The following is a 57,116-nucleotide window of genomic DNA, read 5'->3' as shown; positions in this document are numbered from 1 at the left end:
CAGGGAGTCATTCGTCTCGAGCGCTCGGAGTTAGTTGGACGGTCGGTCGATGGGGAGCTCGTTTCAGAAGGATCCGACACGGATGCTTCGATGCTGATCGATGTCGCCGCGCTGCCGGGAGGCGGCGATGAAGAGGCTCGCGACGAGCTCACCGAGGTGATGCCGGCAGGTATGCACGCGCTGCTGGCCCGCGTCGTCGAGTCCGACCCCGTGCCAATCAACGACGCAGTTAGCGCAAATGGGGGCATCGTCTATCGCCGATCGATCGACGAAATCGAAGCGTCTGGTTTGCGTCGCTTTGAGGACGCTTCCGAGATCGATTAGAATGGCCCGTGGGCAACACGTCTACCAAGTACTCGCTTCAGATCACGTCAATCTGCACGAAATTCACAAACGGTCAGGACAGATTGCGTTCCTCCAACCAATCAACATAAAGCAGTCGCTCGGCAAAAAGCCACGCACCGTCCAATTTCGAAAACGTGTCAAGGTAGCGAAGCGTCGCGATCATCAAGCGTCGGCGATCGCCGTCGACGGTGAGATGGTGGGCCAGGCAGTAGGCTTGCCCTGTGGCGCGGTCCTCCGTGAGCGACGATATCGTGCTCTGTCCCACGAAGTGCATAGTCGCCTGATATCTATTCAGATCCGCGAAAACGGGGGCAAGGGCATCGCGGGAGTGTAGTTCTTGCGACGGCTTCGGATTTTTGGCGTCCATAAACACGACGAAGTGTGTATCTGCCGTGAACAATGCCATTTGAGCTGCGGCTTCGCGCCGGTCAGCGCAATAGGCGTAGGTTTCAACAAGTTCGCGGATGGCAAGTCTATCGGCGGCCTCGCCGGGTGAGATTGCGGTGTGTTTCACGATTCAGCTCCTCGCCAGCAATCTGCTTCAATACCGAAGCTTAGCACGGGTCTCCTCGTCATGTGGGAGAGCGACGACGAGCGTCACTGTCTGAGCCTCCCGGGGTGCAAGCGCGGAGTACGTGAATGAAAGTCGACCGTGATATCGCTGCCCTCCCACAGCGCCTGAAATTCGGCGTTCGTGGCTGAAAGCTCTGCGGCCAGCTGCTCTATTTTTGTGCCATCCTCGACGCGTGCGTGGTTGGCTCGCAGCGTCGACACCATTTCGCGGGCGATGGCGGCCCTGTCTTGGTGAAATTGGCGTCGCGTTGGGTCATGCCCGAACTGGCAACACGGCAGCTGACCGAGGAGATGACGCGGCGCTATCCGGATTGGGAACTTCCGGAGTTGATCGCGATGGCCGCGACTCCGGTAGCGAGGGAACTCGCGGCGACACGTCCTTCGCCGGAGCTTACATCGGAGGGATCAACCCATGCTCTCCCGCGATGATAAACCTTGCAACAAGCGTTTGGCCGTTCTCCGTGGCCGCGACGCGAACGTGCGTGCCGGGCGTCAGCATGGCGGTCGTTCCCGGCTCGATGTAAACAACTGGAACGCCGGCCGGGATGTGAATCACCTTTGTGCCGCTGGGAAAGACCATCGTGATCGTTTTTCCGGCGGTACTCCCGCCGACGGACCTCACCGTTGAATTCGCCATCATATTCGGCTGAACGGTCGTTCGCACCGTAGAGTTTGCCATCATGTGGCCTCGACCGTCGTCCATCTTTGTGAAACCTTCACCGGTGCCGCGCAAGGACGGCGCAAAGATGTGCACTTCGGTCGATTGAAACGAACCGTCCGGCTGAGGAGAAACCGTCGTTCCGACAAAGGAATTCGCCGTGACCTTATCCAGCGATGAGCTGCGAATGCCGAAGAGGCGAACTTTTGCGTAGTAAGCAACAGTCTTACGCCCGGATGACGTTTCCACCACAACGGCCTTGCCGTTGACCGACACTACGATGCCGCTGAGAGATACGTTATCCTGGCTGCTCGCCGAAAGCGCTACTTGTGGAACAATCAGCAAGGCACAAATAAAAAGACAAACGATGCGCACGGTGTCTCCATGTTTTTTAGCGGGAGAATGTTACTAGCATACCATGCCGCCAAAGTTCTGAAGAAAGTCTGAAACTCGGTAACTCGGTAGGACGGTGCACCGGCAACCTCGCCAAGGCCGAACCGAAAACGGCTTTCGGGCGTATAAATGACGCCGCGTTCGATCCCGCCGATCGGACGAACCGTGCGCTTTAGTTGCGCCTACTAAGCTTGACCCAACGAGTAACCAAATCGTTCTCATGCTGTAGAGAGAGAGTACAAACTTGTGATAAAGGTTGGTAAACGCGCCCCCGACTTTCGGTTTCCAGCACGAAGGATGCGACCGATAAGGCTACCCTCGGTAAGGAGGTATCGCTCGCCGACTACCAGGGAAAGTGGCTTGTGCTGTTTTTTATCCGAAAGATTTCGCGATCATCTGCCCCACGGAAATCGTTTCGTTCTCGGATCGCTATGACGAGTTCGCACGCCTGGGTGCCGACGTCCTCGGCTGTTCGGTGGATTCCCTCTCGTCACACTGGACCTGGCTGTGCTCTCCCCGGGAGCGCAACGGAATCGCCGGCGTGAAGTATCCGTTAGCCTCCGACATGAGCAAAGACACTGCCCGAGCTTATGACGTTCTCGACGATGCGGGCCTGGCGCAGCGCGGATTGTTTATCATCGACCCGAAGGGCATTTTGAAGTTTGCTACGGTCACCGACAATAACGTCGGCCGCAGCGTGGACGAAGTGTTGCGCATGCTCCAAGCCCTGCAGAGCGGCGGCTTATGTGCCGCCAATTGGAAACCCGGAATCGCCGTCCTCGCTTCGGCGTAGCATTTAATAAAAACGTGCGGAAGTTCGATTTCCTCGTGCGCTTCGGCTTGATGACGCTGGTGCTTTCATTGAGCACGGCGATGGTGCTTTCTTACCTGTTCGCGTCTGGCCAAGAGGCCGAACAAACCCGAGCCGCAGTCTACTCTGCGTTGGCCCGTGTGAGCTCGGATCTCACGCCGGCCTTCGAGCATACCGACATGAGCCATCCGATTCCGCGCGGCCTTGAGGCAACCCTAACTCAGGAAAGTGAGAATCTGGCGGGCCTGGCCGGCATACCCGGCGATCGCGCGCTGTTCTTGTACCGATCGGACGGCACCGCCGTTTTCCCAGCCGGCACCCCGCCCGAGCGGGCCTTGGTCTCGAAGGCGATCGCGGCTCGCGAGTACGTCGTCGGCCCCAAGCAGTCCATAAACGGAGAAAGTCTTTTCCGAGCGTACTCGCCTTATGGGAATCCGAACGACAACAGCGTAGCCGTCGTGATTGGCGTCGATTTTTCACAAGCGCAGTTCGACGCCGATTACAAAAAAGCGCAGCCGTTCGTTTTCAAGGTCACATGGATCGCGTGCGGATTCATCTTCATATCGTTGTTCGCGTTAGCTTTCCAGGCTCAGCGCGAGCTCAACCGCCAACGCCGCTTGGCCGATGAGACTTTCAAGCAGACGATGATGGGCATCGCGGCCATCATCGACAAGCGCGACCCGTACACGGCCGGCCACTCTGAGCGCGTTTCGGGATATGCGGTAAAGCTGGCGCAGCGCATGCGCCTCAGCGCTCGCTTCGGCGAAACGATCGAGATCGCGGCGCTTCTGCACGATGTGGGGAAGATCGGCATTCCGGACGCCGTCCTCCTTAAACCCGCGAGGCTCGACGAGCACGAACGAGCGATCATGGGCTCCCACCCGAGAATCGCGAGCGATGTTCTGAGCGGGGTCGAGGCAATGCGCGAAGCGATGCCGTGCATTCTGCACCACCACGAGCGCTGGGATGGACGCGGCTACCCCAGCGAGCTTGCCGGTGACGACATCCCCTTGGGCGCGCGAATAATCGCTGTTGCCGACACGTACGATGCAATGACTACGGACCGCCCCTATCGCCGTGCGCTAACACCTCACGATGCACGCGTGGAACTGCTGCGCGGCTCGGGCATTCAGTGGGATTCGAGTTGTGTGAAGGCCTTCATCGGGCTGATCGATGGCGGCTTGGTCCCACCGCCCCCGCGTGCCGCAAACGTCGAGGAACTTGCCGATATCTTTGGGCAGCAAGCGTGAACGCGTTCGTGTTGGCTGCGTTAGCGGTCGCGCAAACCTTTTCGCTTAGCGGAACGGCGGCGCGCGGCTTTGCAGTTTGGGTGAGCGGCCCGGCGGATAGAGCCGCAGCCGGCGAATTCGTAATGCGCAACGTAGGTCTCGCGTTCAAGCCGGAGATGATCGTCGTTCCCGCCGGAAGCCGGGTGCGGTTTTCCAACGAGGACCCGCTCTATCACAGCATCTATTCCACCGACGAAGCCAACGGCTTCGATCTCGGTTATTACGACACCGGACCCGGTAAGACCGTGACGTTTACTCGTCCCGGAGTCGTGCCTCTGCGCTGTCACATTCACGCGTCCATGCATGGAACGATCGTGGTTGCCGGCGGCCCGTACGCCTTGGTCCGGGACGGAAGGTTCGAAATCGACGGACTCCCGCCCGAAAAATACACCATTCACTTCATCACGGCGGATGGCGTCGACCACACGCGGGGTCTCACCCTCGACCGGAACAGGACGATGAATCTTTGATCGGAGTAAATTGCCCTTAGACGAACCGGCGTCGGTAGTTGCGCATAGTAGCGATATGAAAGTTCTCTTACTAGCCTCAGCCATGTTGGCCGCCTTGGGCGCGGCTCCGGCCCCCGCCGGCCCGACGGTGCACATCAAAGACTTTGCGTACCACGCGGCAACGCTCGCCGTTGCGCCGGGTACGACCGTACATTTCGTCAACGACGACGGTGAGGCGCATACGGTAACCGCGGTCGATAAATCATTCGACTCAACGGGCATGGATACCGGCGACGGCTGGACGCACACCTTTAGCAAGCCGGGGACTTACGCCTATTTCTGCGCGCTGCACCCATATATGAAGGGTGTCATCGTCGTGCGCCCCACGGGAGGAACCACGCCATGAAACGCGGCGACTTTCTAGGACACGTCGGCTGGACCGGCGCGGGTATCGCGTACGCAATGACAGCAGGCGGCATCGTTCGCGCGGCCGGCATGTCGCCGGAAGATCCGTATTTCATTCAGATCAGCGACAGTCACCTCGGATTTCACCAGCCTGCGAACCCGGATGTTGCAGGCACGCTAAAGCAGGCGATCGACAAGATCAACGCGCTTCCAAATCAGCCGAGTTTCGTCATTCACACCGGCGACGTTACGCATCTTTCAAAGCCTGAGCAATTCGATCTCGGCAAGCAGCTGTTGGGTTCGCTCAAGGCGCCAACGATCGTACTGCCGGGCGAGCACGATGCACTGCAGGACGGCTTGAAACCGTTTTACGCAAACTTCCCGGCCAAGTCGGGAGCCGACGGCTGGTTTTCATGGGAAGCGCAAGACGTCCATTACGTTGCGCTCGTTAACGTCTTTGACTTCGAGAATATGGGTAAGCTCGGCAACGACCAGCTCGGTTGGCTGCAGCACGACCTCGCTGCGGTTCCGAAATCCCGTCCGATCGTCGTCTTTGCTCACGTACCGCTCTACGCGCTCTATCCGCAATGGGGTTGGACGACGGAAGATGGATCGAAAGCGCTCGCAATGCTCGCTGGTTTCGATGCGGTGACCGTACTCAACGGACACATCCATCAGGTCATCGAGCACACCGAAGGCAACATTCGATTCGCGACCGCCAATGCGACCGCGTATCCGCAGCCATCACCCGGGAGCGCGCCGAAGCCGGGGCCGCTGGCGCTTCCGCCAAATCAGCTTCTGCACGCGATCGGTTATCGTACGATCGAGATGCACGCGGGAAACGCTACGACGCACGATATAACTCTCGGATAGCGCAAAATAAAACGTGCGTAAGGGCGCGAGTCATCAAACGATTTATACTCTCTTCATGACCATCGCGTAAACTCCAGTAAATCAACAAGATTCTTTGGAGGACTCGATGTTCAGAAAACTAGCAGCCTTGTCAATGGGGCTGGTCGCGTGCGGCCTCGTTGCCTGCGGAGGAGGCCTGACGCCTCAAAATGCAGGTAGCGGCGTCGCCTTCCCGCTCAATGCCCGTAGCAACAATCTCACGCCTGCTATGCCGGGACACGTCATGAGGATGAGCGACGACCTTTCACTAACGGCGACGTTACCCCGAAACAGCGTTGGCGAAGAACTTCCCGCAGAGGGCGTCGGCACTTCAGATCACAAGCCCTGGGGCATGGTTGGTGGTTTTACACAGACGCGGCGCGCACAAACGCTCGCTTTTCCGCCCGGAACCGTGATCACGATTCACAATCTTTCGAAAACCGATGAGCATACGTTCGACTTTGTCAAAGCCGTCGGCGGTCCGCCGGCACACTTTCCGGCTAACATAAACCTTTCGGTTAGCGCACGCGGGAACGGAGTGTTCGGCCCCGGCTATGCAAGCGGTCCGATCAAGCCGGGCGGATCCGTTAGAGTCAAACTTTCCAAGGCGGGCACGTATCTGGTCGGCTGCGCGTTTCACTACGCAGAAGGTATGCAAGACGTTATCGTGATCAAGGATGGGGCCAAGCCGGGACCGACGCCGAGCCCGGCGCCGTCTTCGCAACCAACGTCCGCCCCCCCAGGCGGCGGCTGGTAGAAGAACGCGGCGGGACGGAACCACCCTCCTCCGCTGACGGTTAGTCACGGGTCGCGATGTCTACCCAAATGCCTACCAAGTACTTGTATCAGATTGCATCGCATATGATTAAAAATGGGAAATCGGCCGAATTCGGCCGATTTCCCGTATAGGCTGCATCAATCTGCATCCGCAATAACGGGTTCGATTCCCGTTGGCGCTACCAAAAGTCTTATAGCCTAAGGCTTTTTAGCGCACCTCTCTGCGAACGTCTACTTAAGCCTGACTGACACTCTCTGAGGCGGCGTCCGTAAGGTCGACGATCAACCTCTCTATGTCGGCTGCCGATGTCCGGTAGTTACAGATACAGGCGCGAATGGTTGGTGTTCCATCCGGAAGAATAACCGAGGACACCCAAGATCTACCACGGCGCTTGACATCCTCGCTTATCTTAGCCGGCGCTTTCGATGTGAGCATTGGAGTCGTGCATACGATCGGCAGCGGTGTACGGTTGTGTAGCTTCCAGTTCGAGGCCACCAGCTGTTTGCGCAAGAGATTGCCCAATCGCACCTGGTCACGCAGAACCTCCGCATATCCATCCCACCCGGCGACCGCCAATGAGAGAAACAGCTTAAGTCCGATAAAGCGCCGAGACCACTGCATCGAGTGTGTAAACGGATCGAGCTGGTCATCCGACGTACTCGCCGGCATGTAGCTCGTGGTGACGGAGAAGACTTCTCCCAGAATGCTCCCGTGGCGCGTGAGGAACATACCTGCGCCCATCGGGATCCCGAGCATCTTGTGCGGATCGAACGTCACAGAATCTGCGAATTCAGCGCCGGCGAGGAGGCTTCGGAACTCGGGAACGAAGGCCGCAAAGCCGCCCCACGCCGCGTCCACGTGAAACCACAAGCCATTGTCAGTAGCGACGTCCGAGATCGCGGCAAGGGGTTCAATGATTCCGGTGGCAGTTGCCCCGGCCGTTCCGACAACAAAAAACGGATAGGAACCGGCACGGCGATCCGACTCGATCGCGTCGCGCAGTGCGTCAACGTCCATTCGATACGACGTATCGCAAGGAACGATACGCAGCGCCTCGGTGCCTAGGCCAAGCGCGCGGACAACCTTGATCATGGAATGATGTGCGGCCGCACTAGCATAGGCAATGGGTTGCCCGGGCAGAGAGCGCGCTCCGGCGGAAGAGAACGTTGGGAAGCGCTTCGCGAGAGCTGACAATGTCGCGGTGAAGTTGGCTTCAGCCCCGCCAGAGGTAAACGCTCCATAACTGAATTCCTCGCCGAAGCGTCGGCCCATTGACCGGATGAGGAACTGCTCAAGCTGAACGGCAAACGGCGCATGAGACCAAGCCGCGAGCTGTGGGTTGAACGCCGCGACCATCGCTTCGCCCACGATACCCATTGCGGTGGATGCCGGATTGAATAGCCCAAAGTACCCTGGATGCCCTGTGTGCGTTTGAAAGCGAAGCATCGCCTCGTTGACATACGCGATCGCCTCGTCCGGTTTCATGGGCACTGCGAAATTAATTCGCTCGATGAACCGCGCGACTTCTGAAGCATCGATGGCGCGCTCGACGGGGAGGCTCTCGACGTTGGTTAGGTAACGATCAATAGTAGCGATCGCATCGTGAAACGCCTCATGTCGCTCGACGTCAGCTAGAAACAGTGGATGAGGGACCGTCACGATCGGTTCTCGAGTTTTGAAATAATCGCATCAGCCAGCTTCGCCACGCTCGGCGCATGGTGCCCAAGGTACAGTGCCGGTTCAATGACCTCCAGCTCCGCTAGTGCGAAGGATCCGTCGTAGCGTGGTATCAGATCAACGCGGGCGTAGAGTGTCTCGGAGGGTGCGACGGCTAGAACCCTGTTCGCCAACGCGATTTCTTCGGCGCTGGGATCGATTAGAGACTCGCGGGAGTCACCTCCTGCTGCGCCGGTCGACAGCGGTGGTCGTTTCACCGCATGCGAGAATGCGCCATCGATGAAGATCAGCGATCGCTCCTGAAGATCGTAGATTTCTCGCAAGAACGGTTGTACCAGCGCATCCTGATCACGAAGAAGATCGTCAAGGTCGCGCTGCGCACTATCAAACGGGACGTGCCCGCGTCCAATAACAGTCGTACGAGACGCGCTGGCTGACACCGCCGGCTTAATGACGAACTCTTCCGTCAGTAGCTTACGGCGTAGGTCGTCAACCGAGGCTGATTGTCCCATTCTTACAAGTATCGTCGGGACGATGGGAATCCCAGCAGCGGCAAGTTCGGCCAAGTATTCCTTGTGCATGTTCCATAAGATCAGTTCTGGCGGGTTGAAGACTCTCGTCACGCGGGACGTTAGCTTAACCCACGAGCGGAATCGCCGCGGCTTCTCGTGATAATCCCAGCACGATCGCAACACCGCAAGTTCAATGTGATCCCAATCATCCGATCGATCGCTCCACACGCGCGGAAACGCCGCGACTCCTCTTTGCGCAAGCGCGTCAACGAGGAGCCGTTCATCGGAGGGAAGCTTAGCGAAGCGCTGGCACGTTATCAGAGCGACGCTCACGATCCCAAAACTGTCGAGTATCCGTCACTCTTCCATCCCTCGATGCCACCAATCATTTCCTTGACCTGAAACCCTAATCGCGCCAGCTGAAGCGCGCCCTTTGTGGAAGCATTACATGCGGTGCCCCAACAGTAGGTCACCACGATGCGATCGCGCGGCAAGTCCTTCGTAGTTTGCGCGTCCATTTTCCGGTGTGGGAGGCTTATCGCGCCGGGAATATGTTCGCGCCGATAGTCGTCCTCAGAACGCGTATCGATAACGACAAATGTACTGACACCTTTACCATTGTCATAATGGACGTCGGCGGGGTCCACTTCTAGCTTCAACTTTCCCTCGAAGTGCCGGATTGCTTCGTCTGGCGCAACGGGGACAAATTCACTGACAGCGCTGTATTTCGGCGAGTAGCTTGTGGACATCGAAATCCCTTCCTTCGAACGGGGCTTTCCTTTCATAGTACAAGCACTATGGTCAAAATGGCAGAGGTATTATATACTTATCCGGCGGACCTACCTTATGAATCGATGGTAATATCCAAAATGACTTTCGATTGCGATGACACGGATTGGGCCCTATTGAGACATCTCCAACAGGATGCGCGCGTGACACTCGCGCAAGCGGGGCGCATCGTCGGTCTCACCCCACCCGCCGTTGCGGAGCGCATTCGCCGACTCGAGGAGCACGGGGTGATTCGTGGGTATCATGCTGCCGTTGATCCTACGAAGCTTGGGCGTGCTATCTCAGCGTTCATCCGCGTGCGCTTTACGGGGGGAAAGTACGAGCCGTTTGAGCGTCTCATTGAGGCGACTCAAGAAGTTCTGGAGTGCCACCACATCACGGGCGAAGATTGCTTTATCGTGAAGGTATCGGTTGCGACGATGAGTGATCTCGAAAGCGTTGCTGCGGCTCTGTCCCGATTCGGGCCGACGGCCACCTCGGTTGTCTATTCCACCGTGATCGACCGGCGCCTGATAGCGAATGCTCACGAGCCACTATTACCAGCCAACAAGCGCACGGTTAAATCGACCAGACGAAGGAAGAGTGCCTTAAGCCGATAGCCTTGCGGCTCCTCTGCTGCAGCGTCTACCCAAATGTCTACCAATGGTTTGCATCAGATTGCATCAATCTGCATATGATAGAAAGGAAAAAGGACCGAATTCGACCGAATTCCCGTATAGGTTGCATCAATCTGCAGTCTCGATAACGGGTTCGATTCCCGTTGGCGCTACCAACTTGAGCCCTTGATTCACGCACGAATCGGGGGCTTGTATCTTTTCATTGCCCGCTATTCTACACTACGCTGAGAGCGCAACGGCATCGGCGCCTGCGGGAATTCGCGTTGGTGAAGCTGGGTCGGTTGTTGCGTACCAGATCGCTTCGGCCACGTCCCGCGACGTTGTGAATAGGGACTGCTGACCGATTCTCGCGAAGATGGCTTGCGCAAAATCAGCGTACTGCTCCGTTGGTGCAGCGCGCTGCATTCGTAGGCGTGCGGTGTGACGGAAGGCGGTTTCCGGAGAAGAGCCCGGTATCACCAAGCGCACGCGCACGTTAAACTGCTCGAGCTCCAGCGCAAGTGATTCCGTAAATGCATTGATGGCAGCTTTGCTTGCGGTGTAGATCGAGAGAAGCGGCAGGGGGCGAGACGTCACGCTCGAGGTAACGTTCACAACGACACCGGCTTCGCGTTCTCTAAACTGCGGGAGCACTGCGTGCGTCACTGCCATTGTTCCGAAAGTGTTGGTTTCAAAGACTTCGCGCGCCGTGCCCATGTCCGTGTTTTCGAACACGCTCATCAAGCCGATGCCGGCGTTGTTGACCAGCGCATCGATGGGCCCTGCGCTCTCGATCGCACGCCTTACGCTATGCGCGTCCGTGACATCGAGGGGAAGAATCCGCAAGCGCTCGGACTGTGGCAGAACAGCTTCGCGCGGGACGCGCATGGTGGCAACGACGTGCCACCCGCGCTCCAGGAAGTAGTGGGCGGTCTCGAGCCCAAAGCCCGACGAACATCCGGTGATTAGAACTGTACTCATAGAACGAGCTTAGACCGCTGTAGCTGGACTTGCTATACTAAATAGTCCCGAACATTTCGCTTGGAGTCCAAATTGGCGGATCCCCTTACCGAGGTTGTCGGGCTGTTGCAACCCGGTGCGCCGTTCACGAAGGTCGTCGATGCCGCCGGCCGATGGCGGGTACGCCGCTCCGAATACGGGCGGCCGTTCTACTGCCTGTGCGCCTATGGATCAGCCACCCTCGCGGTCGACGGGCAAGAACCGATCGTGCTCCAGCAAGGTGATTTTGCGTTGATCCCCGCGGCGGACAGCTTTACGATGACGAGCCTCGAGGCGGCCCTTGAAGAGCAAGCACCTGTCCGAATGGCCGATGGCGAATATCGACTCGGCGATCAGCGCGGCCCGGCAGAAGTGCGCTTGTTGATCGGCTACTGTGAATTTCGCTCGTCCGACGCCGCTTTACTCGTATCGCTGATTCCGCATCTCGTTCACGTTCGCGGAGAGAAAAGGCTTGCGACTCTCGCGCAACTCGTGAGTGAGGAAGCGCGCGCGCAACGTCCGGCGCGTGACGTTGTTCTTGCGCGTTTACTTGAAGTGCTCCTCATTGAAGCGCTTCGAGCATTTGAAACATCTGCTTCCCCGGGGCTCGTACGCGGACTCCACGACGAATTTCTTTCGGTCGCCCTTCGACGTTTGCACGAAGACCCGGCGCGGCAATGGACGGTTGCGGAGCTGGCAAAAGAGGCAGCGCTTTCACGCTCGGCATTTTTCGATCGTTTTAACCGTGTCGTTGGCGTTACGCCGATGGACTATTTGCTCGCGTGGCGTATGGCGCTCGCAAAGAAGCTGCTGCGGCAGAAACATGCGGCTGTCGCCACTGTTGCCGAAGGCGTTGGCTACAGCTCGGCAAGCACGTTCAGCGTTGCGTTTACGCGCTACGTCGGCATTCCACCAATGCGCTTCGCGCGAGACTCGCGACAAGCTTGAGCAGGCGCTATCGAGTACGGCGCTAAAATCTCAAGCGGCCTACCCGTAGTAAGGCCCCTAGGCGGAGAGCGTGCGTTTGCGCGAACCCTCCTCCATGCAACCGCGATACTGGCCGTACGTCGCAGCCCTCTGCCTAGCCGGCTGCGCCGGCGCTCATCCGCCAAACACTCTCGCCGGCAACGACGGAGTAGTGCCGAGCGCGCCGCAAGCGCGCCTCACGACCGCTGCCGCCGGTACCTACATCAAGCACGTCGTCATCATCGTGCAAGAGAATCGCAGCTTCGACAATCTCTTCGCCGGTTATCCGAATGCCGACGCACATACGTACGGCTATCTCCACGACGGCACGAAGGTCACGCTGCAGCAAATTCCGTTTCAACAGCGGTACTTGGACCACTATTTGAAAACGGCGATTGGCGACTGGGACAACGGCAAGATGGACAAGTTCGATCTGGAGAAGTCGACGAACGGAGCGCTCGCCGGGAAATATCCCTATTCCTACGTTCAGCGCAGCCAAACTGCGCCGTATTGGACGATGGCGCAGCAATACGTGCTCGCGGATAACATGTTTCCCACGTTATGGGGTGCTAGCTTTACGGCGCACCTCACGCTGATCGCGGGAACGGCGGATCTTACCCCAACGCTGTCGGAGGCCGACGTGCCGACGGCGCTTCCGTGGGGTTGCGATGCGCCGGCCGGCACGAAGACGGCGACCTACAACGCCAATCGGGTCGAGCAATTCGGTCAGCCATATGCGCCCTGTTTTACGCAGTTTAGGACGATGGCCGATACGCTCGATGCCGCCGGCGTTTCGTGGAAGTATTACGCGCCAAAGATTTCACAGTCGGGCGGAAGCACGTGGTCGTCGTTCGATGCCATCAAGAAGGTGCGTTATAGTTCGGATTGGACCAACCGCGTGATTTCACCGCCGACGCAAATTCTCAGCGATGCGGCGAACGGAAAGCTCGCCGGCGTATCGTGGGTAATCCCCGACGCTAACTGGTCCGATCACCCCGACTATGGAACGGCTTACGGTCCGTCGTGGGTATCCGCCGTCGTTAACGCAATCGGCGCGTCGAGCGCGTGGAAGACGACCGCGATCGTCGTCGTGTGGGACGACTGGGGCGGCTGGTTCGACGATGCGGCGCCGCCGCAGAAAGATTTTCGCGGCTTGTCCATTCGCGTGCCGTGTTTGATCATTTCGCCCTACGTTCAGCCGCATGTCGTCCACACTGTGTACGAGTTCGGCAGCGTTCTGAAGTTCGTCGAGCAGGTTTTCAGCTTGCCGGCCCTCGGTACGCAAAGTGCCGGTTACACCGATGCGCGGGCCAACAGTTTGCTCGACAGCTTTGACTTCACGATCGCTCCTCGACCCTACAAAAGCATCCCGGCTCCGTACCCGCCGTCATTTTTTGTAAGCAAGGCCCCGTCGCTGCGTCCGCCGGACAATTACTGATGTGACGGGCGACGACTGCAAGTGTCAGGCACTGCGTGTAGGACCAACAAATGCTTCGAGAGCCTCGCTAAGCCATGCCAGGCTGGAGTTACGGAGATTACGGCGTAAGTTTGTACGCGACGCCCGCGCCGAACTTGCCTCCCAATAGCGTTGTGCCGTACAGCGAGCCGTTCGACACAACCAGCCCTGCCAGCGGCCAATTCCCGTCGGCGTTGCCTTGGAATCGATATAAGACTCGAAAATCTCTACCGTGGGGTTTTACGCTATATATCGTACCGCACCCCACGCGGTGCGGGTTTTGGCCAAAAGCTCCTTGGGGACTAAGACAGGATGCGTTGTCGACACCGCCCGCAACGGTAATGCCGTAGATCGTGCCGTTATAGTAGGTTATGTTGGCGGCGTTTTGTCCATCCGAGAACGGTCCAAACCGGTGAATGATGGACTCGACGTACGAACCGTTTTTTGCCGGCGACAACGAATAGACGATGCCGCAACCGCCGTCGAATGTTTGCTTTCCGCAATTGCGGCCCGCTTCCCGTTACGCGTGCGTTGACGAGTTCGATGCGTTCGTTGGGGCATACGTCACACGAATAACCGGCGCGGACCGCGCCGCCGCCCGGCAACTCATCGTAAGGCGACCACCTTAATCCGACTTCTACGCCGACCGCGCAGCGCTGAGAATTATTTCGACCACGCGGTCTGGTTGCGAGAGCATCGGAACGTGACTCGAATCGAGTTCGGTCGTCTTGGCATTCATGCGTTTCGCAAGAAAGCGTTCAAGTTCCGGGTTGACGGTGTGATCCTTCTTTCCGACGATGTACCAACTCGGTTTGGTCTTCCACGCAACGCCGGGCGCATCGTGCGCGAAGATGTTGGCAGCCGGCGCGCCTTGTGTCGCCCACACGAGCTGCTGCTCAGCTGCCGGGAGATCGCCGCAAAAATACTGTAGGCCTTCTTTGGTCAGCCAGATACGTCCGTCGACGACCTTGATGTGCTTGAGCACGTCGGTCGTCGGAAACTTCTGCTGTATGCTCTGCGACGTCTCTCCGGCAGCGGTATCGGGAGCAAGCGCGTTGATATAAACGAGGGCTTTCACGCGCGGGTCGGTTCCGGCGGCCGTAATCACCGCGCCGCCGTATGAATGTCCAACGAGCACGATCGGACCGTCCACCACGTCCATCGCCCACTTGGCAAAGGTGACGTCGTTTTCGGGTGTGTTGAGCGGGTACTGTGCAGCGATGCAATCGTAGCCTTGCGCTTGCAGCGGCCCCATCACTTTGGTAAAACACGACCCGTCGGCCCAAAGGCCATGACAGAAAACTATGCTAGGCTTGCCGGCGCCGTTCGTCGTTGCAGCCACTTCCATTTGCGCCGATGCAAAGGAGTAGCTCGCCGCGGCGGCACCGACCGCTGCCGCGCTCGTGGCAAGAAATCGACCGCGTTTGACGCCGCTTGTTTTTGAACGCATGCTATTACTCCTATTCTTTTTAGAGTGATCCCGGCCGAGCGTTAACCGTAGGGAAGATCGGTGCTTTGCCCGACCTCGATGATATAACCGTCAGGATCACGGATGTAACAGCGAATCTCACCATACTTCGCAATCGGTTCGGTTAGGAACGTCGCTCCGCGGCTTTTCCAAAGTGTGTAGCACGCCTGAATATCGGCGACGCGGATATTCATGAAACTACTTATCAGATTGGGATCGGGCGTTCGGAGCGTAACGGTCGGTTTGTCCGGAGTCGGTCCGCCTCCAACGTTTATGATGAGCCAGGTGTTGGCGATTCTGATGTACGGCGGAGCGTTTCCATCGCCGCGGCTCACGATCTCGCCACCGAAGACGGTTGCGTAGAAATTCATAGAGCGTTCGAGGTCGGCAACGGTAAGAAAGTGCGTAATCGTAAACCCGTCTTGGGGTGGCATCCGATAACTCGACTGCTCAACTTGTACTTCGTCCATTATCGACTCCATTTCAGATAGCGCGCAGAAGAGAAACATGCGCGGACTCTATTGCTTTGTCAAGCAAGCGAGCGATCAACGAGATCGGTCGAGTTCAATAGGCACGATTCGGACGCGGCGGCACGTCGCGTTGAGCGACGCGTTCGTGATGTAGATTACGCTAGGTAGCGGCAGTACACTAAACGGCACAAGCGCATCAAGGCCGCAGGGTGTAGCACCTTGCGGCCTCTTAACTCTCTCGTACACGATTCGGCCGCATGACGCAACTGCAGCTGGATCGTTCCGCGGTCTTTAACGCACGCGAACTAGCGCTAGGAGAATGTCGCTCAGGTTGTCGCGCGTGCCGTCGAAGCGGTAGGCTTCTTCCCATACGACGACGTCTGGTCGGTGAGCCCAATCGACACCCGTGCTGAAGGTGCCGGTCAACCGATAGTCGAGTGCGCCGTGCGAGAATGCATAGCTCTGCGTGCTTGTCACTTCGTTCGCCGTCAGATACGAATTCTCGGTCGTGCAAAAACTGAACCGCAGCCGGTAGTCCGCGCCGGGGTTTTTCGGCGTGAACCCGAATCCGCGCGACGTTCCCGGCTTCGCCGTCTGCAGCGTCTTATATTGATACGCCGTGGGATCGCACGAGAACGAGAAGTCGGGATGCATCGCCTCCGTGATGCCATCCGATTCAACCTCACGCCGGTCGAATCTCACGGTACCGGTGCTCCCGTCCGAGAGGGCGAGCGTGCCCGTGCCGCCCTTCTCGGTCATCTCAAGGTCGACGCGAAGCCTGCCCCCGCTCGTCGCCGCGATCGTGAAGGACTCGTGCGCGAAGCGGGGAGCGCCATCGAACATGCCGTTATTGGCGCCGTCGATCGCCTTACCGCTTTGCGTCGTGATGAGATACGCGCAGCCGTCCTGGTGGAACTTCGTAAGATGATAACGCCCGACGTACACGTACACCGCGGTTGGCGGCGGGCTTGGTTCGGAGGTCGGCGCCGGTTCGGCGGACGGCGTTACCGTGCCGTACTCCCAGACGCCGGATCCGACGAATTTCTTGAAGGCGAGTTGGCCATCGACGCGCAGGATCGCGTACTTCCCCGGTAGGGGCTGCTCCGCGAGTCCGCAATCGCGCGCACGCGCCGAGCGACCGGCAAAATCGGAGGCGGCAGAGAATCCCGGCTGCGTCGCGCCGCGGGGCGCGAGGGAGGCAGGGCCGCACGAGGCTAGCGTGGCCGTCGCCAAAGCGGAGAAGGCAAAACGCATAAGTTGCATATCGTAGAGTACGTTCGTTTGCCCTCAGTCGTTCCCCGCACCCGTGCTCCCGTCGAAAGTCCGCGTCTTTCGCTCCGGGTGTCTAGCGCCTACGGGACGTCACGAGGCCGTAATCACGAACTCGGCGACGTAGAGCTGCGTTCCACCATGAAATTGCAGCCAGAGCTTATATATTCCGGGTTCGCTTAAGGCGACGTGCAGCATCATGTTAGGCGGGGATACTGCGGTCGGCGGCATCTGCATCATGTCTGTTTCCGTCAAGTGCCCGTGCATGCCGGCGGTCGTGCGGATCGGCATAGGATGAGCGTGAACGTAGCTCAGATCGCGCGCGTTGAGAAATACCGCGTGCGCCGCCGCGCCGAGATACGGGTGCAGGTCGGTGGCGGGTTCGCCATTCTTGAGGATGTGAATTACGATGTGCGCTTCACTTCCGGCCACTAATGTATTTGAGGACAGTCGCACCCAATACGGACCGGCCTTTACTGCGAGTGCGCGTTCGCTGAGGTCGCGAGCCGCCGCAGGAACTGAAGTGCCGGCGCCAAGGTCGAAGCGAAACACCTGCTTTGTGCGGCTGGTCGGTTGGGTATCGGAGTATATGTGATAGAGCGCAACCCGAGGGAGTGTCTGATCGAGTAGGAAGTGTCCGTCGGATTGCAGCGTCGGATGAACGTGCAAAAACGTTCGGAAATCGTCGGTAACGATGATCATATGCAAGCGCTTTGTCATATCGATCCCATAGGATCTGATTGGGGTGTCTGATCCTCGCGGCGTCAGCCAGGTATCGAGGTGAAGGGCCAACGGGTCACGATGGATCTCCACGGCTTTCAGATAGCCCACCGTGCTGACGGAACCACCCTGCAGCGCAAACGTTCCTTGAATGAGATCCGCCGCGACGGCGACCGCGAGCGACGTTAAAAGGGCGCAGGCCCAAGCGATGCCTTTAACCATGATGAAAGCCCCTGTTGGGCGCCCTAGCAAGGAATACCCCCTACCCAGGGGGTATGGGGTATTCCCAATGAAAAGGACTAAGAGGGTTGCCGCGGTTCCGCTTTCCGATGAGTCTCGGGCCAAGGTGGTACTCCGGCTCAAGACGGCCCGTGGGCATGTCGAGGGAATCCTCGGAATGATCGACGCCGACGCACACTGCATCGATCTGCTGCGGCAGCTTTTCGCCGTTCGCGCGGCGCTCGAGGGCATTAGCCACCTTATCGTGCAGCACCACCTCGAGCAGTGCTTCACGGAGCTGGTGCGCTCGGACGAGGAGCGTGAGGCGGTTGCCGATCTCTTGAGCACGCTCGCTTACGACTCGCGTTTCCTCTAAGCCGGAAAGTATGGTCAGCTTCGTACCCGGTGATGGGCGCTATATCGTCAAAATCGGAAGCGCGTCGATCTCGCAGAGCACGTTTATGGTGCTCGCCGCAATCGTGGTGGGGCTTGGCGGCGGGTTCGGCGCCGTAGGCTTTCGAGCGCTGATAGCGGGAGAGAACTGGCTTGCATTCGATGTCGTGGGTGCTTTTTTTGCGCGCCACGTCGGATCCGTTGGCGTCGTGTTGCAACTCGCTCTCGGCGGTGCGATTGCTGCATTCGTTGCGACGCGCTTCGCGCCGGAAGCAAAAGGGCACGGCGTACCGGAGGTCATGGAAGCCGTTGCGTTGCGCGGCGGCATGATGCGGCCACGCGTTATCGCCGTCAAAGCGTTGGCGTCGGCGACCTCGATCGGCTTCGGCGGCAGCTGCGGTCGCGAAGGGCCCATCGTGCAAATAGGATCGGCAATTGGCTCGGTGCTTGGACAGGCATCGCGGGCCCCGGCTCCCATCGTACGCACGCTGGTTGCCTGCGGTGCGGCGGCCGGCATCTCGGCAACGTTCAACGCACCCATCGGCGGCGTGTTCTTTGCTTCCGAGGTGATTCTCGGCGAGTTTGCGCCGCGCTCTTTTGCTGCCATCGTCGTTTCGTCGGTGATCGCGGCCGTAATCGGGCGCTCTTTCCTGGGGAATCATCCCTCATTTTCGGCAGCCGGGTTCGCGCTCGTCTCTCCAGTTGAGCTAGTACTGTACGCGGTTCTCGGCGCCATCGCAGCCGTATGGGCAATGGGATTTGTGAATCTTCTCTACGCACTCGAAGATGGTTTCGAGCGTTTCGCGCTGCCCCAGTGGCTTAAGGGAGCGATCGGTTTCGGAGCGGTCGGCGTCATCGGCATCTGGTTTCCGCAGATCTTCGGAGTCGGCTATGGACCGATTCAACAGGTCTTCTACTCGCACGTTCCGGCCGCGCATGCATTCATCTTGGCCGTGCTCAAACCGGTGGCCACGTCCCTGACCCTCGGCGCCGGCGGTTCCGGCGGCGTGTTCGCGCCCTCGCTGTTTACCGGCGCGTTCTTAGGCGATGGCTTTGGAGCGCTGGCGCATCATGCGTTTCCCGCCTGGACGGGTCCGGCGGCTGCGTACGGATTGGTTGGAATGGCTGCAGTCTTCGCCGCGGCTTCCGAGGCACCGATTACCGCGATTATGATCGTCTTCGAAATGTCCGACGATTATACGATTATTCTTCCGCTCATGGTTGCTGTCGTCATTGCAGCGCTGCTCGGACGAAGGCTGCTCGGATCGACGATATACGAACGTAAGCTGCTTCGACGCGGCATCGACTGGCAGCGCATCCGCAAGCCACGTGTGTTTGCACGCATTTCCGTATCACAGGTCGGGAGAACGCCGCCGCTTATCGCTCAATCGAATCAAACGATTCGATCCATCGCGCTCGAAGAGAAGGGGGATACGGAATTGGCGGTGCCGGTGTGCGATGGGGACCGCTTCGTGGGGGTGCTGAATCTGGCAGACCTCTCTCGTGCGCTAGCCGCCGGCAATGGAGATCGGCTGGTTGCGACGATCGTGCTGCCCGCCGGCGGCATCCTTTCTCCCAGTGACTCGCTCGAGCGTGCTGCGACACTCATGGCGGATCCTCGCGCGCCGTTGCTACCCGTCATCGCTGGTGAGGATCGTTTGGTAGGAATAGTGACGCGACGAGACCTCTTGATTGCTTATCGGAGCGCACTCTCGGCGTGACGATCGAGGAGTTCGGACCGAATATCTGGACTTCCGACGCGCATGATTGTGGTCTTACTAAACGACGGCACTCTTTGGATAAATTCCCCCATCGCAGCGACGCGATCTGAGATGGACGAGATTAGACGGATCGCGCCGATAAGCCATCTGATTGCTCCAACGCCGCTGCACGTGTGGAGGCTCGCAAGTTGGAGGGCTGCGTTTCCGGCGGCGACGGTTTGGGTGGCCCCGACGATGCGACGCCGTCACCGATCTATGCCGGTTGCTAACGAACTAAGCGATGAATCGCCGGCGCAGTGGGCGCAAGATCTCGACCAGGTCGTCTTCCGGGGCAACGTCTTTCTGGATGAAGTTGAGTTCCTGCACAAGAAATCGCGTACGCTAATCTTCGCGGATTTCATACAAAACTATTCTGCACAAGAAAATCGCCCTTTGGTAAACGCGCTCATGAACCTGGGCGGCGTGCTCGAAGGCGGCGTGCCACGGGACATCAGGTTATCGTTTACTGCAAAGTCACTCGCGCGGCGCTCGTTAGACAAGATACTATCGTGGGATTTCGACAAAGTCATCGTCGCTCACGGCGACTGCATCGACAGTTACGCGAAGACGTTCTTGCAAAAAGCCTTTCTTTGGCTAAGGCCTAAATAGGAGCGCGCGGCGATGGGATCACGGACCGAAAGCTAAGCCCGCCCAGCTCTTGGATTTACACGTGACACCTTTGGGACATCCGAACGATGCGGTCGGCGCCGCGCGGTTGCCGGCGATGGGCGCCGCAAACTCGATGAGACCTCCCGTTTTGAGTAGCTGCCCGAAGAGATTGCCCTGCGGATCGAATGCCAACGCGCGCACCGGGCCGCGGAGATGCAAAACCAACGCCGGTTTTTCGTCGTCCGCAAATGGGGGCTCGTACACGTCGATATCTGCGGCCGTTTCGCTGCGATCCATTTCCACGAAAAGCCGATTAGTCGAATCGACCGTCGCAACGTAGGGTTGCGCGTGTGGGAACGTCCACGTGACGACCGGCCTTCCGAGATAGGGAGGTTTAAGGACGAAGACGTGACAGGCCGTCTTTTCGCACGCATGATTGCCCCCCACGTCGGTAACGAACATCAGTTTCGTCGCGCGATCCACGAATACATCGACGGGCTGCGTCGCGACCTTCAACGTCGCAATCGCCTCCGTCGTGCTGCTAAACGGCGGACGAAACTCGAAAATACTATTGCTTTCGTCGTCGGTCACCCAGAGGTTGCCGTCAGCGTCCCACGCGGCCGCGCGGGGATGCACGAGTCGGCGGGGCGTAAACGTCACGGCGGGAACCGACGCCGCCGAATACGGCGGATGGTACAGCCGAATCGAGAGCTTCCCGAATACGCCGCCCGATGTCACGGCCATTACGCCACTCGGGTCGAAAGCGATGGAGTTGGCACAGGGTTGCGCTATCGCCGCTACGGGCACGGGGGGCGTCGCGTACGGCGGAGTGAGTATGAATAGCTTATTTACAAAGCACTGGCCGTCGAACATGCGCGAGAAGGTGGAAGGTGCCGCGCTCGCGGCAGAAGCAATAGAGTAGGCAAGCGCCGCGGCAAATGCAAAAGCGAGAGCAGGTTGATGCTTCACACAAACTTGCTTATCACTCGCAAGACGGCGCTCCTCTGAGGGCGAAACCTCGCCTACAAAGGAAGTCGCATATGCTACGTCCTAGCAGGCGCGTTTTTTTCATCTTCATCGTCGGCATTTTGGTCTTTGCGATCGGACGTTCGTCGGTGCGCGCGAGCAAACTCGTCGCGCAGACGCCGCTGGATGCGTCGCCCATACCGCAGTTCGTTGACGATCTTCCGGACTTTTCGGCGACCGGCCGCGTGAACGGTGACATTCCGTACACGGTGCGGTCCGAAGAGTTTCAGCAAAAAGTACTACCATCATCGATTTATGCGAAGTTGCCGGCGCCGTACTCGGCCGGGACGATGGTCTTCGGCTATGGGATCGATCAGGGCTCGAAGCATTATCCGCCTCTCCCTCGCAAGGGACTCTATCCCGGCTACACGGTGGTAGTGACGCGCGACCATCGCGCGATTGTGGACTATCACAACAACCTTTTTGCCGATCCGAACCTGCCCGGGCAGTTCCGCAACGCCAAGGGTCCCAGCCTCGAGAGAACCGTCACCATCGACCAGAGCATCCATTGGGCCAATCCGATGAACGCCCCGATGCAGATGAACGGCATGGGAAACGCACAGCCGTACCTCGGCCCGCTTCCGCAGGTCACCCACCTTCACGGTGCCGAGGATCCCTCGTCGTTCGACGGCGGCCCGAACCAGTGGTTCACCCCGGGTGCCGAGGGCACGCGCAACGATGGTAACCACAGAGGTTTTCGCGGATCCGCCTTCGTTGCGAGCCATTACTATTATCCAAACGAGCAAGAGCCGGCCACGCTTTGGTTCCACGACCATACCATCGGATTGACGCGAACCAACGTGTTCTCCGGATTGGCTGCCTTCTATTTGATTCGCGGTAACGGCGACGACGGAATCCCGGGAGCGGGCAAACTGCCTGCCGGGCGCCAGGAAGTCGAACTCGCGCTGCAAGACCGACAGTTCGATACCAACGGACAGCTCTTGTTCCCCGACGGTTATCCGTCCGGCCTCGACGGCCCGATCCAAGAGCCCAACGTCCATCCGTACTGGATGCCCGAGTTTTTCGGCGACGTCATTACCGTCAACGGCAAGAGCTGGCCCAAGTTCCGTGTCGCCGCGAAACGCTATCGCTTTCGATTGCTCGAGGGAGCGTCGGTGCGATTCTTCAACTTACAGTTTTGCGTCAACGCCGGCACGGGCGCCGACGACGGGCATACCGCCTGCCTCAAGGGCGAGACGAACGTTCCCTTTTACGTCATCGCTAACGACGGCGGCCTTCTCGACGCTCCGGTGCGCGTGACGCATCTGCTCTTTTCACCCGGAGAGCGTTACGACGTTATCGTGGATTTTGCCAAAGTCCGCGGAAAAATGGTGATGGTTCGAAACAATGCGGAGACACCGTATCCCAGCGCGTTTGCGAAGTTTACGCCGTCGCTGCAAGGACGCGTCATGCGCATCCTCGTCGCCGATTCCCCTTCGTCCGATAGCAGCTACGATCCGTCCAAGGGCGGAGCACTACGCGGCAGCGGCAGCACGGTCGCTCCAAAGTTGGATAGGATCGTGCGCCTTCCGGGAACGCCCGGGGGTTTGCCGCTGCGAAAACCGATCGCCGACGGCAATGCCGTGCAAGTCTACCGCCAGCTCACGCTCAATCCGATCTTCGAATCCGGCGGCTGTCACTGGCCCGGACGCGGCGAAACCGACCGGATTGACGGGATGATGCTCAATAACGAAGGGTTCCACGGGAAGGCGACCGAGACGCCGCGCGTCGGTTCGACCGAAGTGTGGGATCTGATCGACTTCAGCAACGACGATCACCCGATCCACATTCACCTGGTGCAGTTCCAAGTGATCGGACGCATTCCGTTCGACATGCAAGCCTACGGTGCGAAGTACTATGCGGCGTTTCCGCACGACATGTGCGAACCCGGTAAAGGACCGCCCAACGCGTACGACGCTCCCAATGCTGCCGGTGCGGTCGGCGGCAATCCCGACGTGACGCCGTTTTTCATCGATAAGGTGCAGAAGTATTGTTTGGACGATGGCATCTACGACGGCACGACCGGACCCGCTCGTCCCGAAGAAAGCGGCTGGAAGGATACGGTCATCGCCGCGTGCGGCCACGTTACGCGCATCGTCGTGCGAATAACGCCGCAGGACGTCCCAGCCATCAAAAACGGTGTCGCGATAGATTACACCGGCCGGAATCTCTTCCCGTTCGATCCAACGGCCGGCCCCGGATACGTCTGGCACTGCCACCTGATCGACCACGAAGACAACGACATGATGCGTCCGATAACCGTCCGCCCGTGATTTAGTCAGCCGTTCTTGATGCGTTTCGAGCGTAGCGTCGTGGAATCACCGCTTTGCAGGCTTTGGTTATAGCCGAGCTTCGGGCGGCGCGCTCTAATCACGGTTACCGTGGCTCCGTCGATGTCCTCATCGGCCACGTTCTCGATCAGCAGATGTGAGATACCAACGCGCACTCGAGCCGAGGTCGCGAAGCGCCGGCCGGTGCGTTTCGCCAGCGCCTCGAGTTGCGCGATGAGATCAAGCCGCGTCGACGCGTGCTCGCCCGGGAACAAACAGAGTTCGGTGCCCTTTGCCGCTGAGCGGTTACGAACCGAGCCGGCCGGTTCGGTAACCTTGCCATCACGGATATACACGGATTCACCGACGCTGCTTCGCAGCTCTGCGAGGACGGCGGACCAACTTAGACTCTGGGGCGATCGTTGTTGCATCGGTTCTAATGGTTCCGCATTGGCAACTCGGTGCCATTCCGCGCGCGTTTTTACGATCGCGCCAGGGGCGCCCAACCGCGGGTGGTCAATTTTGGCACATCGCTATGCCTCTGGGAATCACCATCTTGACGTCCTTAAGGATCGTCTGGCTGCGCTTGGCGGCGAGGTTGACGCCGAAGAGCCCCACCTTATAACCGACGACGCCGATGACGGCAAGCTCCCGACGTTCGCAGGGCACGATTGAAACGGGGCCGGTTGCAACAAACGACGCCTCGTAGATCACTCCGACGTACGGGCCGCCACCGTTTTCTTCACCACCCAAATATTCGGAGAGTTCTTCCGGGATGCCGACCTCGAGACCCACACTCGGCATCATGAGCGAGGCAGATAGTCCCAGCGGAGCGAGGGAAAGCGTCCCACCGTACGAGTCGATCGTAGCGTCACCATTTAGCGATTCCGACCCAGCGTCGCTCGGTGACCCATCCGCTGAAGCCGTTGCGGTCGCACCGCCGCCGAACGTTACATGGTACTCTCCTTGCGCGACCGTCGTCTTACTCGTGAAGACCGGCGCAAACGCAAATCCCGTCTTGACGGCGATCTTAAACGGTATCGGGCCGACGAAAAACGGTAGCTCGAAGCCAAACGGCAAGTTCTCGACATGCTGCACGTTTAGCGCCGCAAGACTCGCGGGGCCGTTGTCCTTGTCGAACTGTACCGCCCATTTCATGTCGACCGAGCCGCGTAGGTTGTCGTTGTTGAACGTCACTCGAGTCGTGCTTCCGTTGTTGAGCTGAACGTCGAGCGAGTTGGTGAGGTTCTCGATCCTCCCCGTTCCGCTGAGATCGATGACCGCGCCGCCGCCGCCAAAGGTTTTCTTTGCATCGAAATCCATGTCCAGATTGTTGTTGTCGGGCTTGACGGTCAGGTCGATTTCCCATTCATGGACTTCGCCCTTGGCATGGAAACCGCGGCCCACGCTCTCGACATGCACGCCGGTATCTATGTCCTCGGCATCAGCCGGGGCCGCAAGCTGCCGCTCGATACGAGACTCCAGATCGTCGGCAACGTCGACGCGGTGCATGCCGGGTAGCGGTTCCAACGCGATCCGCGAAAAGTCTACGGGCAACGTAGCGGCGATATGACCGTTTGAAATCGCCTCGTCGAGCGCGGCCGGCTTCCCCGCGACGTGAAGCAGACCGCCATCGTTGGTTACACCGCTGACTCGCAGCAGCGCGACGCCGGGAATGACGACGACGGTCCCGGCAGCAAGCGATGCGATCGGCGTTGCCGACGGATCGAACGTCAACGTGCCGTCGCGGCTGCTCGCGCCTCGATACGTGCGCGCCACGAGATCTTTGTCCAGCACGACCGTCTGCGGCTTCCACTGAACGTCAAACGTCGTCTGCGTCGGCATCATCGGTGTGGGTGCCGCACCTGGCCCGGCCCCTTGCGCGGCCGTGGGAGTGGGCGCGTGCGAACAGCCCGTCAAGAGCGCCAACGCGAGCACGAGCCGGGTTTTGTGCGGCGTTAACACGGTTGCGCCTGCCCATCGAGCCAGTGCAGCCCACAACGATATTCTCATTACGATTAGTCCTTTCGGAAGCGTCGGACGTAACCGTATCTCACGGACGTGCCGCGGGCGTGCGGACCCCGAAGCGCACGCACCGCGCACGGCGCCGCGTTATCGTTCTTACATGCAAAATGCGACACCACGACGATCGCGTCACGTTGGCACCTGGATTCTGGTCATCATCGTGCTCGTGGAATCTGCCGCTCTCGCAGTGGTCTTCACGTTCAGGATCCCGCTGTGTGCCGCGGCGCCGCACGCTCAGATCGGCGGTTCGATGCAAATGCCGTTGGGCGGCGGCGGCAGCGACGCGGGCAGTGGTACGGCAGCCGTTGCGCCTGTCGCTGCGCCCTCCGCGCTTCCCGCGCCGACCGGTTCGCCGGCGGACGCAGCTGCGCCGGCCGGGAATGCGAACGCGCAAGGCGACCTCAATCAAGTCCCCGATCCGAATTGCGTAGCTAAAGCTGCCGCCGGCGTGCTCAACACCAACTCCGTTTCCGCTACGCCGTCCTGTCCGCCGATGAGCCCGTCCCCCGAACTGAAAAATGCCGAACAGCAAGTTCAAAGCTCGCCATGAGTGCCTCGAAGGCATCAATCGGCGTCATGCTCAGGGTTGAATCGAGTAAACCGTTCCTTTCCCGTTCAATCCGCCGGCCGTTGTCGTGCCGAAGAGCACGTTTCCTACGCTCGCCAAACTGCCGCTCGGGTTGGCCCCATCGACGCCGCCGCTGAAACTGTATAGCACGCTTTCTTTACCGGCGGGCGTGATGCTAAAGATCGTGCCGGTATTGTTCTTCCCACCGACGCTCGTCACGCCGTACAACGTTCCTTTGAGGTCCACGAGTCCCCCGAATGGCGGGGTTGCGCCGTCGGCACCGCCGCGAAAACTATGAAGCACCTTTACCGCACCGGACTTCGTCACTGTAAACACCGTTCCAAGGTTCTTCGCGCCGCCGCTGGACGTGGTTCCGTAAAGGATACCCTTAACTGCGAGGAGTTTGCTAAGTGGACCGTTGCCGTTGCTGCCGTTGAAGATGTGAATGACTTTTTCGTTGCCGGAAAACGTGATCTTGAAAACCGTTCCCTCTTGTTTTGGGCCGCCCCCATTGGTTGTGCCGTACAGCACACCTTTCACGTCGGTCAGGCCGGCTGTCGGGGATCCGGCGTCGTCGTACGTGCTGCCTTTGAAAGCGTAGAGCACCTTTTCCGATCCTGACGTTGTGATCCTGAAAACGGTACCATCACTATGCGTCCCGCCGTTCCTCGTTGTGCCGTAGAGCGTTCCCTTGACGTCGAGCAACGGTGCTTCCGGTAAGCAGCCATCGGCGTTGTTTTTGAAGCTGTGGAGCTTCTTTTCCGCGCCGGCCAAGGTCACTCTAAAGACAACGCCGCAGCTAGCGGCTCCGCCCGTAATCGTCGTACCGTACAGCGAGCCGCCTGCGACGATCAGCGGCGCGTACGGTGCACTTCCGCTCGACCCGCCTTTGAAACTATAGAGCACACTTTGCGCTCCGGCCGGCGTAATTTTAAACACGACGCCCGGGCCTTGGCCGCCGATTGACGCCGTGCCGTAAAGCGTGCCGTTCACGTCGACGAGTCCGGCGTACGGAACAGCTCCGTTGGCCCCATCGAACGAAAAGATCGACTTGTAGGTGCTCGACGCCCGGCTCGGCCCCAAAGCGCGATCGGCCGCGGAAGACGGCGGCAGCGAGCGAATCGCACCGGAACAAGACGCAAGCGCGACGCAACTCAAAATTACGAAAACGATGCGCATGGTCACCACCTCACCGCACAGCAGAGGAGTAGGCATACTGCCCCGCCGGAGTTTGAACCTGGCAAGCTAGCGGTGGTGGCTGCGTGCAACGTTGACGGCGGCCGCCAGTTCGCTTTAGTTCCGCTTCAGGGAGATCGGCGTTAGGCGATCGCGTTGGAGCAGCGCATTGAGCGACTGCAGGCTTGCGCCAAAGAGCGAATCGTCGGAGGCGATCGCCTCTTTGAGATCGGTTTGAAGCGACACCGCTAACTCGCGCTGCCCTTGAGTGGGTGCGTAATCATTTCCGATCATGCTGCTTGCCAAACTCGGGATTCGCTCGTAGAGCCGGCTCGGTTCGCGCAGGGTGTCTTCCGAGCTTTGCGCATCGGCAATGTAAAGGCCGGCGAGCGCCGCCGTCGCCGTCTGCTGCATCTGGACAATTGCGTGCCGTGTGTCGCTTGCGCGTGCGAGCTTGGCGGTCTGGGCGAGCTTTTTCTGAAGCGCGCGTAACGCCTCAATCTCTTTCCCGGTGCGAGTGAAGCCGTCGCGCAGCTGCATCGCGAGCGCGAACGCATCGCGCATCTCGGCGACCGTGGCAGGCGTATGTGGATCGGCCAACACGTGGAGCGGCGCGTCCTGTTGCGTGCCGTTGGCAATGAGCCGCACCGTGTAATCACCCGGCAATGCCTGCGGCCCCGTGAAACCGCCTTGCTGTGCGTGATAGTCCGCAACGAGCGGAACCGTATCGTACATGAGATCCCACCAGACGCGGTTCATCCCAACGACGGGATGCTCCACGTTGATGCTGCGAATGACCGTCGATCCGTCGAGAATCTCAACCTTCGCCGGATGCTTCTTTTCGGGCATCACGCCAAGGTAAAACGTCACGTCCCCTAAGCCTGGCGGATTATCGCCGGCGCCCTCGCCGGTTGCCCACGTTCCCCGCGTCCCGTTCCAGCGATACGCGTTACCGGGTGTGAAGAGGTGTGCGCGTTCGGAGACGATTTGCGGCTTCCACTCTTGCAAAGCACGGATATCGTCGAGAATCCAGACCCCGCGTCCGTGCGTTGCTACAACCAGATCGTCGAAACGCGGCTGCACGACGAAGTCGTAGACCGGAACGTGCGCGAGATTGTTCTGCAGCGAGTCCCAATGGACGCCCGCATCGAGCGAGTACCACAGGCCGGTCTCGGTTCCGGCATAGATCAATCCTGCGCGCTTGGGATCCTCGCGAATCATGCGCACGTAACTCTCCCGCGGAAGGTTCGAGACGATCGAGGACCAGTGCGCGCCGAAGTCGTGCGTAACGTACAGATAGGGTGCACGATCGCCGAGCTTATGATTTTCGGCGGCGAGATACGCGGTGCCGTCGGCAGCGGCCGACGGATCGATGTTCTCGATACGTGCCCACTGCGGCAAGCCGGAAAGCGCCGCGGTGACGTTCGTCCAGTGCGCTCCGCCGTCACGCGTCAGCCACGCGAGGCCGTCATCGGTTCCGACCCAGATCTCGCCTTTCACGGTAGGCGATTCCGCGATGCACGCGATCGTGTCGTAGACTTCGGTGCCTGCATTATCCACCGTAATCGGCCGCCCGGACGCGACCTGTTTGCTCTTGTCGTTGCGTGTGAGATCGGCGCTGATCGCCGTCCACGTGCTGCCGCCGTCATCGGTGCGCAACAACATTTGCGCGCCGAAGTATAAGGCGTTGGGTTCGAGCGAAGAGACGGCGACCGGCGCGACCCAGGCTCCCCGATACTTATAGGCATCGGCTCCGGTTCCCGAATAGGTGTCCGGCCACGGGCTGATGAGCCGCGTCGCCATTGAGGTGCGATCGTAGCGAATCACCGCCTCTTGATATCCAGTGCTGTAGATCACGTTTGGGTTTGCCGGCGAGAAAACGATCCAGCCGCTTTCACCGCCGTTGGGCGAGAACCACTGATCCGGCGTGATCGCACCGCTGAAACTCATGCTCGGTCCACAAACCGCTCCCGGATCTTGAAACTCCCCACAGATCGTGTACGGCATCTCGTCGTCGACGGAGATGTGATAGGGCTGTGAGACGATCAGCTGCGGATCGCGCCACGTTTTGCCGCCATCGAGCGAAAGGCGAACACCGGCATCGGCAGCGATGATCGCGCGTTTACCCCGAGCGGGATCGATCCACATCTGATGGTGATCGTAACCGTTGGTGTCCATCTTCTTGATGGACTTCCCACCGTCGAACGACTCGTTGGGAAAGATCGACATGAAGAAGATGTGTTTTGGATCTTTCGGATCGATGGTGAACTGCGAGAAATAGTACGGCCGCTGATCGAGCACGTGCTTGTCGCTCGCAAGGCGCCAGTGCGCGCCGCCGTCGTTGCTGCTCCAAAACACCCCGCTCTTGGATTCAATCACGGCATAGACGCGCCGCGGATCGCTAGGCGCGAAACGCACGCCGATGCGCCCCATCAATCCATTGGGAAGGCCGTTTCCGGAAAGGCGAGCCCAGTGCGCGCCGGCATCGTGCGAAACGAAAATGCCATCGGCCGGTCCCCCGCTGGTAAGCATCCACGGGCGGCGCTGCACCGTCCACGTTCCCGCGATGACGTATGAGGGATTTGCCGGAGAAATCGCCACCGTCGATGCGCCGGTCGTCGGTCCGGTATAGAGCGAACGCACCCAATGTTTCCCACCGTCGCGCGTCACGTAGACACCGCGGCTGGTTCCCGGCGCAAACGGATCGCCGACCGCCGCGACGTAGGCGACGTCGGGATTGTGGGGATCGACGGCAATCTGAGCGATCTGCGAAGTCCCGTCGAGGCCGAGGTGCCGCCAGGTCTTTCCGCCGTCATCTGAGCGCCACACGCCGTCGCCAAACGCGATGTCGTTGCGCATGTTCGGTTCGCCCGTTCCGACGTAAACGATTTTGGGATTCGACGGAGCAACCGCAATGGCGCCGATCGAGCTCACCGGCTGCTTGTCGAAGATGGGTTGCCACGTAACCCCGCCGTCGGTCGTGAGCCAAAGTCCGCCGAGGCCGCCGGCGTAGTAGGTTTGCGAGTTTCCCGGAACGCCGGCAACGGCGTCGATGCGGCCGGTCGTCGGTCCGATGCTGCGAAACTCGAGCTTCGCGAACGGTGATGGAACGGCGGCTGAGGCCGCTCCGTAAAGCGCAGCCAGAAACGCGGCACATAGCGCCGGATATCGAAGCATCCTCATCGGGCCGGACTTCGGGGATAGCCCTCACGCGCCTTTCGGAGTATTAGGCTCCGCCGGCCGCCCAGTGTTCGTAAAAGTCTTTCTCGATCGGCGGCAGATCGGTACCGGCCGGCAGCACGTAGCCTACCGGCGGCGGCGGAAACGGCATCGGATGCGGAGGTTCTTTGAATGGATCTACGCCGGGCTCGTAACAGAACGGCCAAGCAATCGTACCCGACTCTTCCGCACCGTCCGGGTACGTGTATTCGTAGCGTCCGTAATAACAGTTTAGTCCGTGGTCGTGCCAACTCGTCGTGGGCGTGATGAGGCCGTTTCCGTGTTCGTCACCACGCATCGACGCGGGAATTTGAAACTGATACGTCTTCATCGTCGATCCTTGCGATGCAGGGTCGATCGTTGGTATGGCGTGCGGATCGTCGCTTTTGTTGAGCATGGCGACCTCGCGCGCGAACTGCGCCCGGTCGCGATCGAGCCGTGACTCTAACGGTGCGTGCCGCGGAGGCTCCGCGGCGGCGTGGGGCAGCGTCTTCGAAAGCTCGTGCTGCGCCGGCGACGTTGCGGGAGGCGTGACGACGAGCCGGCGTTTCGCACTACGAACCGTTGGTGTCGCCGGCTGGGCTCGTTCAATAGATGTGACCGTGATTTGCGAAACGCTTTCCCGAGTGCCCTGCGGCACGATCGCGCGCGCAAGCAGAGCGAACAGAACGCTCAAAACGAGAACGTGAACGATCAGCGAAACGATCGTCGATGATGCGAGCGCCCTGCGACGACGGTCGAGTGGAGCGGAGATCACAAGGAGAAATCATAGCACGACCCGCCAAGGCACCTCTGAGCCCCTCGGCACGGGTGTGGCAGCTTCCGAGGCGGAAAAGCGACGAACGCCTACTAGAAGGAGGTTCCACTTGCGATATGTCGTCCTGGCCGCACTTGCGGCGGCAATAGCCGTACCCGCGGCTGCTAGCACCGGCCTTACCACGTACGCCATCACGTACGGCGCGCACGATCTCGGCACGTGGAACAACATGAAGATGAAGGTCGAGAACGGCACGTACACCGCAACGAGCTTCGATTCATCGGCCGGCGGCCCGGGCTTCAAAGCGATTGCATTTACGCGGCCGTTTGTCGCAGCATCGGATCGCGACATCTTTAAGAACGCTCAGCCGCCGGACGTGACGCTGACGGTGAAGGCCGTCAAGGGCGGCGCGACGGTGGGAACCATCACCTGCCCGACGTCGCGCATCTACACCTTTGGAACCGACGGCGATCCCGGCAACGGCACAGAGAACATCGAGTTCGCGTGCCTTTCGATTTCGCCCGGAAAGTGAAGATGCCGCCCTAACGGGCGGCACCTCCGATCATCTGGTTACTACTGTCTATACTAACGACGACCACCTCCTCCGCCCGCTGTTTTCCCTCGCTTCTCTCTGTCTGAGGGTGGCCGCGAGCTAATGTATGGACCACCTTCATCGCGTGCGGCGATAGCCCTTCAGATCAACCGTGGGATCGCGCGCCCGTTTAAACGCACCCGTTCGAGCTCGTCAAAAGGACGTAGGCTTGGGCTGGGCCCACCGACAACGCGCCGATGCCGATGGTGCCTCCCATGAGGTTCGCGTACGCGTGCGAAAGCGACACGCTAACCGTTCCCCCGACCCCAGGATTCACGATCACCAACCCGCCGCTGAACTTGCGCTCGTACGCATACCCGCCGGCAATGGTGCTATACGACCCACAGGCTGTGCCGAGCTTCGAGTTAACGGTCGAGATCTGCGGGTAGTTGATAATTTCCCCGTACGAGCCCGGCGAGATAAACAGCGAAGCACGGCCCTCGTTCCCGATTAGGAACGTCGCGATTGCATACGCGAGCTGCGCCGGCGAGATGCCCCCACCGAACTTCGCTACTTCTAAAGCTTGCTTACCTTTTGCCTGAACGAGTTCCATGTAATCGAGCGTCGACTTAAAGAGATGGGGACTGGTCGCGTAGTGACCGTAGTCCGTGAATCCGGTTTCGTTGACGTCGCCGTCAACGTTGGCGGCGACCGTCAGCTCGTCTGGATTGCTGACCGATCCCGCCGGATGGTTGACGAAGAGCTTGATGTGGTGAGGTTCTAGAGCCTCGTCGGTGGTAAGAATCGTTTTCGCACTCGCCACCCAACCAGCAACGTCGTGATTCCACTGCGGATCGTAGTTCGGAAAACCGCCCTTCGCTGCGCCCCAGCGACGGACGAAGCTTCCGTCGCGCGCGTACACGCCGCAGCCGAACCAGCCGGGTTGCTGATTACCATCGTAATCGAAGAACAGCGTTTGGTCGGCAGCGATCGCATTTGCACCGTGTGCAATCGCAAAGGCGGCCGCGGTATGGATTTGATAGCTTACGACGCTGGGATTGTGAATGTCCAGCGGAACGTCTTGCGGCAAGCCCGGCTGATAGGCTACGGTGCGTGTCGGACGGTTATACTCGTCGCAATCGTATACGATCCAGTCGGGGTGATTGGATTGCCACCACGCGAGGTCGTGGTGCGAAACCGCATAGTGATCCGTCGGCTGCACGACGTACTGCGTCGCGGCGAGGTGCGAGTTCCCGGCAAGCCAGGTGTGTGGGTTTGCGCCGGCATCTCCGATGCCCGCGCCCCAGACCACGCTCATCTTCGGCGCGTTGCTGGTCGATTGCGCTGCCGTGATGTCGTAATCGAAAACCTGGAACTGCTTTATGACGCCGGGCACCTCGCTACTGGGCGCCGGCACCGGCGACGGCGACGTACTTGGCAGCGGCGAGCTGCTCGGCGTGGGCGAGCTGGAGGCCGTCGAAACGATGCTCGCGGAGGAAGCCTGAAAGTTGCCCAATGAGTTGTAAAAGCCGACGGCCCTAACGGTGTCGCCCGGTTTGGCCGTTTTTAGCTCGCTCGTGTAGACGGAAGCGCTTTGCCCACTGACGTCCACCACAACGTGAAAGTACGGCGTCGGTACGATGCTCGTAACTCGGCCTTCAATGGTGATTTGTCCGCTTACGGCCTGTTTCAAGCGATGCGCGTCGGCGACCGGCGGCAAGGCAGCGGGTCCGCCCGGTGAGACGCCGCCTCTGGAGCACGCGACGATCGATGCGGCAAAAAGACATAGCAAAGCAGAGCGTTGCAAACGACGACTCATGGACGAGACCCTTCTTAATAGACTACAAGCGCGACCGACTAAGCGAGGCGACGGTCGCCGACATAATGCTTATCGGCAGTTACTCCCGCAGTCGGCCATCGCGTCGGCGTTAAGAAACGTGCCAGTTTCTGCTCGCTAAGCGCACCACCAATGGGTTGCTAGAGCGTAGGGCGAGCGGGCGTCTACAAACCTTGCCTACGATAACGTCAGCGCTTTAGCGCACATTGGTTTACGCCGGTTTCGAGTTCGGCGATGCGCGCTGCGGGAACCTCAGCGCCGAGGTTGACGCGCCGGATCTCGGCATACTCCGCGGGCTGCGAGCTTGCGGCCGCGGTCGTGCTCACGCGTTCCACAAAATGCGCGCGGTCCGAATCGAGCTGCGCGGCCAGCAGGTCGCTCAAGACGCGCACGCACGCGCCGCGATCGTCGTAATGCGAAACCGAGCCGGCATGCGCCGGGAGTACGGTCATCCGCGAATCGCACGCTTCCGAGACGGCGGTCAGAGTCGTAAAGATGCTCGGTCCATTCGCGGGCGTGATTTCCAAGATCGGGGCGTCCGATGCCGTCGGGGAGCAGTGTGTCGCCGCTGATGAGATACCGCCCGCCAACGGAGAACGCCGTGCTTCCAAGCGTGTGACCCGGAACCGGCAGCGAAAGGACGCGAATCGGCGTCTCGCCGACGTCGATCGTACGCGGAATCGATTCACGAGCAACGGTCGCACCTTCGGCATCGTCGTCGGCCAGGTAGTAGGGTGCGGCACCGGAGGCAAGCGCCGAGCTTCCTGAAACGTGATCGGCGTGCAGATGCGTGTCGGCGATGCCCACCAGCGTAACGCCAAGCCGCTCTGCCAGGTCACGATAGACGTCGGTCAGACGCGTGCAGTCGATCGCGAGTGCCTGCGTTCCGGAAACCACGAGATAGGACAGGCAGCCCTTGGCCGGACGGACTACTTGATAGATCGCAAATGCCTCGTCGGGCGCACTCACTCGAACGACGCGGTGATAGGTCGCCCACGCCGCCATGCCGCCCTGGACGATGCCGGCCGCTATCCCATGGCCGCGCAAAATCTCGGCAATGTCGGCGGCCGAAATACCGCGTGCACAGAGCACGTGAACGTTTTGCGCATCTTGGGGAAGCTGCGCAACGGCAGCTTCGGCATCGCTTTCAAAGGCATCGTACGGAACGTTGAGATAGCGGGCGCCGTGGCCCTCCGGATGCCATCGCGCGGCGGCCTGCGGATCCCGCGTATCGAGGATCAGATCGCCGCTGGGTTTTGGCGCCGTCAGCAGATGGTCGAGTTTGGCGACATCGATATCCATTGCACTTCTCCCTGGCCGCGTTATTCCACGGCGATCCATGGCACGTTTCGCCCGTCACGCCTCCGTACCCGTCCGGCGTGAGGCATCTTAGGCTCTCCGTTTCGCTGGCGAGCACACGGTCCGTAGTCAACCGGCCAAAAGGAACCATCGCGATGCCGGTTGCAGCAAGACGGCGTGTCTATTAGTGGGCGAACCTCGGAAGGTACGTTAGCCGAACAGCTTCGCGACCAATTTATCGAGCTTCGGTCGTTCCTCGAAAAGAAGTTCGATTCCGTCGGCGCGGCCTTCGATCACGTCGACGCGCGAGATACGGTCATCGACGGGCTCCTCACGGGGCTCGAGCGTCGCATCACGGCTTTCGAGCAAAAATTTACGGCTTTCGACCAAGAGTTTACGGCCTTCGAACGTCGGTTTTCGACCTTCGAGCAAGCCTTTATTACCTTCGATCACCGTTTTACAGCGTTTGAACTTCGGTTTACGCAATCCGAGCACGGCTTTGCGGCATTCGAGCAGAAGTTTGCAGCCTTCGAGCGCAGATTCGTTTATTTTACCGAAGAGTTTAACCGGTGGCGCCAGTAGATATAGCCGTCGGGATCGCGGGCAGGGAGATTCTTACACCCTCTCCGGGCTGCATTGAGCGTTCGGATTCCGTCGCCGCGATGCGCTCGAAGAGATGTTGCCAGCAATCCATCGTTTCCGCCGGCACGCTCTCGGGTTTACGCATCGCGCGCCGCTGAACGTCGAGAGCGAGATCGGCTCGCCAGCCCGGCTGCAAAACGATACCCTGGCGCTCGCAATAGGCTTCAACTTGAGGGACGATGGCACGCGCTGCATCGTAGTCTTCGCTGAAAAGCCTCTCGTCATTCGTACGGTAGAGAAACGCGATCGCTGAAAGCATCAAGTCGCGGGGCATGAGATCTTCGATCCCCGCATTGGGAACGCCGGCGAACTCGCCGGCTTCGAGAACGCGATCCGGAGCGCAGGTGTAGAGGCGATCGCGAAGCGCACGCGCCGTCTGCTGACCCGTCGCGCACGACGCGAGCAAGACCGGCGGTGGTCCCTTCGAGCCCACGATTGATGCGGTTGCCTCGATGGCGTCAGCTCCCGACGCCGGCAAAAAGACGAGCTCGCGCGAAGGCTTGATGCGTCCGGCGGCAATGAGCGCCGTCTTGGCAATCGTGAGATACGTCTGGTCGCTCGTCTTCTCCACGATCGTTGGACTCGCGTAGCGCATAAGCGGGTGCGACACGGACAGTCCCAGCGCCGCGTCGACTGCGAACATTGCCCTGGCGCGGCGTCGATCGCGCTCGGGCTTACGCAAGTCTGCGGAGACCTCCGTTTCGCCGCGTTCGTTGATGAAAACGACGCGCACGCTCGCAAGCCGATCGGGATCGATGAGGAAGGGAGAGTGCGCCGTGTAAATCAGTTGATTGTCCTGTGCAAGGCCGGCAAAAAATCGGAAGAGATCCTCTTGCGCCAGGGGATGAAGCGTTACACCCGGTTCGTCCAGGAGCAGCACGGCATTGCTGTGCTCGGCCGCGCGCTCGACGAGGAAGACGATGAAAAACGAGAAGAACCACTGCAGGCCGTGGCTGCGGCCTTCGAGCTGGACGGGCTCCGAACGTGTGGCATCGGATACCCAGATCGTAAAATAGTTACCGTCGGCGCTAAGGCGAAACGCGTAGTTCCCGCGCTTCCACCAGTCTTTGAAGCGCTCGGACAACGCGGTCGCAGCCGAAACCAGCAGCACCTCGCGCTCTTCCTTACGCCGTGCCGTTCGCCGCATTTCTTCCTGACCGAGATCGGTGTCGGGCTCTCCCTCGAGCCCGAGATCCATAATTTCCTTCGGTGACAGACCGACGAACTGGAATAGGACGCGCAGCGTTCGCATCTGCGCGGCCGCTCGGCGCCCGAGGTCTTCGGTCGGCCGGCTCAAGTCTTCGATCACCCGCGGCAAGTAAATTCGGGTATCCAACGTGCCGTAATCCGAATAGTAGATGAATCGAGGCATCGTTTCGATGACGAGCCGATTGACGCTGGCAATGTCGTTCGGCCGCTGCGCTTTGGCGCCGGCAAAGAGCGCTTCGACCTCGTCGAGCATCATTTGACGGACGTCGTGGCTGGGTACGGCATCGTCGGGCAACATCGCGGCAGTAATGGCCGCTATTCGCTTAGCCGCGGCGGCATGGGTGTAGCAATCGGTGTCTCGCTGCGCTGCTAGAAGTTGCGCTTGCGCGGCGTGTAACGCGGCCGTCCAAGTCGCGTGATCCTGTGAGGCGAGTTGCGAGAGGCTGCTTACGATATTCCGGAGCGCGGTGACGACTTGCGCGGGGGACACTACTAAAATCGGGTCGGCTTGCGGAAACGTCACGCTGTATTCGCCGTCATAAGCACGACCGATGATGACGGTTCTCATCTGATCGGCGTCGCAACCCGCCAAACCGCCGAGTTCGTTCGCCAACTCCTCGTCGACGTGAAACTCCGCTTCGATGAAAGTGATTTCGCCCAGACGTCGCCGCATTTCCGAATAGTGACGGCGAGGAATGTCGGCCAAGACCTCGATTTCACCGCCGCCTCCGGCCGGGTTGAGTTTCCACAGCGGCAGCAACAGGTTGGTCTTGCCCGTTTCGTTTTCGCCGACCAATGTGGTTACGTCGTCAAGGTTGATCCAACCGCTATCGACGACCGAGCGAAAATTAGTAACGCGATATCTGGCGATTCTCATAGAACCGGTTTACCGCCTGATGCCTTTCACGCCTTGTGCATAAGCATCCACCGATGGGGACGCGCGCCGGCCCCTTAAGAGGTTCTTAAATGCCGTGGGTGGTCTAGACTATGTCGCCTGTGGTCGATAGGTTCCAAAGCTCCAGATATGGCCTTCGAGGTCGCGCACGCCGAAATCGTGCGAGCCATAATCGGTGTCGCCCAGTTCGCGAACGATTTCGGCACCTGCCGCTTTCGCGCGCTCATAGCACTCGTCAATTTGCGCCGGGGATTCAAGGGCAATGTAAATGGTGCCGGTCGTGCCACCGAGACTGCGCGGGCTCGAGCCGTAGCAGTCGGTTTTCTCGCTGCCCAGCATGATCAAGTTTCCCGCGAGCTGCAACTGTGCGTGCTCGATCCGCCCGCCGTCGCCTTCGTATACCACGTGCTCCGCGAAACCTAACGCTGATTTCAACCATGCGATCGCTTTTTTCGCATCTTGGTAGCGGACGGCTGGATAGATGCTTTGTATCGTGTTTTTCTCGGTTGTATTCATGGGTCGATGCTAGCACGTCGTGCTCGGAGGCGTATTGGAAAAATGATCAGGGCTCGGCGAGGCTCGCGGATCCGGGATACCGGTGCCCGGCGAGGAATTCGCCGGGCGTCATTCCCGCGAATTCTTCGAAGTCGCGATACATGTGGGCTTGGTCGTAATAGCCAAGCTCGGCAGCCGCTCCAACGATGCTTTCGCTGTGCGATAGCGCGGAGAGGGCCGAGCTGAACCTCACGATACGAGCGAAGTACTTCGGCGTTACTCCCGTCCGATCGCGAAAGCGTCGAGCAAATCGAGCCCGGGAAATCCCCAGCGCACTACCGAGGCCGTTCACCGAGACGACCCCGTTGGCGTTGCGAATGGCACGCGCTGCGAAGTGGACCAGCGGGTCGCCGTCAGCGCCGGCGTCGATGTGACTCACCGTCCAATCCGCGGCGGCGCGCACGATCGCATCGGCATTTCGGGACGCGTTCCACGCTGAGGACTCCGCGGCGTCCGAGCAGCGTGCGCCGAGTTCGTCGGCGCCTCGTCCCAGCACGCTGCGTAAATCGATCGTGACGTCGAGGAGATCGCTCATCTTCGAACGCAGAAGTGACGCGGCACCGAGCGGATTGAAAGCGATTCCGAGAACCCGGCACCGTCCGCGTGGCGCGACCACGACCGACGGACGCGTGCGCAAGCCGTTGATGCACACGGCGGGAAACGGCGCGAGCGTCTCCTTATCACCGTCACGGTGCCGCTCGTCGAGCATCACGATGAGCTCTGCACCGCCGTCGGGAAAAACGCGCTCGCGCGGGTGCGCCAACGCGCCGTCGAAATACCAGATATGCTCTACGAAGTCCGACAGCTGCGACGCGCTCGGGGGAGACCAACGAGCCACGGTCCATTGGCCGAGTGCCGAGTCCTCAGTGTTTACGGTGACGTCGAGCGTCTCCATCGCGATGCTCAATGATCGACGAAGTTTGAGATCTCGTCGAGCGTTGCTTCGCGATGAATTGACTCGAGCGCGAACCGGCGATGTTCGCCCGATTCGAGCTTCACGATAGCCTCGTGCGGATGCACGTCCGAGACGACACCGCGAAGGCCTTCTCCCGAGATGGAAACGTTATCGCCGACTTTTAGTTCGGCATGGGCTTTTTTGGACGGCACGTTTACCTCCGATCGGTGGGTCTCATCGTACGCCTATTGGGCTGCCGGCGATAGGTCCGGCCCAGCGAGAAGGCGCCTAATCGTCACCGGGAAGGTGGATAACCTGCGGATAACACTAAGCCCCCATGGCACCTGACGACGAGATCCTGTTCGGCCGCGTCCGCGATGAAGTAAGGACGTCCTACGAGCGCGTTCAAGATTCGCGCACCTTTGGCGCTCTCGGTGCCGGCCTTGCGCTTGCCCTCGCAGAGTTCGAACTTCATGGCGCGACCCTGCGTTCGCTGCGCGGCTGGTATCCTTACGAAGAACATATCGGCGTTGCCCTCGCCGATTGGGAGCTCCTGAGTTTAAGCTTGACGTCCCAAGGCCTTGCCGTTTCGCGCGGCCGAGGACGGAGTAAGGACTAAAGTCCCCAGCGCGAAGCGTGCGCTGAAATGATCGAATAAGGTAACCCCCGAACAATCACTCATGATTCGACCGGTCCTCGGGGCGCTGCTCGCGATCGGCGTCGCGGGGTGTTCTGCGCCCGGAATCTCACCGTCGCAATACGGCGGGTCAATCGATGACGTCACGCACTCTCGCGCTTCCTCGTATCGCATCGTTTACCGTTTCCCGGGTGGTGCCGGAGGCCAACATCCAGCGTATGGTGCGTTGGAGGCCGACGGAAACGTCTTGTTCGGAACTACCGAAAAAGGCGGGGCGAAGGACGGGGGCGTCGTCTATGCGCTCAGTGCGGCCGAAAAAGTGCGCGTGCTGCACGTCTTCGGGAAAGGCCAAGACGGAGCGCGGCCGGTCTACGGGTTGACCACCGCCAAGAACTACCTGTACGGAACCACGACGTTCGGCGGGGGCAGCGACGGTATCTGTCTGAGCAGCGGCTGCGGAACCGTTTTCCGGATTACGCGTGGCGGCACCGAGCAGATCGTCCACGCTTTTCAACGCTCCGACGGTTCGTTTCCGTACGGCATCGTCATGGTTGCCGGTACGCTTTACGGCATTACGTCGGAAGGCGGCAAGTTCAACCGCGGAACGGCGTTCAGCTTATTGCCCAACGGCAGGATGCACGTGCTCCACGAGTTCGGCGCAGCCTCCGACGGGAGTCATCCCATCGGCACTTTGCTGTTTGCCAATGGAGCGCTCTTTGGAACGACCCGTACGGGGCCGGGAAGCACCGGAGCCGGTATCGTCTTTCGGCTCTCGCTCAACGGCGTAGAACGCATTTTGCACGTCTTCAAAGGGAAACCCGACGGCGCAAGTCCCGCCGCAGGCCTGATCAAGGCGGGCAAGGTGCTCTACGGCACCACGCAGTTCGGCGGCACGCGTGATTTCGGAACCGTCTTCAGCATCACGCAAGCCGGCGCGGAACACGTCATCCACAGCTTCACGAATAGGCCCGACGGTCTGCAGCCGCTTGCAGCCCTGACCGTTCGTGGCGCAACGTTCTACGGTACGACGGTTTCGGGCGGGGCGAACGGCGGCGGAACGATCTACAGCCTGACGGCCGCCGGTAGCGAACGCGTACTACACAGCTTCGGTAGCGGGTCCGACGGTTTCTCGCCGTTCGCAGCGCTGACGCTTCTCAATGGAACGCTTTACGGCACGACCGCAAACGGCGGCAACGGTAACCAAGGCACGCTGTATGCATTTACGCCCTGACGCGGCGTCGGCAGGACGCATCGCGCCTCTTCACAAGTAAGCGCGCCGCAGCCATAGGGTCACCTTGGATTGGGCCTAGAGAGAGTGTGTGGTTGCTTGGACGGTGTACTATAGAGCACTTTCCATGCTACTCGGGGAATAAGGCACCTATAGTGGAAAATCCGGTAGAAGACTCGCGCGTACCAATCGCCGTTTTGGAAGTCGGCCGAAGGGCCAAGAAAAATGACCTCCCCGATCAATCGTTCGAACCGATCTACGGCGGCTATGCGAACGCTCGCGGGGAAGTGAGCCTCTTTGGAGCCCGGTGTGCCTATCGGGTGAATCTGAAGACGCAGACGCTGCGCCAACGGCCGTCCCTCAATCCCGGCGCTCAGGCGAACTACGATGCGGTCGAGGCCGGCGAGCCGTTTCTCTATGCCAACGTCGAATTTTTACGCCTAAGTCACGAACGCATCGCCGAGATTTGCGCTTCGGGCGCCTTTCGGATAACGATCTAGCGCGTTCGAGTCGCGTTTAGGATTTGCGCGCTTCGCCCGCACGATAACGATAAACGATGCGGCCCTTCGTCAAATCGTAGGGGGAAAGTTCGACGTCTACGCGGTCGCCCGGAAGAATCTTGATGTGATGCCGGCGTAAACGGCCGGCGATATGGGCTAGAACGGTATGTCCGTTATCCAGCTCGACCGAAAACGTCGTGCTGGGGAAGACCTGTAGAATGCTGCCGAAGACTTCCAGCGGCGCTTCCTTGGTGTCTTTTACCGTGTGGTTTTTCGAAACGCGCGGGTTTGCATTGCGATTTCGATTGCGTCTTGGCATAGCGATCCTCCGTTCTCCGCTTTACCGGCGGCGCCGCCGCTGAAACGTCCTGCGGCGCACTTCCGGCGGGGTTGTCAATGCACGCTCGGCACCCAAGTCGACGAACTCGTGCTCCGTGCGCGGTAAACGCGCGCCGATGGCGCCCTCGATACGCGCGAACAAGCCGGCCTCGTCGCGCGATACGAAGGTAATAGCTTCGCCGGATTTCTGAGCCCGTCCCGTGCGTCCGACTCGGTGGACGTAATCGGTAGGCTCCGCGGGGACGTCGTAGTTGATGACGTGCCCGAGGTCGTCGATGTCGATTCCTCGCGCGGCGACGTCGGTGGCGACCAAGACGCGATGGCGCCCCTTTTTGAATGCCTCGAGGGCACGCGAGCGCTGCGCCTGCGAGCGATCGCCGTGAATGCGATCCACGCCGACCTGATGCCGCATCAGGGCTCCGGCAACGCGCTCGGCTCGCGATTTGGTTCGCGTAAAGACGATGGCGTTGAAGATGCGGCCGTCTTTGAGCAAGTCCACGAGCAGGTCCGTTTTCTTGTGCGGCTCCACGTCGTATACCGACTGGGTCACGGTGCTGACGGGCACGGTACGCGGCGCTAACGCAATGCGCACCGGTTCGCGCATGAAATCGCGTGCCAGCAGCGCGACTTCACCGTCGAGCGTGGCCGAAAAGCACAACGTTTGGCGGCGGGCTGGAAGCTTGGCGATAATGCGCTTTACGGCCGGCAAGAATCCCATGTCGAGCATGCGGTCGGCTTCATCGAGCACGAAGACTTCAACGTTGGCTAGCGAGACTTCGTTCTGCTGCATCAGATCGATGAGCCGGCCGGGCGTTGCGACGATGACGTCGGTGCCGCGCCGCATGGCTTTGATTTGGGGATTCATCGCCACGCCGCCGTATATCGGCGTAACGCGCAACTCCGTGTGCTTCGCTAATTGCCGGAGGAACCGAGCGACTTGCTCTGCCAACTCGCGCGTGGGCGTCAGTACGAGCGCGGTGCTTCGACGGCCGCGCGATTCGAGCAACGTTTGCAGCAGCGGGATGCCGAACGCCGCGGACTTGCCGCTTCCGGTTGGAGCGCTTGCAAAGACGTCGTGACCGGCAAGGGCCACGGGAATGGCCTTGCGCTGGATCGGTGTAGTCTCGGTAAAGTTGAGGTCCGCGATGCCGCGAAGAATTGCAGCGTTCAACGGAAGTTCTAAAAAGGTGGAAATATCGAACCTATCTTTCGGTGGGCGCAATTCATCGACCACTCGAAAGATCGCGCTTTGGGCGGGAAGGAGTGTCTCACAGATTCCTCCCCGGCGCAACCCCTTATACAGCCAAACGTCCATGGGCAGCGCCACCTGATCGCGGAGAGGCCAATCTGCTGCGTCTGAGGGCCTTATCAAAGGAAGGGTAACCGAGCAGATCGCTTTCGCGCAGCTAGGGCTTCGTGCTTGATGCGCTCGTGCTTCGTTTTCGTAAATGCTTCGACGGCTTGCGACCATGCGATGGTCGCTCTTACGCTCGTGGGCGTAAGGTTCCCAGGGGGATGCTGCGCTCCTACACGAACGATTCAAGCAGGTGACTGTGTTTCGGCGTCTGGTGCCGTGGCTTTTTGCCGTTGCGGCGATTGCCAATTGCTGGGAGCTGGCGACGCTCACGGTGCTGCATTGGAACGGCAGTACTGGAATGACGTTGTTGCAAGGTGACGAGCCCTTCGAGCTACGGGCGGCCGCAGTTTCCGACCCGGCGCTTAGCGCCGGATTTCGCGCGGGCGATCGTCTAGACGCCCGTGAACTTTATAGCCTCGAAGGCTTCGCCAATCCAATACCCGGCGTGCCTTTCCGCATGATTGCGCACCGCGGGACGCACACAATCGCGGCCACTATCGTTCCGGTCCAAGCGCCGCTGGATCCCTCCCAGGTCGAGCGGCTCGTTGCGGTGTTCTGGTCGCTCGGGTTTGCCGCCCTGATTGCGATCCGCGGCGCACCGACGCGCGAAAACGGGTTACTGCTCGCGATTTTGCTCGCGCTAGCGATGGTCAGCTCGCTGGATCGAATGGTTTGGCCAGACAGCCGCGTCACGTTTTTCGCAGGAGCGATCATCTCGCCGATCTGCTGGGCTGTCGCAAACGTCGCGTTGGTCCTTTACGCCGGGTGCTTCGGCCGGCCGCTATCCACGTTACGCAAATTGCTGGCGGCAATCGTCTACATAGGTGTTCCGTTCGACCTCGCGTCGGCGGCGGTCGGGGGGTCGGCGGCACTGTATCCGTGGACAGATCCCAATAGCGGTATTTTGAACGGCAGCTTCTTAGGAGGCGCCCTCACTTGGCATCAGCTTTTCTCCTCGCTTCTGTGCGTGGCCGTGGCGATTCCGGCTGCCCGCCTAGACGAACGCCAACGGTTGGCTTGGGTTATCGCCTCGTTTACACCCTATTTGCTGGGCATCGCGGTCGGCATCTATTTCGCGAGGATGCTTGGCGCGGGAGATGTTGTTTCGGCCGCGTTTGCCGTGCAGAACGCGTCGTTTTTCTTCATCCCGGCCGGACTAACATACGCTGCGCTCGCGAAGCGGATGTTCGACGTCAGCTTCGTCGTGAACCGCGCTGCGGTCTTTGCCGGCGTCTCAGTCGTCGTCGTGGGCGCATTCGTTCTGGTCGAGTGGGCGCTCGGCAAATGGTTCGAAAACGTCAGCCACGCCACGAGCCTAGCGGTCAATGCCGCCCTGGCGCTGATCTTAGGTTTCTCCATCCGATTCGTGCACCAAAAAATCGACGCAGCCGTCGATAACGTGTTTTTCCGTAAACGGCACGAGAACGAGACCGCGCTCCGGCGCTTTGCGCGCGAAGCCGCATTTTTTACCGATGTCGAAACGCTCGTGGAACGCGCCGGTACGACCATCCTTTCGCATAGCGAAGCGACGACGGCCGAAGTCGTAATGGCCGCCGAAATCGAGCCGAACGACGCGGCAGCCGTTACCATGCGCGCGTGGCATGAGCCGGTCGATCTCAACCAATGCGACACGTCGCTGCCCGGCGAGATGGCGTTTCCGATGCTCGCACACGGAACGTTCGTGGGAGCGATCCTCTGTGGGCCGAAGCGTACGGGCGAACGCTACGCTCCCGACGAGATCGACGCGATTCGCGAACTCGCACACGGCGTCGGTCTTGCGATCGACAATCTCGAGCGCGACGATCGAGACGCGTCAACGTTCGCGCAAATTGCAGCGATGTTTGCCGCGCTTTCGGCGCGTCTCGATCGACTCGCGCCGCCGACGGACCCGGGCAACGCCAAGGCCTCAACCCCCTAGCGTCCAATAGCCACTAGGTGATGAGCAGAGGTTTTGTCGAGTGTCTGCGTGTGGCCGCCGCGCTCGCCGTTACCGCGATCGCGGCCGGGCGCGCGAGCACCGCGCTCGCGCTGACGCCGTCGCCGTCTACCGGCGCGTTTCCGCCGGCAACCGTATCGAAACTCGACGCTGCCATCGCAAACTGGTTTGCAGCGTTCAAAGCACCAGGCGTGGTCGTCGCGATCACAATTCCTGGCAAGGGGTCGTACATCGTGGCTCGCGGCAAGGGAGATCCAGCGACCGGGAAGGCGATGAGTCTCGACGATCACGTGCGGATCGGCAGCGTGACCAAAACGTTCACGGTTACGCTGCTCTTGCAGCTTGCCGATAAGAAGCGGCTCAGTCTCGACGATCCGGTAAGCAAGTACGAGCCGTTCGTCCCCAACGGCAAAAACATCACGCTGCGCATGCTCGCGAACATGACCAGCGGCCTCTTTAGCTATACGTTCGACAAGCAGTTCGTTCACGACTTATTCTCCGATCCGCATCGCCCGTGGACTCCGCGTCAACTCGTCGACATCTCCATCAAGCACAAACCGCCGTTTCTGCCCGGTAAGGGTTGGCAGTACTGCAACACCAACACCGTGCTGCTTGGAATGATTCTCGAGAAGGTTACGAAGCACGCCATCGGGGACGATTTCAAGACGATGTCGTTTGCGCCGCTGGGACTCACGAATACGTTCTGGCCCACCGGCGGAAATATGCCTTCGCCGTACGCGCATGGCTTCTCTATTCAGCCCCTCAACAAAGAGAAAGTCGACGCGTCGCTTTGGAATCCAAGTTGGGGATTTACCGCCGGCCAAATCGTCTCGAACGCGCAGGATCTGCGGACGTGGGTGAAAGCGTACACGACCGGAGCACAGCTCTCGGCCGCGATACAGAAGCAGCGTTTGACGTGGGTCACGCTGCCGCCGAACGTGCCCGACCATAAGTACGGATTGGGAATCGGTTTCGATCACGGCTGGCTCGGTCATACCGGCGAACTGCCCGGATATAATACCGCGGCGTTCTACTTACCCGCCCAAGACGCCACGATGGTTATCGAAGTCAACTCCGACATCCCCGGTCCAAACGATAAGGATCCGGCCCCCGCGCTCTTTCGGGCTCTCACGACGATCGTCACACCGAACAATATTGGAGGCTAGGCCCGTGACGAATTCGTCGTTGTCGCTTGCGTTGGCGGCGCTCGTGCTCGATCCGAAGGTGACCGAGAAGTACGGCGCACTGACCGCTGCCGAACAACAGTCGCTTTTCGATTTCCTGTGTCTCTCGCGCAGCGCACTAGGACGCGCCTATCGCGAAGCGGCCGCGCTCAATCCGGCGGTCGCCCGGGTTCCGCTCGATCGTTTTCTACGGCGCTGCCAAGAGGTTGGCTTGAGGCTCTTTGAAATAGAAGGATCGTGACGATTCGAGCCTATCCACTGATTTGCGCGTTAGTTCCACTCCTTACGGCGCAGTCACCGGCGACGAATCCCGCTCCGTCGCCGGCGCAGATCCTTTCCCGGGCTCTAGAAAAGCTCCGCACCTATCCGGTGCCGAGCTACGCGGTGTGGACGAACGACTGGTTCATCGCGCGCACTGCATCGCAACTGGTGAAGTCGACGACCGGCGGGTGGGCCGATAAACGGTCGAGGTGGCGTCGTGCAGAGCGTTTTGCCGAACGAACGTCGGACGGGCTTCAAAACGTCACGTGGACTATACCGGCGCGGAGCGGACCGCTTCCCGACGCGCACTTTTCTTCGGTATTCGAGGGACCGTTCGCGTGGACGTTGCAGTCGAACGTCACCGCGCAGTCCGCGGTCCCTTCGCCGATGCGGCCCGATATCGCCGGCTTGAAGACGATAGCAACGGTTACAGCGTATGCGAAGCCGGCCTATGCACTCGACTTGATCGGCACCGAGGCGGCGGACGGGCACAATGCGTATCACTTGCGACTGCGCCCGCTCGACGATCCTCAACGACACAATTTGCGCGACCTGTGGGTTGACGTCACAACGTTCGATATCTGGAAGGCGCACTTCGTCGGAAGCTATCCTGCGTTGGTGCCCTATGGCACTCCTCCGCTCGTTCCGAGCGACATCACCGCTTATTTCCGGCCGATTCCGCCGTACTGGATCGTCTACCGACTGGCGTGGAGTTACGATTACGACGGTTCGCAGTTCGGATTCGATACGCACGTCGGCGAAATCGCCTTTCCCAATGCCTTACCCGATTGGCTTTTCGACTCGGCCGCATATGCCCAACACGAGAAGGCAAAAGAGCACGATATCCTCTACGACATCCTGCAAAACGTTCCGCAGCCAATGCCTTCGTTCTATTAGGGGGCCGACGGGGACGCGGCTCCGTGAAATGCCAGCTCGTCGACGTTGGCAAAGAGCGGCGCGTCGGTCCGAAGCGTTGCGAGCCGCTTGAATAATAAAGCGAGCGCGCGGTGTTCGCCGAGCACCTCGGCCGGAAAGTCCTCGATTTTGCCATATCGCGCGATCAGCGATGCGGCTCCCTTCGCACCAATGCCTTTGATGCCCGGAAAGCCGTCCGCCGCATCGCCTACGAGGGCCAGATAGTCGGGGATAAGCTCGGGATCCACGCCGAACTTCGAACGAACGCCGGCGGCGTCGCGAATGATCTTGCTCCTTCGGTCGACTTGCACGACGCGATCTCCGCGGACGCATTGAGCCAGGTCCTTATCCGGCGTCCAGATGCAGATTTTTTCAACCCGGGAATCGCGCGACGCAATCTCGGCGGCGGATGCCAGCGCGTCGTCGGCTTCGAGCTCGACCATGGCCCACACGACGACGCCGATCCCTCGCAACGCGTCCTCGAGCGGTTCGAACTGCGCGAACAGCGCCTGGTCGATGCCCTCTCCCGTTTTATAGCCGCTCCAAAGCTCGTTGCGAAACGACTCGATCACGTGATCGGTCGCGACTCCGACGTGCGTGGCTCCCTCGGCTATCATTTGCCGGACCGTGTTGACCACGCCGGCAACGGCCCCCAATGGACCGCGCTTCTCGGCCGGCGCTCGCTGCAATCCGTAAAAGTGGCGAAACAGCTCGTAGGTTCCGTCGACGAGATGAACGATGATAGGCTTACCCTCCAGCGCGACGTTCGAGTCGCCTACGGACGATCGCCGCGCGTCGCGCGTCGAGTGGGAACGGCCACGTGCAGGCTAACGCCAGGAGCATGAAAACTCCCGGCACGACGAAGTACGCCGCGATCATCGCGGGCTGCACCGCGTGCGAGCTCACCCGGTGGACGTCAAACCGCATCGCGCTGAGGATGAAGAAGGCGATGGCGCCGCCGATCGCCACTTGCAGCCGAATGACGAGCAGAATGATAGCCGAGTAGTTTGCCGAGCGATTCGAGCCGGACTTTAACTCGTCGTAATCGATCACGTCGCCCATGATCGAATACGGCAGCGACGTCAGCATGTAGGTGTTTGGAAGTGCGACGACGATCGACGAGACGACCAGCGCCGCAAAGGTACCAAAGAGCGGTGCTACGACAAAGTACGCGGGCAGTCCGAGGAAACTCACGACGAGCGCTGCAGCCCAGCACTTATTCTTGCCGACGCGCTTGGTCACCATCTCCCAAAAAGGCACCGTGAGAATCGAAAGCACGAGTCCGGCCAGCGTTAGCGCGCTAAACGCGCTCGCAAATCCGATCGAGGCCATAAACTGCAGCGCGATGGTCAACTGCATGCAATATCCGAGAAATGCGAAGACGGTCGCCCCGGTGAGATAGAGCATCGGCACGTTGCGCACCATGTCGGCGACCAGCGCAAAGACGCCCGCTTCGGCCGGGGCCGTTTCCTCCGCCTCCGCTTTCGGTCCCCACAGCAGCGCGACGCTCATCGTTACCATAAGCAGCAGCATGGCCACAAAACCAAGACGTGCGATCGTCGACGCTTCGAGAAGATTTTTTCCGCCAAACGCGGGCGTCATCGGAAGCGCGAGAAAAACGACCTGGCCCAAGACGGCAAACACGGCTCGGTACGAAGCAATGAGCGAACGTCCGGCGTAGTCGCGAGTCAACTCGCTGCCCCACGCAATATAGGGAACGTCGATCATGCTGAAGCCGAGAAGCGCGAGTGCTGCCGTCCAGGCGAAGTAGTTAGGCCCGGCGTGCGCCGGCGGCACGAAGACCAGATAGACGCTGATCACCTCGACGACCGTTCCGGCGACCATCCACGGTTTACGCCTACCCCACCGGGTTGTAAAGCGGTCGCTCAAGTAGCCGACGACCGGCCCGCTGCACGAGTACACCAGGCGTGAGATGAGGATTGCGGTTGCGTACGAGGCGAGTTCGCCGCCGCTGAAGTTGACGTAAAACGACGGAAGAATCGCGAGAACGGGAAAGATCACGAACTCGATCGCGAGGATCGGCAACGAGTAGTTGACGAGACGAATCTTGCTGATGCGGCGGTAACTTCCCCGGCCGCCGCCTAACTCATTGCTCATGCACGCATTACAAGCGGCGATCGACGCTTACGAATCGACCAACCGCGACGAGCACGGACCCCTGCGGGGAGCCGCGTTCACCGCGATCTATCGCGCCGGGCAGGGTCTGCCGATCTCGGGCATCGCGCCGGAAACCGAGACGCTCAGCGAGGAAGCCGCCGCGTGGTGCCGCGCGGCGCTCGGCCGCCTCGATGAAATCGACGCGACGTCGCTCGACGATCAGGATCGCCTCTCGCTCGCGGTGCTGCGGCACGCCGTCGCTCGCCGGCTCGAAGCAACGCAACACTACTGGCACGTCATCACCGTGACGCCCTACCGCTGCTTCCCATCGGCCTTTCAGATGATCTTTCGCGGCCTGGCGGTCGACGACGATGAAGCGCGCGAACGCTACTTTTCCGTATTGCGCGACGTCGGCACGTACGCACGTGCGGCAAGGGCTAAACTGGAGGGCCAAGTACGGCGCGGTATCGTGCTGCCGCGCCGCGTGCTCGGAGCAATCATCGCCACGCACCGCGACGCTATGTCGATCGAGAAGAGCCCGTTTCTTCCGGGCCGCGGCGGCGCACCGGACGGAACGGACGACGCGCTGCGCAGTCACGTCATGCCGGCGGTTGCCGAGCTCGTCGCGTATCTCGAGGGGCCCTACGCCGCCGCCGCTTCCGAAGGCTGGGGGCAGTCGGCCATGCCGGGAGGCGCGGAGCACTATCGCTACTGCGTGCGCGACAACACGACGACCGAGTTGACGCCGGAGCAGATTCACGAGCGCGGCTTGCGCGTCGTCGGGGAGTTGGGGGACGCTATGGCGGCGGTTCGCGCGCGGCTCGGCTTCACCGGTACCGCCGCCGAGTTCCACGCGCGGCTGCGCGTCGATCCGCAGTTCGTTCCGCAGTCGCCGGACCAGATTGGCGAGAAACTCGAGCACTTCGCTCGAATCGGATATGACGCGCTCGACACGTTCTTTGCACGCCGGCCGAAGGCGCCGTTCGGCGCAAAGCGTCTTCCCGAAGATCTGGAAGCGGGAATGACGTTCGGCTATTACCATCCGGGCGCAAAAACCGGCGAGGCCGGCTACTATCTCTTCAACGGCTCAAAGCTCCCGGAGCGATCGCTGCTCAGTCTGGCGTCACTTGCGCTGCACGAACTCGTCCCCGGCCATCACTACGAGATCAACGTTGCGCGAGAGAACGAAGCGCTGCCGCGCTTCCGCGCCTTTCACGCGATTTCGACGTATATCGCCGCCTATCACGAGGGCTACGCCGAGTACGCCGCCGACCTCGGCAAAGAGTTCGGTGCCTACGAAGATCCCTACGACCTCTACGGGCGGCACGCTCTCGACATCTTCATCTCGTCGCGGCTCGTCGTCGATACCGGGATGAACGCCTTGGGCTGGAGTCACGATAAGGCCGCCGATTTCTTACGCGAGCATACGCTCATGTCGGAAACCGAGATTGCAAGCGAGCTCCCGCGGTACGCGACCGATCTTCCGGGTCAGGCTCTTGCCTACAAGCTCGGATCGCTGACGTTCGCGGAGCTGCGAGAAAGGGCGCGCTCGGCGCTGGGCGCCACGTTCGACGTACGCGCGTTTCACGACCGCATCGTTACCAACGGCGGCATGCCGCTGACGATGGTCGCTAGCGAGGTCGATCGATACGTCGAGACGTTCCGTTAGCCGCGCCGACGATCACGTCCGAAGCGATTCCAAAAAAGATTCCCGTCGCGACGACGCCATGGATGTACCGCAGCGTTTCGTCGAGCGAGCGCGGATCGTCGATCTGCCCGAAGTGACAATCGAAGATCCAGTTGTGGTTATCGGTGACGTACGGCGTTTCTTCGCTACCGCGGCGCACGATCGTCAGGTCCCCAAACCTTCGTAAAATTTCGCGGCGGACGTAGGGCGCCGCGTACGGCACGATTTCCACCGGCAGCGGAAACGCGCCGAGCCTGGCGACGAGTTTTCCTTCGTCGACGATCACGACGAACCGCTCTGCCGATAGCGCGACCGCCTTTTCACGGAAGAGCGCACCGCCGCCGCCTTTGGTGAGCGACCAGTCGGCGGCGACTTCGTCCGCGCCGTCGATCGCGACGGTCATGGGGCGTTCGAGCAAGGTCAGCACGGGAACGTTCCATTGACGGCACAACGCCTCGGTCTCACTCGACGTCGCGACCGCGGCGATGCGCTCGCCGGCCGCTACGCGTTGCCCGACGCGCTCGACGGCCCAATATGCGGTCGTTCCGGTCCCCAGACCGATGCAGTCACCATCGGTCACATAACGGTCGACCGCAGCGTAGCCGGCGGCCCGTTTTGCGTCGTCACTCATGCCCGCCTCTTATTGTTTTACGGCGCTAGTGCCTGTCGCCCAATCAGTTACGGGCCGTCCTGTCGCGCGCGCAGCGCCGTCGCAGGGAGCGTTGCCCGCTGGTTACCGTCGCATTGCGCTTCCAACCGCCCGTCGTCGCCGATAATTTGATCGAAGGTGCAACTGCCGTAGTGCAACGGATGGTCGACGAAGGTAATCGAGAGAAGCTTGCCTTCTTGATACGTGACTTCCGAATCCGGCAGCAGAGGCGAACCGAGCACGGTCATCGACGGCGCGTTTGCACCGATCTGAAACCAGATGGTGCCGTCGCCGGAGTCGCGCACCTGTGTCGCCGCGCGCCACACGTAGCCGAAGCGCGGAAAATCCGACGACAGCACGCACTGCACGCCGTTTGTGAAGTTCACTAGCCCCGTACAGGGCACGCCGCGAACGAGTTGCGGCCGCGCGAGCGTACACTGGTCGAGCTTTCCCAGAAAATCGGTGTGCACGACGCCGGCACGCGAACACAGGATCCCGTCGATCGCGGTATCGGCCAGCAGCGTCGTGTCGCCGATCGCTCCGGGAGTGTAGTGCCGATTGTGGATTCGAATGTTATCGACGATGGTGCTGCCGATGGACATGAGATTGACGAAGGCTGAAGTGAGCCACAGTACCAACGCAACGCCAAAGACGATGCGCACGGCGAGTGCGGGTATTCGCCAGGCGGCAAGTCCGGTAATCGCTGCGGCGATCGTGAGAGGCCAAAAGACCAGGCCGAAAAAGCCAAGGACGATGGCCCACCACGGGATGTCGATGCTGATCCAGTCGGCTAGCACGAACCTATCTTCGCACGGGCCCCGTCCACAGTCCGTCCAATGGATCGAGCCGGGCTAGTCGCGCGAGCAGCCGAGGGCTACGGCCTTGCTTTCAGACTGCGAGCGGCCGAGGCGGACGTAGTGCGCGATCGCGGCGGCGTCGAGCCGCTGCGGTAGAAGCTCCAGCATTTTATCGTATACCGCACCTTCGGTCGGTTCGCGCTTCATGCCGTAGCGCTCGTAGAAAGCGTCGACGTAGCCCAGCAGCAACGATGCGGTGGCGGGGTTTCCTCGCGCGGCGTGCACGAGTGCGAGGGTTTGCACGCCGATCGCGACCCACTGCGGAATCTCGCACGCGCGGGCGATCGACGTCGCCTCGCACGCGGCGGTAAACGCGTCGTCGTATTCGCCGGCCACGCTCAGATACGAGCCGAGATTCACGAGCGCGTGTCCGAGCGACAGCGGTGAGTGCTTCGATCGCAGCCCGTCAACGACGCTGCGCGCGTGCTCGATGGCCAGGCGCACGTTGCCGGTGCGGAACTCCAGCTCGGCCAAGCGAATTTCGATGCGCCCGGCCAAGCGCGGCCAATCGCCGGCGCGGCTCATGCTTTCCAGCAGTAACCGGCGGCCTTCCGAAGGGTCGTGCTGGGCGAGCGCATAGGCGTAATCCTGTTTGGCTCGCGTGGCGTAGAACGGGTTTTCCTGTGTCTCGAAAAAGTCGCTCGCGCGGTGCAGCTGCGCGATGCTATGCTGCGCGTCGACTCCGAGCAGACAGCGCGACGCGCCGGCGAGATGATTGGCCGAAGCCACTTCGGCCGGTGTTGCGGCGAGCGTCAAGGCGCGTTCGGCCAGTTCTAGGCAGCGCCGAAAATCGCGGGTCGAAAAGGCGCAACGCGCGACGGCCAGCAGAACGCCGGCGTCGACGCTGCCGCGTTGCGCTTCCACGTGCGCGAGGACCGTCGACGAGCGCTGCAAACCTTCGCTGACTTGCGTGTTGACTTCCCAAAACTCCGCCAAGTTCGCGACGATGCGCGTCGCCACGTCGAGATCGTTTTGCGTCGTCCAGTCGAGCGCCGCGCGAAAGTTTTCGAGGTCGAAGGCGTAGCGTTCGCGCCACGTTTCCTCGCGTTCGAACCCGAAGCTCGACGCCGCCGCGGCGCTGCGTCCGGCAAAGTACCGGGCGTGCGCGCGCCGCGCCGAATCCTGTCCTTCGTTTTCGTCGAGCCGTACGATCGCGTACTCGCGAATCGTCTCGAGCATGCGGCAGTGCGTGCGATCGCCGCCGGGAACGAGCAGCGATTTGTCGACGAGCGCCCCGATTTCGCGCAGTACGTCACGCGGTCCGATGTTCTGGTCCGACGCGATGGCTTCGGCGGCTTCGGGCGTGAAATCACCGCAAAGCACGCCGAGGCGATTGAAGACCTTTCGCTCGCGGTCGTCGAGCAGATCGTAGCTCCAATCCAGACACGCCTGCATCGTTTGATGTCGCAGAACGTCGGCGTTTCTTCCGCTCAAGAGCAGATTGAAGCGGTCGTCGAGATGTTCGAGCAGCTGCTCGAGCGTCATCGAGCGCGTACGTGCCGCGGCCAACTCGATTGCGAGCGCCACGCGATCCAGCCGCGCGCAAATCCGTGCGACGGCGGGTCCGGTCGCCGCGTTCGGCTCAAAGCGTGGATTCGCGCGGCGCGCGTGAGCGACGAATAACTCTACGGCCGAGGATTCGTCGAGCGCATCGAGGCGGTAGACGAACTCGTGGGCGATGCCAAGCGACTCGCGCGACGTTGCGAGCACGTGTAAGTTCGGGCACGCGGAGGCGAGGTGCGCGACGAGCGCGCCCACCCCTTTGCTTATTTGTTCGCAGTTATCCAGAACGAGCAGTGCCGATCGATCCCCGAGCGCGGTCGCCAGCGCCTGCGCGCGCTCCTGATGCGGGGGCAGTTCCAGGCCGGCAGCCGACGCGACGGCGTCGGCTACGAGCGCCTCGTCGTTGATCGAACTCAGTTCGACAAACGTTGCCGCCGCGCGGCGATTGCGGCGCCTCGATGCGATCTCGGCCGCGATGCGCGTTTTTCCGATGCCGCCCGGGCCAGCCACGGTGACCAGCCGCGCGTCCTCGAGCAGCCGCTCGATCTCGGCGATCTCGCGCCGGCGGCCGACGATTTCATCCGAAAAGCGCCGGAGCGCTTCGCGTGCGGCAATCATGGACCGGTCCTCTTCTACGGCGGCAGGCAATCGCCCACTACGTTCCTACTTTTTGTAGAGGCCGGCGATCGAAGCGGTTCCCAGAACGTGCCCGCGGATTGCGACGTTGAGGTCTTCGACGCGAGCGGAAGGCGACAAGCTCAACGCCGTATCCAGAGCATCGAGCGTGAAGACGTAGTGGTGCGTCTTTCCGCGGGGCGGGCACGGACCGTCGTAACTGAAGACCTGCTTGCCGTATTTGCTCGAAGCCGTCGCGGCATTTCGTGGAAGGCTGGTCGAAGTTTTCGAAATGCCGTACATCCCCCAATGCCCGAGCTTGGTGGTCGCGTCGAACATGAGAACGGCGAAGCTCTTCGTTTTTTTCGGCGCGCCGGTCCAGTGAAGTTCCGGCGACATATTGCCGCCGTCGCAACCGTTGCCTTTGCGCACCATCGTTAGCGGCACGAACTTGCCGTCTTTGAACGTCGTGCTGCGTAACGTAAAGGCGGCCGCCGTGGGGACGGCGGGGGCAATCGGTCTGCCGCTTGCATGAGGAACGAACACCGTATTTCCCGTGGCGCTCGCGCTCGGCAGTGGGCTTGGATTGCTCGACGCGATGACGACCGGTGTGCCGAGCGGTTGCGGAACGACCGAACCGCCCCCGGGCGCCGGCTCCGCCGATTCCGCCGGCTCTGCCGACTCCGTGGTTTCGGGCATATCCGGACCGCCGTCAACCGAACCCGGTACGCTCGGCGTTACAGGGAAGCCGCTATCTCCGCCGCCGCTGCAAGCGGCGAGCGTTGAAAGCGTCGCAGCGAGCGCCGCAACAAAACACCATTTTTTCGTCAGCATGAGCTTGAAGCGAGTGGAGTTACACGCGTCGCCGCAAACGCATGCCGAGCAATCGGCGTGATGCTTGCCGAAGCTCGGCCTCGCTAGTTAGCCCTTGCGGGCGAGGGGTATATCGCGCAATAACTTCGTAACTGTGAAGGCCACGATGGGAAAATCACCCAAACTGCACGTGCTGCGCATCCTCGACGCGCGCGGCGATACCCAACTGAGTTTTGATCCCCAAAACACCGATCAAATCAAAGACGTCGAGACGCGTTTTCGCGAGTTGATGGAACGCGGGTTCACCGCCTTTGACGTCTCCACGATGCCGGGGAAGGTGTTGAAGACCTTCGATCCGCGCGCTTGCGAAGTGATCGTTACGCCACGCTTTGCCGGTGGATGAGGTGACGGTCGCCTTAGCGCTGCTGGCGGTTTCGGTTGCTCTCGCGATCCTTCTCGTGCTCCCGATCAACGAAGGGACGATTTCACCGGTTTCCTGGTTGCGCGCGAAGCGACTCTTTCTGTCGAAGCTCGACGACGCGCAACGCTATTGCTGGCAGCACGACCGGCACTTGACCGTCGTCGCGAGCAGCGGACGACGCTATACGCTGCGGCCGTACGAAGCGTTTAACATCCGTTCCGGCGATGACGAGTACTGCCTGCGCGTCTTGGGATGGGTCCCGGCCTACGACAAGCTTCTCGCACAACGCCTGCTGCTCGAGTCCGACGAGGCAACCTTTCTGGCGACCGCCAACCGGCGAGATTTACAACGCTAGCGTTGTTGCGGATTGCGCTAACGCAAACGTTTGAAGCGGTGACGAGCCGCCGTTCGCGTAGACGGTAACGGTGTTGACGCCGTGCGCCGGCGCGTTGAGGACCAGCAGGTGCCCGGAGCGATCGATCGCGAGATCGACCGGACGATCGACGCCGGTGCGGATGACGCGTGCGACCGACGACGTTCCCGCGAGATAGACGCAAACGTTGCCGGAATGCTTTCGCCGGCCGAAGTTGGCAACGTAGAGATTGCCGGCGGCATCGAGCGCGATGGCTAGCGGCCGATCGAATCCCGTAGCGATCCTGCGAGTGACCTTGCCGCCTCCCGGCGCGTACGTGAGGA

The 57,116-nt window shown here is 60.5% G+C and carries 59 protein-coding genes (2 of these 59 only partly in view); 27 read left to right on the top strand and 32 right to left on the bottom strand.

Features of this window, described 5'->3' with window-relative positions; translation table 11 throughout:
- Positions 1-324 carry the 3' portion of a hypothetical protein gene (locus tag VGG89_14075; protein ID HEY1977676.1) on the top strand. 84 nt of this gene lie to the left of the window's left edge, so 324 of the gene's 408 nt are visible here — the last part of the coding sequence; its start codon lies off the left edge, out of view; its stop codon occupies positions 322-324.
- Between the two features lie 73 nt (positions 325-397).
- Here the strand turns inward: VGG89_14075 and VGG89_14070 are convergent, their stop codons facing one another.
- Together VGG89_14070 and VGG89_14065 are read right to left on the bottom strand one after the other, a co-directional pair.
- The gene (locus tag VGG89_14070; GenBank protein ID HEY1977675.1) at positions 398-859 is read right to left on the bottom strand and encodes a nuclear transport factor 2 family protein; all 462 of its coding nucleotides are present in this window, start codon (positions 857-859) and stop codon (positions 398-400) included.
- Between the two features lie 450 nt (positions 860-1,309).
- Positions 1,310-1,951 (bottom strand): hypothetical protein, encoded by a 642-nt coding sequence (locus VGG89_14065; protein HEY1977674.1) that lies wholly within the window; start codon positions 1,949-1,951, stop codon positions 1,310-1,312.
- Positions 1,952-2,324: 373 nt separating this feature from the next.
- Here VGG89_14065 and VGG89_14060 point away from each other — a divergent pair, with 373 nt between their 5' ends.
- The 6 genes from VGG89_14060 to VGG89_14035 all read left to right on the top strand — a co-directional run bounded on the left by VGG89_14060 (position 2,325) and on the right by VGG89_14035 (position 6,571).
- Positions 2,325-2,762 carry a peroxiredoxin gene (locus VGG89_14060; protein HEY1977673.1) on the top strand — a complete coding sequence of 146 codons (438 nt, stop codon included), beginning with the start codon at positions 2,325-2,327 and terminating at the stop codon, positions 2,760-2,762.
- Between the two features lie 14 nt (positions 2,763-2,776).
- A complete protein-coding gene (locus VGG89_14055; protein HEY1977672.1) occupies positions 2,777-4,030 on the top strand; it encodes an HD domain-containing phosphohydrolase in 1,254 nt (417 codons plus the stop codon).
- Positions 4,027-4,539 (top strand): hypothetical protein, encoded by a 513-nt coding sequence (locus VGG89_14050; GenBank protein ID HEY1977671.1) that lies wholly within the window; start codon positions 4,027-4,029, stop codon positions 4,537-4,539. The genes VGG89_14055 and VGG89_14050 overlap by 4 nt, the downstream gene beginning before the upstream one ends.
- 55 nt (positions 4,540-4,594) lie before the next feature.
- The gene (locus tag VGG89_14045; protein ID HEY1977670.1) at positions 4,595-4,924 is read left to right on the top strand and encodes a cupredoxin domain-containing protein; all 330 of its coding nucleotides are present in this window, start codon (positions 4,595-4,597) and stop codon (positions 4,922-4,924) included.
- The gene (locus VGG89_14040) at positions 4,921-5,796 is read left to right on the top strand and encodes a metallophosphoesterase (protein HEY1977669.1); all 876 of its coding nucleotides are present in this window, start codon (positions 4,921-4,923) and stop codon (positions 5,794-5,796) included. The genes VGG89_14045 and VGG89_14040 overlap by 4 nt, the downstream gene beginning before the upstream one ends.
- Before the next feature lie 268 nt (positions 5,797-6,064).
- The gene (locus VGG89_14035) at positions 6,065-6,571 is read left to right on the top strand and encodes a hypothetical protein (protein HEY1977668.1); all 507 of its coding nucleotides are present in this window, start codon (positions 6,065-6,067) and stop codon (positions 6,569-6,571) included.
- A gap of 255 nt (positions 6,572-6,826) precedes the next feature.
- On the opposite strand, the gene VGG89_14030 is transcribed toward VGG89_14035, so the two are convergent.
- The 3 genes from VGG89_14030 to VGG89_14020 are packed head-to-tail and all read right to left on the bottom strand — an operon-like array spanning position 6,827 to position 9,530.
- Positions 6,827-8,251, bottom strand: a complete 1,425-nt coding sequence (locus VGG89_14030; protein HEY1977667.1) for a pyridoxal-dependent decarboxylase — start codon at positions 8,249-8,251, stop codon at positions 6,827-6,829.
- Positions 8,248-9,114, bottom strand: a complete 867-nt coding sequence (locus VGG89_14025; protein HEY1977666.1) for a hypothetical protein — start codon at positions 9,112-9,114, stop codon at positions 8,248-8,250. Before VGG89_14025 ends, VGG89_14030 begins: the two co-directional genes overlap by 4 nt.
- Positions 9,111-9,530 (bottom strand): rhodanese-like domain-containing protein, encoded by a 420-nt coding sequence (locus tag VGG89_14020; GenBank protein ID HEY1977665.1) that lies wholly within the window; start codon positions 9,528-9,530, stop codon positions 9,111-9,113. Before VGG89_14020 ends, VGG89_14025 begins: the two co-directional genes overlap by 4 nt.
- Before the next feature lie 48 nt (positions 9,531-9,578).
- Here VGG89_14020 and VGG89_14015 point away from each other — a divergent pair, with 48 nt between their 5' ends.
- On the top strand, positions 9,579-10,169 hold the full coding sequence (locus tag VGG89_14015) for an Lrp/AsnC family transcriptional regulator (GenBank protein ID HEY1977664.1): 591 nt from the start codon (positions 9,579-9,581) through the stop codon (positions 10,167-10,169).
- Between the two features lie 237 nt (positions 10,170-10,406).
- On the opposite strand, the gene VGG89_14010 is transcribed toward VGG89_14015, so the two are convergent.
- A complete protein-coding gene (locus VGG89_14010; protein ID HEY1977663.1) occupies positions 10,407-11,147 on the bottom strand; it encodes an SDR family oxidoreductase in 741 nt (246 codons plus the stop codon).
- Between the two features lie 60 nt (positions 11,148-11,207).
- Between VGG89_14010 and VGG89_14005 the strand changes: the two genes are divergently transcribed.
- A complete protein-coding gene (locus VGG89_14005; protein ID HEY1977662.1) occupies positions 11,208-12,113 on the top strand; it encodes an AraC family transcriptional regulator in 906 nt (301 codons plus the stop codon).
- Between the two features lie 94 nt (positions 12,114-12,207).
- Positions 12,208-13,569 (top strand): alkaline phosphatase family protein, encoded by a 1,362-nt coding sequence (locus VGG89_14000; GenBank protein HEY1977661.1) that lies wholly within the window; start codon positions 12,208-12,210, stop codon positions 13,567-13,569.
- 97 nt (positions 13,570-13,666) lie between these two features.
- On the opposite strand, the gene VGG89_13995 is transcribed toward VGG89_14000, so the two are convergent.
- The 5 genes from VGG89_13995 to VGG89_13975 form a co-directional block, all read right to left on the bottom strand.
- Positions 13,667-14,044, bottom strand: coding sequence for a choice-of-anchor tandem repeat GloVer-containing protein (locus VGG89_13995; GenBank protein ID HEY1977660.1), 378 nt, complete (start codon positions 14,042-14,044; stop codon positions 13,667-13,669).
- Positions 14,045-14,224: 180 nt separating this feature from the next.
- Positions 14,225-15,037 carry an alpha/beta hydrolase gene (locus VGG89_13990; protein HEY1977659.1) on the bottom strand — a complete coding sequence of 271 codons (813 nt, stop codon included), beginning with the start codon at positions 15,035-15,037 and terminating at the stop codon, positions 14,225-14,227.
- 41 nt (positions 15,038-15,078) lie between these two features.
- Positions 15,079-15,525 (bottom strand): VOC family protein, encoded by a 447-nt coding sequence (locus VGG89_13985; GenBank protein ID HEY1977658.1) that lies wholly within the window; start codon positions 15,523-15,525, stop codon positions 15,079-15,081.
- A 291-nt stretch (positions 15,526-15,816) separates the two neighbouring features.
- Entirely contained in the window at positions 15,817-16,779 is a 963-nt protein-coding gene (locus VGG89_13980; protein ID HEY1977657.1) for a hypothetical protein, read from the bottom strand.
- A gap of 108 nt (positions 16,780-16,887) precedes the next feature.
- A complete protein-coding gene (locus tag VGG89_13975; GenBank protein HEY1977656.1) occupies positions 16,888-17,736 on the bottom strand; it encodes a hypothetical protein in 849 nt (282 codons plus the stop codon).
- On the opposite strand from VGG89_13975, the gene VGG89_13970 reads away from it, so the two are divergent.
- Genes VGG89_13970 through VGG89_13960 form a run of 3 tightly spaced genes read left to right on the top strand, consistent with a single transcriptional unit; the run spans position 17,666 to position 20,495 of the window.
- The gene (locus VGG89_13970; GenBank protein HEY1977655.1) at positions 17,666-18,109 is read left to right on the top strand and encodes a metal-sensing transcriptional repressor; all 444 of its coding nucleotides are present in this window, start codon (positions 17,666-17,668) and stop codon (positions 18,107-18,109) included. The genes VGG89_13975 and VGG89_13970 overlap by 71 nt on opposite strands.
- 10 nt (positions 18,110-18,119) lie before the next feature.
- Entirely contained in the window at positions 18,120-19,847 is a 1,728-nt protein-coding gene (locus VGG89_13965; protein HEY1977654.1) for a chloride channel protein, read from the top strand.
- A 42-nt stretch (positions 19,848-19,889) separates the two neighbouring features.
- The gene (locus tag VGG89_13960; GenBank protein HEY1977653.1) at positions 19,890-20,495 is read left to right on the top strand and encodes a DUF4336 domain-containing protein; all 606 of its coding nucleotides are present in this window, start codon (positions 19,890-19,892) and stop codon (positions 20,493-20,495) included.
- Between the two features lie 18 nt (positions 20,496-20,513).
- Here VGG89_13960 and VGG89_13955 read toward each other — a convergent pair whose 3' ends face one another.
- The gene (locus VGG89_13955) at positions 20,514-21,239 is read right to left on the bottom strand and encodes a hypothetical protein (GenBank protein HEY1977652.1); all 726 of its coding nucleotides are present in this window, start codon (positions 21,237-21,239) and stop codon (positions 20,514-20,516) included.
- A gap of 296 nt (positions 21,240-21,535) precedes the next feature.
- Here VGG89_13955 and VGG89_13950 point away from each other — a divergent pair, with 296 nt between their 5' ends.
- Positions 21,536-23,794, top strand: coding sequence for a multicopper oxidase domain-containing protein (locus VGG89_13950; protein ID HEY1977651.1), 2,259 nt, complete (start codon positions 21,536-21,538; stop codon positions 23,792-23,794).
- 5 nt (positions 23,795-23,799) lie between these two features.
- Here the strand turns inward: VGG89_13950 and VGG89_13945 are convergent, their stop codons facing one another.
- Together VGG89_13945 and VGG89_13940 are read right to left on the bottom strand one after the other, a co-directional pair.
- Positions 23,800-24,147 (bottom strand): hypothetical protein, encoded by a 348-nt coding sequence (locus VGG89_13945; protein ID HEY1977650.1) that lies wholly within the window; start codon positions 24,145-24,147, stop codon positions 23,800-23,802.
- A 160-nt stretch (positions 24,148-24,307) separates the two neighbouring features.
- The gene (locus VGG89_13940) at positions 24,308-25,804 is read right to left on the bottom strand and encodes a hypothetical protein (GenBank protein ID HEY1977649.1); all 1,497 of its coding nucleotides are present in this window, start codon (positions 25,802-25,804) and stop codon (positions 24,308-24,310) included.
- Between the two features lie 172 nt (positions 25,805-25,976).
- Here VGG89_13940 and VGG89_13935 point away from each other — a divergent pair, with 172 nt between their 5' ends.
- Positions 25,977-26,366 carry a hypothetical protein gene (locus VGG89_13935; protein HEY1977648.1) on the top strand — a complete coding sequence of 130 codons (390 nt, stop codon included), beginning with the start codon at positions 25,977-25,979 and terminating at the stop codon, positions 26,364-26,366.
- A gap of 30 nt (positions 26,367-26,396) precedes the next feature.
- On the opposite strand, the gene VGG89_13930 is transcribed toward VGG89_13935, so the two are convergent.
- The 3 genes from VGG89_13930 to VGG89_13920 all read right to left on the bottom strand — a co-directional run bounded on the left by VGG89_13930 (position 26,397) and on the right by VGG89_13920 (position 31,536).
- Positions 26,397-27,599: a choice-of-anchor tandem repeat GloVer-containing protein gene (locus VGG89_13930; protein ID HEY1977647.1), complete on the bottom strand. Its 1,203-nt coding sequence runs from the start codon at positions 27,597-27,599 to the stop codon at positions 26,397-26,399.
- Positions 27,600-27,677: 78 nt separating this feature from the next.
- Entirely contained in the window at positions 27,678-30,743 is a 3,066-nt protein-coding gene (locus VGG89_13925; GenBank protein HEY1977646.1) for a hypothetical protein, read from the bottom strand.
- Between the two features lie 43 nt (positions 30,744-30,786).
- Complete coding sequence (locus VGG89_13920) at positions 30,787-31,536, bottom strand: hypothetical protein (protein HEY1977645.1); 750 nt, start codon at positions 31,534-31,536, stop codon at positions 30,787-30,789.
- 109 nt (positions 31,537-31,645) lie between these two features.
- Here VGG89_13920 and VGG89_13915 point away from each other — a divergent pair, with 109 nt between their 5' ends.
- On the top strand, positions 31,646-32,068 hold the full coding sequence (locus tag VGG89_13915; protein HEY1977644.1) for a hypothetical protein: 423 nt from the start codon (positions 31,646-31,648) through the stop codon (positions 32,066-32,068).
- A 190-nt stretch (positions 32,069-32,258) separates the two neighbouring features.
- Here VGG89_13915 and VGG89_13910 read toward each other — a convergent pair whose 3' ends face one another.
- Together VGG89_13910 and VGG89_13905 are read right to left on the bottom strand one after the other, a co-directional pair.
- Positions 32,259-33,887 carry a hypothetical protein gene (locus VGG89_13910; protein ID HEY1977643.1) on the bottom strand — a complete coding sequence of 543 codons (1,629 nt, stop codon included), beginning with the start codon at positions 33,885-33,887 and terminating at the stop codon, positions 32,259-32,261.
- A gap of 270 nt (positions 33,888-34,157) precedes the next feature.
- Entirely contained in the window at positions 34,158-35,207 is a 1,050-nt protein-coding gene (locus tag VGG89_13905) for an MBL fold metallo-hydrolase (protein ID HEY1977642.1), read from the bottom strand.
- A gap of 174 nt (positions 35,208-35,381) precedes the next feature.
- Between VGG89_13905 and VGG89_13900 the strand changes: the two genes are divergently transcribed.
- A complete protein-coding gene (locus tag VGG89_13900; GenBank protein ID HEY1977641.1) occupies positions 35,382-35,786 on the top strand; it encodes a hypothetical protein in 405 nt (134 codons plus the stop codon).
- Here VGG89_13900 and VGG89_13895 read toward each other — a convergent pair.
- The 4 genes from VGG89_13895 to VGG89_13880 form a co-directional block, all read right to left on the bottom strand.
- On the bottom strand, positions 35,767-37,932 hold the full coding sequence (locus VGG89_13895) for an AAA family ATPase (GenBank protein ID HEY1977640.1): 2,166 nt from the start codon (positions 37,930-37,932) through the stop codon (positions 35,767-35,769). The genes VGG89_13900 and VGG89_13895 overlap by 20 nt on opposite strands.
- Before the next feature lie 108 nt (positions 37,933-38,040).
- Positions 38,041-38,466 carry a VOC family protein gene (locus VGG89_13890; GenBank protein HEY1977639.1) on the bottom strand — a complete coding sequence of 142 codons (426 nt, stop codon included), beginning with the start codon at positions 38,464-38,466 and terminating at the stop codon, positions 38,041-38,043.
- A 46-nt stretch (positions 38,467-38,512) separates the two neighbouring features.
- Positions 38,513-39,400 carry a helix-turn-helix domain-containing protein gene (locus tag VGG89_13885; GenBank protein HEY1977638.1) on the bottom strand — a complete coding sequence of 296 codons (888 nt, stop codon included), beginning with the start codon at positions 39,398-39,400 and terminating at the stop codon, positions 38,513-38,515.
- An 8-nt stretch (positions 39,401-39,408) separates the two neighbouring features.
- The gene (locus VGG89_13880) at positions 39,409-39,612 is read right to left on the bottom strand and encodes a hypothetical protein (GenBank protein ID HEY1977637.1); all 204 of its coding nucleotides are present in this window, start codon (positions 39,610-39,612) and stop codon (positions 39,409-39,411) included.
- Positions 39,613-39,737: 125 nt separating this feature from the next.
- Here VGG89_13880 and VGG89_13875 point away from each other — a divergent pair, with 125 nt between their 5' ends.
- The 3 genes from VGG89_13875 to VGG89_13865 all read left to right on the top strand — a co-directional run bounded on the left by VGG89_13875 (position 39,738) and on the right by VGG89_13865 (position 41,765).
- Complete coding sequence (locus tag VGG89_13875; GenBank protein ID HEY1977636.1) at positions 39,738-40,019, top strand: hypothetical protein; 282 nt, start codon at positions 39,738-39,740, stop codon at positions 40,017-40,019.
- Positions 40,020-40,080: 61 nt separating this feature from the next.
- Positions 40,081-41,268, top strand: a complete 1,188-nt coding sequence (locus VGG89_13870; GenBank protein ID HEY1977635.1) for a choice-of-anchor tandem repeat GloVer-containing protein — start codon at positions 40,081-40,083, stop codon at positions 41,266-41,268.
- Positions 41,269-41,420: 152 nt separating this feature from the next.
- Positions 41,421-41,765, top strand: coding sequence for a hypothetical protein (locus VGG89_13865; protein ID HEY1977634.1), 345 nt, complete (start codon positions 41,421-41,423; stop codon positions 41,763-41,765).
- Between the two features lie 16 nt (positions 41,766-41,781).
- On the opposite strand, the gene infA is transcribed toward VGG89_13865, so the two are convergent.
- Positions 41,782-42,003, bottom strand: coding sequence for a translation initiation factor IF-1 (gene infA / locus VGG89_13860; GenBank protein ID HEY1977633.1), 222 nt, complete (start codon positions 42,001-42,003; stop codon positions 41,782-41,784).
- 102 nt (positions 42,004-42,105) lie between these two features.
- Positions 42,106-43,275, bottom strand: a complete 1,170-nt coding sequence (locus tag VGG89_13855) for a DEAD/DEAH box helicase (GenBank protein ID HEY1977632.1) — start codon at positions 43,273-43,275, stop codon at positions 42,106-42,108.
- A gap of 382 nt (positions 43,276-43,657) precedes the next feature.
- On the opposite strand from VGG89_13855, the gene VGG89_13850 reads away from it, so the two are divergent.
- Genes VGG89_13850 through VGG89_13835 form a run of 4 tightly spaced genes read left to right on the top strand, consistent with a single transcriptional unit; the run spans position 43,658 to position 47,739 of the window.
- Positions 43,658-45,379: a hypothetical protein gene (locus VGG89_13850; protein ID HEY1977631.1), complete on the top strand. Its 1,722-nt coding sequence runs from the start codon at positions 43,658-43,660 to the stop codon at positions 45,377-45,379.
- Between the two features lie 20 nt (positions 45,380-45,399).
- Positions 45,400-46,563: a serine hydrolase domain-containing protein gene (locus VGG89_13845; protein HEY1977630.1), complete on the top strand. Its 1,164-nt coding sequence runs from the start codon at positions 45,400-45,402 to the stop codon at positions 46,561-46,563.
- Between the two features lie 4 nt (positions 46,564-46,567).
- Positions 46,568-46,822: a hypothetical protein gene (locus VGG89_13840; GenBank protein HEY1977629.1), complete on the top strand. Its 255-nt coding sequence runs from the start codon at positions 46,568-46,570 to the stop codon at positions 46,820-46,822.
- Entirely contained in the window at positions 46,819-47,739 is a 921-nt protein-coding gene (locus VGG89_13835) for a hypothetical protein (GenBank protein ID HEY1977628.1), read from the top strand. Before VGG89_13840 ends, VGG89_13835 begins: the two co-directional genes overlap by 4 nt.
- Here the strand turns inward: VGG89_13835 and VGG89_13830 are convergent.
- A complete protein-coding gene (locus VGG89_13830; protein HEY1977627.1) occupies positions 47,736-48,497 on the bottom strand; it encodes a 5'-3' exonuclease H3TH domain-containing protein in 762 nt (253 codons plus the stop codon). The two genes, VGG89_13835 and VGG89_13830, sit on opposite strands and share 4 nt — an antisense overlap.
- A 7-nt stretch (positions 48,498-48,504) precedes the next feature.
- Complete coding sequence (locus VGG89_13825; GenBank protein HEY1977626.1) at positions 48,505-49,875, bottom strand: MFS transporter; 1,371 nt, start codon at positions 49,873-49,875, stop codon at positions 48,505-48,507.
- Between VGG89_13825 and VGG89_13820 the strand changes: the two genes are divergently transcribed.
- The gene (locus VGG89_13820; GenBank protein ID HEY1977625.1) at positions 49,874-51,544 is read left to right on the top strand and encodes a DUF885 domain-containing protein; all 1,671 of its coding nucleotides are present in this window, start codon (positions 49,874-49,876) and stop codon (positions 51,542-51,544) included. The genes VGG89_13825 and VGG89_13820 overlap by 2 nt on opposite strands.
- On the opposite strand, the gene rpiA is transcribed toward VGG89_13820, so the two are convergent.
- From rpiA to VGG89_13800, 4 genes are read right to left on the bottom strand one after another with little or no spacing between them, the layout of a single operon-like run.
- On the bottom strand, positions 51,507-52,193 hold the full coding sequence (rpiA, locus tag VGG89_13815; protein ID HEY1977624.1) for a ribose-5-phosphate isomerase RpiA: 687 nt from the start codon (positions 52,191-52,193) through the stop codon (positions 51,507-51,509). The genes VGG89_13820 and rpiA overlap by 38 nt on opposite strands.
- A gap of 47 nt (positions 52,194-52,240) precedes the next feature.
- Complete coding sequence (locus VGG89_13810) at positions 52,241-53,008, bottom strand: hypothetical protein (protein HEY1977623.1); 768 nt, start codon at positions 53,006-53,008, stop codon at positions 52,241-52,243.
- Positions 53,009-53,062: 54 nt separating this feature from the next.
- Positions 53,063-55,189, bottom strand: coding sequence for an NB-ARC domain-containing protein (locus VGG89_13805; GenBank protein HEY1977622.1), 2,127 nt, complete (start codon positions 55,187-55,189; stop codon positions 53,063-53,065).
- Positions 55,190-55,234: 45 nt separating this feature from the next.
- Entirely contained in the window at positions 55,235-56,020 is a 786-nt protein-coding gene (locus VGG89_13800; protein ID HEY1977621.1) for a YbhB/YbcL family Raf kinase inhibitor-like protein, read from the bottom strand.
- A gap of 133 nt (positions 56,021-56,153) precedes the next feature.
- Here VGG89_13800 and VGG89_13795 point away from each other — a divergent pair, with 133 nt between their 5' ends.
- Positions 56,154-56,402 (top strand): hypothetical protein, encoded by a 249-nt coding sequence (locus tag VGG89_13795; GenBank protein HEY1977620.1) that lies wholly within the window; start codon positions 56,154-56,156, stop codon positions 56,400-56,402.
- Between the two features lies 1 nt (position 56,403).
- The gene (locus VGG89_13790) at positions 56,404-56,775 is read left to right on the top strand and encodes a hypothetical protein (protein HEY1977619.1); all 372 of its coding nucleotides are present in this window, start codon (positions 56,404-56,406) and stop codon (positions 56,773-56,775) included.
- Here the strand turns inward: VGG89_13790 and VGG89_13785 are convergent.
- Positions 56,764-57,116 carry the final stretch of a hypothetical protein gene (locus VGG89_13785; GenBank protein ID HEY1977618.1) on the bottom strand. 715 nt of this gene lie beyond the right edge of the window, so only the last 353 of its 1,068 coding nucleotides appear in the window; its start codon lies beyond the right edge, outside the window; it ends in the stop codon at positions 56,764-56,766. The two genes, VGG89_13790 and VGG89_13785, sit on opposite strands and share 12 nt — an antisense overlap.

It is taken from the genome of Candidatus Baltobacteraceae bacterium (assembly GCA_036488875.1).
In the GTDB taxonomy this organism is placed as follows: domain Bacteria; phylum Vulcanimicrobiota; class Vulcanimicrobiia; order Vulcanimicrobiales; family Vulcanimicrobiaceae; genus JAFAHZ01.
This window is presented reverse-complemented; position numbering and strand designations above follow the sequence as displayed.

What these genes read in the sequence shown, in the direction of transcription:
- VGG89_14045 (HEY1977670.1), top strand. Translation starts at nt 4,595, where the DNA reads ATGAAAGTTCTCTTACTAGCCTCAGCCATGTTGGCCGCCTTGGGCGCG.
- VGG89_14040 (HEY1977669.1), top strand. Translation starts at nt 4,921, where the DNA reads ATGAAACGCGGCGACTTTCTAGGACACGTCGGCTGGACCGGCGCGGGT.
- VGG89_14035 (HEY1977668.1), top strand. Translation starts at nt 6,065, where the DNA reads ATGAGCGACGACCTTTCACTAACGGCGACGTTACCCCGAAACAGCGTT.
- VGG89_14020 (HEY1977665.1), bottom strand. Translation starts at nt 9,530, where the DNA reads ATGTCCACAAGCTACTCGCCGAAATACAGCGCTGTCAGTGAATTTGTC.
- VGG89_14015 (HEY1977664.1), top strand. Translation starts at nt 9,579, where the DNA reads ATGGTCAAAATGGCAGAGGTATTATATACTTATCCGGCGGACCTACCT.
- VGG89_14010 (HEY1977663.1), bottom strand. Translation starts at nt 11,147, where the DNA reads ATGAGTACAGTTCTAATCACCGGATGTTCGTCGGGCTTTGGGCTCGAG.
- VGG89_14000 (HEY1977661.1), top strand. Translation starts at nt 12,208, where the DNA reads ATGCAACCGCGATACTGGCCGTACGTCGCAGCCCTCTGCCTAGCCGGC.
- VGG89_13990 (HEY1977659.1), bottom strand. Translation starts at nt 15,037, where the DNA reads ATGCGTTCAAAAACAAGCGGCGTCAAACGCGGTCGATTTCTTGCCACG.
- VGG89_13985 (HEY1977658.1), bottom strand. Translation starts at nt 15,525, where the DNA reads ATGGACGAAGTACAAGTTGAGCAGTCGAGTTATCGGATGCCACCCCAA.
- VGG89_13980 (HEY1977657.1), bottom strand. Translation starts at nt 16,779, where the DNA reads ATGCGTTTTGCCTTCTCCGCTTTGGCGACGGCCACGCTAGCCTCGTGC.
- VGG89_13970 (HEY1977655.1), top strand. Translation starts at nt 17,666, where the DNA reads ATGAGATCCGCCGCGACGGCGACCGCGAGCGACGTTAAAAGGGCGCAG.
- VGG89_13975 (HEY1977656.1), bottom strand. Translation starts at nt 17,736, where the DNA reads ATGGTTAAAGGCATCGCTTGGGCCTGCGCCCTTTTAACGTCGCTCGCG.
- VGG89_13965 (HEY1977654.1), top strand. Translation starts at nt 18,120, where the DNA reads ATGGTCAGCTTCGTACCCGGTGATGGGCGCTATATCGTCAAAATCGGA.
- VGG89_13960 (HEY1977653.1), top strand. Translation starts at nt 19,890, where the DNA reads ATGATTGTGGTCTTACTAAACGACGGCACTCTTTGGATAAATTCCCCC.
- VGG89_13955 (HEY1977652.1), bottom strand. Translation starts at nt 21,239, where the DNA reads ATGGCCGTGACATCGGGCGGCGTATTCGGGAAGCTCTCGATTCGGCTG.
- VGG89_13950 (HEY1977651.1), top strand. Translation starts at nt 21,536, where the DNA reads ATGCTACGTCCTAGCAGGCGCGTTTTTTTCATCTTCATCGTCGGCATT.
- VGG89_13940 (HEY1977649.1), bottom strand. Translation starts at nt 25,804, where the DNA reads ATGAGAATATCGTTGTGGGCTGCACTGGCTCGATGGGCAGGCGCAACC.
- VGG89_13930 (HEY1977647.1), bottom strand. Translation starts at nt 27,599, where the DNA reads ATGCCTACTCCTCTGCTGTGCGGTGAGGTGGTGACCATGCGCATCGTT.
- VGG89_13925 (HEY1977646.1), bottom strand. Translation starts at nt 30,743, where the DNA reads ATGAGGATGCTTCGATATCCGGCGCTATGTGCCGCGTTTCTGGCTGCG.
- VGG89_13910 (HEY1977643.1), bottom strand. Translation starts at nt 33,887, where the DNA reads ATGAGTCGTCGTTTGCAACGCTCTGCTTTGCTATGTCTTTTTGCCGCA.
- VGG89_13905 (HEY1977642.1), bottom strand. Translation starts at nt 35,207, where the DNA reads ATGGATATCGATGTCGCCAAACTCGACCATCTGCTGACGGCGCCAAAA.
- VGG89_13895 (HEY1977640.1), bottom strand. Translation starts at nt 37,932, where the DNA reads ATGAGAATCGCCAGATATCGCGTTACTAATTTTCGCTCGGTCGTCGAT.
- VGG89_13890 (HEY1977639.1), bottom strand. Translation starts at nt 38,466, where the DNA reads ATGAATACAACCGAGAAAAACACGATACAAAGCATCTATCCAGCCGTC.
- VGG89_13885 (HEY1977638.1), bottom strand. Translation starts at nt 39,400, where the DNA reads ATGGAGACGCTCGACGTCACCGTAAACACTGAGGACTCGGCACTCGGC.
- VGG89_13875 (HEY1977636.1), top strand. Translation starts at nt 39,738, where the DNA reads ATGGCACCTGACGACGAGATCCTGTTCGGCCGCGTCCGCGATGAAGTA.
- VGG89_13870 (HEY1977635.1), top strand. Translation starts at nt 40,081, where the DNA reads ATGATTCGACCGGTCCTCGGGGCGCTGCTCGCGATCGGCGTCGCGGGG.
- VGG89_13845 (HEY1977630.1), top strand. Translation starts at nt 45,400, where the DNA reads ATGAGCAGAGGTTTTGTCGAGTGTCTGCGTGTGGCCGCCGCGCTCGCC.
- VGG89_13820 (HEY1977625.1), top strand. Translation starts at nt 49,874, where the DNA reads ATGCACGCATTACAAGCGGCGATCGACGCTTACGAATCGACCAACCGC.
- VGG89_13825 (HEY1977626.1), bottom strand. Translation starts at nt 49,875, where the DNA reads ATGAGCAATGAGTTAGGCGGCGGCCGGGGAAGTTACCGCCGCATCAGC.
- rpiA (HEY1977624.1), bottom strand. Translation starts at nt 52,193, where the DNA reads ATGAGTGACGACGCAAAACGGGCCGCCGGCTACGCTGCGGTCGACCGT.
- VGG89_13805 (HEY1977622.1), bottom strand. Translation starts at nt 55,189, where the DNA reads ATGATTGCCGCACGCGAAGCGCTCCGGCGCTTTTCGGATGAAATCGTC.
- VGG89_13800 (HEY1977621.1), bottom strand. Translation starts at nt 56,020, where the DNA reads ATGCTGACGAAAAAATGGTGTTTTGTTGCGGCGCTCGCTGCGACGCTT.